At 34.2% G+C, this 57,671-nt stretch carries 52 protein-coding genes and 1 other RNA gene (2 of these 53 cut by a window edge); 43 read left to right on the forward strand and 10 right to left on the reverse strand.

All coding sequences use genetic code 11. The features are described 5' to 3' along the window. The 4 genes in view from FYJ80_RS04190 to FYJ80_RS04205 are tightly spaced (at most 27 nt apart) and all read left to right on the forward strand, a layout consistent with a single transcriptional unit that may run on beyond the window. Positions 1–661: the 3' portion of a V-type ATP synthase subunit B gene (locus FYJ80_RS04190; RefSeq protein WP_154424927.1), read on the forward strand. It extends 632 nt beyond the left edge of the window; 661 of the gene's 1,293 nt are visible here — the last part of the coding sequence; its start codon lies beyond the left edge, outside the window; it ends in the stop codon at positions 659–661. A gap of 12 nt (positions 662–673) precedes the next feature. Next, a complete protein-coding gene (locus tag FYJ80_RS04195; protein ID WP_154424928.1) occupies positions 674–1,291 on the forward strand; it encodes a V-type ATP synthase subunit D in 618 nt (205 codons plus the stop codon). Beyond that, positions 1,288–3,132 (forward strand): V-type ATP synthase subunit I, encoded by a 1,845-nt coding sequence (locus tag FYJ80_RS04200; RefSeq protein ID WP_154424930.1) that lies wholly within the window; start codon positions 1,288–1,290, stop codon positions 3,130–3,132. The genes FYJ80_RS04195 and FYJ80_RS04200 overlap by 4 nt, the downstream gene beginning before the upstream one ends. Before the next feature lie 27 nt (positions 3,133–3,159). Then, positions 3,160–3,600, forward strand: a complete 441-nt coding sequence (locus FYJ80_RS04205) for a V-type ATP synthase subunit K (protein WP_154424932.1) — start codon at positions 3,160–3,162, stop codon at positions 3,598–3,600. 50 nt (positions 3,601–3,650) lie between these two features. Here the strand turns inward: FYJ80_RS04205 and FYJ80_RS04210 are convergent, their stop codons facing one another. The 3 genes from FYJ80_RS04210 to FYJ80_RS04220 are packed head-to-tail and all read right to left on the reverse strand — an operon-like array spanning position 3,651 to position 5,523. Further along, positions 3,651–4,325 (reverse strand): hypothetical protein, encoded by a 675-nt coding sequence (locus tag FYJ80_RS04210; protein WP_154424934.1) that lies wholly within the window; start codon positions 4,323–4,325, stop codon positions 3,651–3,653. A gap of 11 nt (positions 4,326–4,336) precedes the next feature. Next, positions 4,337–5,161, reverse strand: coding sequence for an ATP-binding cassette domain-containing protein (locus FYJ80_RS04215; RefSeq protein ID WP_154424936.1), 825 nt, complete (start codon positions 5,159–5,161; stop codon positions 4,337–4,339). After that, positions 5,161–5,523 (reverse strand): GntR family transcriptional regulator, encoded by a 363-nt coding sequence (locus FYJ80_RS04220; RefSeq protein ID WP_154424938.1) that lies wholly within the window; start codon positions 5,521–5,523, stop codon positions 5,161–5,163. Before FYJ80_RS04220 ends, FYJ80_RS04215 begins: the two co-directional genes overlap by 1 nt. A gap of 133 nt (positions 5,524–5,656) precedes the next feature. Between FYJ80_RS04220 and FYJ80_RS04225 the strand changes: the two genes are divergently transcribed. The 16 genes from FYJ80_RS04225 (at position 5,657) to FYJ80_RS04300 (ending at position 23,285) form a co-directional block, all read left to right on the forward strand. After that, complete coding sequence (locus FYJ80_RS04225; RefSeq protein WP_154424939.1) at positions 5,657–5,965, forward strand: hypothetical protein; 309 nt, start codon at positions 5,657–5,659, stop codon at positions 5,963–5,965. A 2-nt stretch (positions 5,966–5,967) separates the two neighbouring features. Then, positions 5,968–7,008 carry a flavodoxin-dependent (E)-4-hydroxy-3-methylbut-2-enyl-diphosphate synthase gene (gene ispG / locus FYJ80_RS04230; protein ID WP_154424941.1) on the forward strand — a complete coding sequence of 347 codons (1,041 nt, stop codon included), beginning with the start codon at positions 5,968–5,970 and terminating at the stop codon, positions 7,006–7,008. Then, positions 7,005–9,830 carry an excinuclease ABC subunit UvrA gene (uvrA, locus tag FYJ80_RS04235; RefSeq protein WP_154424943.1) on the forward strand — a complete coding sequence of 942 codons (2,826 nt, stop codon included), beginning with the start codon at positions 7,005–7,007 and terminating at the stop codon, positions 9,828–9,830. The genes ispG and uvrA overlap by 4 nt, the downstream gene beginning before the upstream one ends. Then, positions 9,820–12,885, forward strand: a complete 3,066-nt coding sequence (locus FYJ80_RS04240) for an LPS-assembly protein LptD (protein ID WP_154424945.1) — start codon at positions 9,820–9,822, stop codon at positions 12,883–12,885. Before uvrA ends, FYJ80_RS04240 begins: the two co-directional genes overlap by 11 nt. Then, positions 12,885–13,811: a PhoH family protein gene (locus FYJ80_RS04245; RefSeq protein ID WP_154424946.1), complete on the forward strand. Its 927-nt coding sequence runs from the start codon at positions 12,885–12,887 to the stop codon at positions 13,809–13,811. Before FYJ80_RS04240 ends, FYJ80_RS04245 begins: the two co-directional genes overlap by 1 nt. Positions 13,812–13,825: 14 nt before the next feature. Beyond that, positions 13,826–16,024, forward strand: coding sequence for an HDIG domain-containing metalloprotein (locus FYJ80_RS04250; RefSeq protein WP_154424948.1), 2,199 nt, complete (start codon positions 13,826–13,828; stop codon positions 16,022–16,024). After that, positions 16,024–16,470, forward strand: a complete 447-nt coding sequence (ybeY, locus tag FYJ80_RS04255) for an rRNA maturation RNase YbeY (protein WP_154424950.1) — start codon at positions 16,024–16,026, stop codon at positions 16,468–16,470. The genes FYJ80_RS04250 and ybeY overlap by 1 nt, the downstream gene beginning before the upstream one ends. A 98-nt stretch (positions 16,471–16,568) precedes the next feature. Then, a complete protein-coding gene (gene gap, locus FYJ80_RS04260) occupies positions 16,569–17,576 on the forward strand; it encodes a type I glyceraldehyde-3-phosphate dehydrogenase (protein WP_154424952.1) in 1,008 nt (335 codons plus the stop codon). 85 nt (positions 17,577–17,661) lie between these two features. Then, positions 17,662–18,840: a phosphoglycerate kinase gene (locus FYJ80_RS04265; protein WP_154424954.1), complete on the forward strand. Its 1,179-nt coding sequence runs from the start codon at positions 17,662–17,664 to the stop codon at positions 18,838–18,840. 1 nt (position 18,841) lies between these two features. Further along, positions 18,842–19,600 (forward strand): triose-phosphate isomerase, encoded by a 759-nt coding sequence (tpiA, locus tag FYJ80_RS04270; RefSeq protein ID WP_154424956.1) that lies wholly within the window; start codon positions 18,842–18,844, stop codon positions 19,598–19,600. Positions 19,601–19,646: 46 nt separating this feature from the next. Continuing rightward, positions 19,647–19,925 (forward strand): preprotein translocase subunit SecG, encoded by a 279-nt coding sequence (secG, locus tag FYJ80_RS04275; RefSeq protein WP_235899583.1) that lies wholly within the window; start codon positions 19,647–19,649, stop codon positions 19,923–19,925. 87 nt (positions 19,926–20,012) lie between these two features. After that, positions 20,013–20,438, forward strand: coding sequence for a flavodoxin family protein (locus FYJ80_RS04280; protein WP_206360961.1), 426 nt, complete (start codon positions 20,013–20,015; stop codon positions 20,436–20,438). Further along, positions 20,438–21,457 carry a peptidylprolyl isomerase gene (locus tag FYJ80_RS04285; RefSeq protein WP_154424958.1) on the forward strand — a complete coding sequence of 340 codons (1,020 nt, stop codon included), beginning with the start codon at positions 20,438–20,440 and terminating at the stop codon, positions 21,455–21,457. Before FYJ80_RS04280 ends, FYJ80_RS04285 begins: the two co-directional genes overlap by 1 nt. 23 nt (positions 21,458–21,480) lie before the next feature. After that, the gene (gene nusB / locus FYJ80_RS04290; RefSeq protein ID WP_235899584.1) at positions 21,481–21,906 is read left to right on the forward strand and encodes a transcription antitermination factor NusB; all 426 of its coding nucleotides are present in this window, start codon (positions 21,481–21,483) and stop codon (positions 21,904–21,906) included. Continuing rightward, complete coding sequence (gene map / locus FYJ80_RS04295) at positions 21,903–22,661, forward strand: type I methionyl aminopeptidase (RefSeq protein WP_154424961.1); 759 nt, start codon at positions 21,903–21,905, stop codon at positions 22,659–22,661. The genes nusB and map overlap by 4 nt, the downstream gene beginning before the upstream one ends. Before the next feature lie 9 nt (positions 22,662–22,670). Next, complete coding sequence (locus FYJ80_RS04300) at positions 22,671–23,285, forward strand: phosphoribosyltransferase (RefSeq protein ID WP_154424963.1); 615 nt, start codon at positions 22,671–22,673, stop codon at positions 23,283–23,285. A 227-nt stretch (positions 23,286–23,512) separates the two neighbouring features. Here FYJ80_RS04300 and FYJ80_RS04305 read toward each other — a convergent pair whose 3' ends face one another. Both FYJ80_RS04305 and FYJ80_RS04310 read right to left on the reverse strand, forming a co-directional pair. Beyond that, positions 23,513–24,541, reverse strand: coding sequence for a hypothetical protein (locus FYJ80_RS04305; RefSeq protein ID WP_154424964.1), 1,029 nt, complete (start codon positions 24,539–24,541; stop codon positions 23,513–23,515). Positions 24,542–24,550: 9 nt separating this feature from the next. Beyond that, complete coding sequence (locus FYJ80_RS04310; protein WP_154424966.1) at positions 24,551–25,138, reverse strand: TP0733 family outer membrane beta-barrel protein; 588 nt, start codon at positions 25,136–25,138, stop codon at positions 24,551–24,553. Between the two features lie 81 nt (positions 25,139–25,219). On the opposite strand from FYJ80_RS04310, the gene FYJ80_RS04315 reads away from it, so the two are divergent. From FYJ80_RS04315 to FYJ80_RS04325, 3 genes are read left to right on the forward strand one after another with little or no spacing between them, the layout of a single operon-like run. Continuing rightward, complete coding sequence (locus FYJ80_RS04315; protein ID WP_154424968.1) at positions 25,220–26,101, forward strand: bifunctional 5,10-methylenetetrahydrofolate dehydrogenase/5,10-methenyltetrahydrofolate cyclohydrolase; 882 nt, start codon at positions 25,220–25,222, stop codon at positions 26,099–26,101. Continuing rightward, positions 26,098–27,375 (forward strand): tRNA (N6-isopentenyl adenosine(37)-C2)-methylthiotransferase MiaB, encoded by a 1,278-nt coding sequence (miaB, locus tag FYJ80_RS04320; RefSeq protein ID WP_154424969.1) that lies wholly within the window; start codon positions 26,098–26,100, stop codon positions 27,373–27,375. The genes FYJ80_RS04315 and miaB overlap by 4 nt, the downstream gene beginning before the upstream one ends. 2 nt (positions 27,376–27,377) lie before the next feature. Next, positions 27,378–28,169, forward strand: coding sequence for an NAD-dependent protein deacylase (locus FYJ80_RS04325; RefSeq protein ID WP_154424971.1), 792 nt, complete (start codon positions 27,378–27,380; stop codon positions 28,167–28,169). Between the two features lie 32 nt (positions 28,170–28,201). Here the strand turns inward: FYJ80_RS04325 and FYJ80_RS04330 are convergent, their stop codons facing one another. The 4 genes from FYJ80_RS04330 to FYJ80_RS04345 form a co-directional block, all read right to left on the reverse strand. Then, positions 28,202–28,378 (reverse strand): hypothetical protein, encoded by a 177-nt coding sequence (locus FYJ80_RS04330; RefSeq protein ID WP_154424973.1) that lies wholly within the window; start codon positions 28,376–28,378, stop codon positions 28,202–28,204. 43 nt (positions 28,379–28,421) lie between these two features. Further along, positions 28,422–28,792, reverse strand: a transfer-messenger RNA (tmRNA) gene (ssrA, locus tag FYJ80_RS04335). 46 nt (positions 28,793–28,838) lie between these two features. Then, positions 28,839–29,303: an SsrA-binding protein SmpB gene (smpB, locus tag FYJ80_RS04340; RefSeq protein WP_154424975.1), complete on the reverse strand. Its 465-nt coding sequence runs from the start codon at positions 29,301–29,303 to the stop codon at positions 28,839–28,841. Beyond that, complete coding sequence (locus FYJ80_RS04345; protein WP_154424977.1) at positions 29,303–30,721, reverse strand: formylglycine-generating enzyme family protein; 1,419 nt, start codon at positions 30,719–30,721, stop codon at positions 29,303–29,305. Before FYJ80_RS04345 ends, smpB begins: the two co-directional genes overlap by 1 nt. A gap of 32 nt (positions 30,722–30,753) precedes the next feature. On the opposite strand from FYJ80_RS04345, the gene lepB reads away from it, so the two are divergent. The 7 genes from lepB to queA all read left to right on the forward strand — a co-directional run bounded on the left by lepB (position 30,754) and on the right by queA (position 36,914). Continuing rightward, positions 30,754–31,776, forward strand: a complete 1,023-nt coding sequence (lepB, locus tag FYJ80_RS04350; RefSeq protein WP_235899585.1) for a signal peptidase I — start codon at positions 30,754–30,756, stop codon at positions 31,774–31,776. Next, entirely contained in the window at positions 31,773–32,897 is a 1,125-nt protein-coding gene (hemW, locus tag FYJ80_RS04355) for a radical SAM family heme chaperone HemW (RefSeq protein WP_154424978.1), read from the forward strand. The genes lepB and hemW overlap by 4 nt, the downstream gene beginning before the upstream one ends. An 85-nt stretch (positions 32,898–32,982) precedes the next feature. Next, positions 32,983–33,726, forward strand: coding sequence for a YebC/PmpR family DNA-binding transcriptional regulator (locus FYJ80_RS04360; protein ID WP_154424980.1), 744 nt, complete (start codon positions 32,983–32,985; stop codon positions 33,724–33,726). A 6-nt stretch (positions 33,727–33,732) separates the two neighbouring features. Then, positions 33,733–34,230, forward strand: coding sequence for a crossover junction endodeoxyribonuclease RuvC (ruvC, locus tag FYJ80_RS04365; RefSeq protein ID WP_154424982.1), 498 nt, complete (start codon positions 33,733–33,735; stop codon positions 34,228–34,230). Further along, positions 34,227–34,850 carry a Holliday junction branch migration protein RuvA gene (gene ruvA, locus FYJ80_RS04370; RefSeq protein WP_154424983.1) on the forward strand — a complete coding sequence of 208 codons (624 nt, stop codon included), beginning with the start codon at positions 34,227–34,229 and terminating at the stop codon, positions 34,848–34,850. Before ruvC ends, ruvA begins: the two co-directional genes overlap by 4 nt. Beyond that, positions 34,847–35,902: a Holliday junction branch migration DNA helicase RuvB gene (gene ruvB, locus FYJ80_RS04375; protein ID WP_154424984.1), complete on the forward strand. Its 1,056-nt coding sequence runs from the start codon at positions 34,847–34,849 to the stop codon at positions 35,900–35,902. The genes ruvA and ruvB overlap by 4 nt, the downstream gene beginning before the upstream one ends. Then, entirely contained in the window at positions 35,877–36,914 is a 1,038-nt protein-coding gene (gene queA, locus FYJ80_RS04380; protein WP_154424985.1) for a tRNA preQ1(34) S-adenosylmethionine ribosyltransferase-isomerase QueA, read from the forward strand. The genes ruvB and queA overlap by 26 nt, the downstream gene beginning before the upstream one ends. Here queA and tmk read toward each other — a convergent pair. Beyond that, complete coding sequence (gene tmk / locus FYJ80_RS04385; protein WP_154424986.1) at positions 36,907–37,533, reverse strand: dTMP kinase; 627 nt, start codon at positions 37,531–37,533, stop codon at positions 36,907–36,909. The two genes, queA and tmk, sit on opposite strands and share 8 nt — an antisense overlap. Before the next feature lie 62 nt (positions 37,534–37,595). On the opposite strand from tmk, the gene FYJ80_RS04390 reads away from it, so the two are divergent. The 13 genes from FYJ80_RS04390 to FYJ80_RS04450 all read left to right on the forward strand — a co-directional run. Next, a complete protein-coding gene (locus tag FYJ80_RS04390) occupies positions 37,596–42,191 on the forward strand; it encodes a translocation/assembly module TamB domain-containing protein (RefSeq protein ID WP_154424987.1) in 4,596 nt (1,531 codons plus the stop codon). A gap of 79 nt (positions 42,192–42,270) precedes the next feature. Continuing rightward, entirely contained in the window at positions 42,271–44,790 is a 2,520-nt protein-coding gene (bamA, locus tag FYJ80_RS04395) for an outer membrane protein assembly factor BamA (protein ID WP_154424988.1), read from the forward strand. 4 nt (positions 44,791–44,794) lie between these two features. Continuing rightward, on the forward strand, positions 44,795–47,383 hold the full coding sequence (gene mutS / locus FYJ80_RS04400; protein WP_154424989.1) for a DNA mismatch repair protein MutS: 2,589 nt from the start codon (positions 44,795–44,797) through the stop codon (positions 47,381–47,383). A gap of 110 nt (positions 47,384–47,493) precedes the next feature. Next, a complete protein-coding gene (locus FYJ80_RS04405; RefSeq protein ID WP_154424990.1) occupies positions 47,494–47,985 on the forward strand; it encodes an LSm family protein in 492 nt (163 codons plus the stop codon). Next, positions 47,982–49,460, forward strand: coding sequence for a transcription termination factor NusA (gene nusA / locus FYJ80_RS04410; RefSeq protein ID WP_154424991.1), 1,479 nt, complete (start codon positions 47,982–47,984; stop codon positions 49,458–49,460). Before FYJ80_RS04405 ends, nusA begins: the two co-directional genes overlap by 4 nt. Positions 49,461–49,480: 20 nt before the next feature. After that, entirely contained in the window at positions 49,481–52,081 is a 2,601-nt protein-coding gene (infB, locus tag FYJ80_RS04415) for a translation initiation factor IF-2 (protein WP_154424992.1), read from the forward strand. Continuing rightward, positions 52,078–52,428 (forward strand): 30S ribosome-binding factor RbfA, encoded by a 351-nt coding sequence (gene rbfA / locus FYJ80_RS04420; protein ID WP_154424993.1) that lies wholly within the window; start codon positions 52,078–52,080, stop codon positions 52,426–52,428. Before infB ends, rbfA begins: the two co-directional genes overlap by 4 nt. Next, entirely contained in the window at positions 52,425–53,288 is an 864-nt protein-coding gene (truB, locus tag FYJ80_RS04425) for a tRNA pseudouridine(55) synthase TruB (RefSeq protein WP_154424994.1), read from the forward strand. The genes rbfA and truB overlap by 4 nt, the downstream gene beginning before the upstream one ends. Positions 53,289–53,331: 43 nt before the next feature. Further along, positions 53,332–54,066 (forward strand): nucleotidyl transferase family protein, encoded by a 735-nt coding sequence (locus FYJ80_RS04430; protein ID WP_154424995.1) that lies wholly within the window; start codon positions 53,332–53,334, stop codon positions 54,064–54,066. A 2-nt stretch (positions 54,067–54,068) separates the two neighbouring features. Further along, positions 54,069–54,335 (forward strand): 30S ribosomal protein S15, encoded by a 267-nt coding sequence (rpsO, locus tag FYJ80_RS04435; RefSeq protein ID WP_154424996.1) that lies wholly within the window; start codon positions 54,069–54,071, stop codon positions 54,333–54,335. An 85-nt stretch (positions 54,336–54,420) separates the two neighbouring features. Next, positions 54,421–56,547 (forward strand): polyribonucleotide nucleotidyltransferase, encoded by a 2,127-nt coding sequence (pnp, locus tag FYJ80_RS04440; RefSeq protein ID WP_154424997.1) that lies wholly within the window; start codon positions 54,421–54,423, stop codon positions 56,545–56,547. After that, a complete protein-coding gene (gene dut / locus FYJ80_RS04445) occupies positions 56,535–56,972 on the forward strand; it encodes a dUTP diphosphatase (protein ID WP_154424998.1) in 438 nt (145 codons plus the stop codon). The genes pnp and dut overlap by 13 nt, the downstream gene beginning before the upstream one ends. Further along, a protein-coding gene (locus FYJ80_RS04450; RefSeq protein WP_154424999.1) for an LptF/LptG family permease crosses the window boundary here: on the forward strand, positions 56,973–57,671 show its 5' portion. The gene runs 570 nt beyond the window's last position; the window shows 699 of its 1,269 coding nt (coding positions 1–699); its start codon is at positions 56,973–56,975; its stop codon lies off the right edge, out of view. It abuts the gene before it with no gap.

A 57,671-nucleotide genomic window follows, 5' to 3' on the forward strand; every position in this document is an offset into this window, starting at 1 on the left:
TACTCTTGTTCCTGATATGGCTTTAGCAGTTGCAGAGCAATTCGCACTTAAGGGTAAGAAGGTATTAGTCCTCTTAACAGATATGACTAACTACTGTGACTCACTTAAGGAAATGGCTATTACTATGGATCAGGTACCTTCTAACAGAGGTTATCCTGGTGATCTTTATTCAAACCTCGCAGCACGCTATGAGAAGGCTGTAGACTTTGATGGAGCTGGTTCTGTAACTATTCTTGGTGTAACAACTATGCCAGGTGATGATGTTACCCACCCAGTACCTGATAACACTGGATATATTACAGAGGGACAGTACTACCTAAGAGGTGGTCACATCGAGCCATTTGGTTCCTTAAGTCGTCTTAAGCAGCAGGTTAATAAGGATACAAGAGATGATCATAGAGCATTGATGGATGCTATGATTAAGCTCTATGCAGCCTATAAGGAATCTGTTGAAAAGAAGGCAATGGGATTCTTAATGAGTGAATGGGATGAAAAGCTTTTGAAGTATGGTTCATTATTTGAATCAAAGCTCATGGACCTTTCTGTAAATATTCCACTTGAAGAAGCATTAGACCTTGGTTGGGAAATCCTAGCTGAATGCTTCGAGAAGAATGAGACCGGACTTAAGTCTGACTTAATCAGTAAATATTGGCCTAAATAAGGAGTTATATTAATGGCTGTAAAACTGACAAAGAATGAACAGAAGAAGCAGAAAGATGCGCTTAAGCAATTTAATCGTTATCTTCCTACTCTGCAATTAAAAAAGCAGCAGCTTCAAACTGTCATTAGACAAATTGAAGGTGAAATTGAAGAGTATAGATTAGCTCAGCAAAAGCTAATTTCATCTCTCCAAAACTGGATTGCTGTCTTCGGTGAAAACAGTTCTTTTGATTCTCTCCATACTTTAGATAACCTAGTAAAGATTGATACTATAAAAAAGGGTAAGGGAAACATCGCAGGTGTTGAAATTCCTGTATTTGAGGATTTGACCTTCAAGGATATTTCTTATTCTCTTTTTGAGTATCCACTTTGGGTCGATAGTGGTATTGAGGCTCTTAAAAAGGCAAGTGTTTATGATGCAAGAGTTAAAACTCTTCAAGAACAAATTGATTTGCTTAATAAAGAGCTAAGAACTACAAGTCAGCGTGTTAATCTCTTTGAAAAGGTTAAAATACCTGAAGCAAAAGAGAATATCAGAAGAATTGGTATTTATCTCGGTGATCAGCAGACCTCTGCTGTCGTTAGAGGAAAGATCGCTAAAAAGAAGCTTACGAAGGAGGATATTGCATGATAGAGGGTATGCTAAGTGTAACTCTTGCAGCACCTGTTTCTGAAAAGAAAGAGATGCTAAAGAGCTTAAGAAAACTCGGGTTAATGCATGTTTCTTCCCTTAAAAAGAGCTGTGAGGCTTCAGATGTCATCGACCGTGATATCACACAAATGATGAACATCCTATCGGCGATTAAGGAAATTGGATCAAAGCAAAAGAACCTTGAGCAAAAGTCCTTAAGTGATAAAGAGTTTAAAGAGCTAAATAATAACTTAAAGGAGCTTTTAGTTGAAAAGGGACAGGATGTAGAGGAGCTTAGAAGACTCTCAATGCTTCGCTCTGAGCTTGAGCCATGGGGTGATATTGATTTAAGTGATTTAAATTATCTCACATCAAATGGTGTTAAGCTATATTTCTACACCTTAGGAAAAAAGGAAAAGGAAAGCTTAAAGGCAGATGAAAATGTAAGCTTTATCTCATTAAAAGAGGTTAATTCAATGAATGCTATAGCAGTTATTGGAAAGCCTTTAGATAAAGCATTTCCTGCTAATGAATTTATTCCAGGTGAGGTTTCTCTAAATCAATTAATTAATAGAGAAAAGGAGCTTAATAATAGACTTTCCTTTATAAATGAAACATTTAGTAATTCGGCTTGCTATGTTGATGCTTACAAAAAGCAAATTAAGCTTTCAAGCCAAGACTCAATGTTTGAGAAGGTTGATGCAACATGTGAGGATGTTGAAGTAATTACTCTTTTGCATGGATATATTCCACAGGATGATATTTCTTCATTTAAGGATTTTGCATCTAAAAATGGTTATGCATACTTAATAGATGAAATTAAGGATGATGAGAACCCTCCAACTAAGATTAAGTACAAGGGCTTAATAAGAATTATTAAACCATTATACGATATTCTTGGTACTGTACCTGGCTACAGAGAATATGATATTTCTTTGTACTTCCTTCTTTATTTTTCTGTATTCTTTGCCATGATTATTGGTGATGCAGGATATGGATTAATATTCCTGCTTATTGCAGCTTTAATTCATATTAAAAGTAAGAAGGCTAGTGATGTAGTCATTCTAGTCTACGTTCTAGGGGCCACGACGGTAATATGGGGAGCTTTGACTGGTACATGGTTTGGTAGTGTTAATGTAATAAATGCACTTCCATTCTTAAAGGTATTTATAATTCCATCGATTTGTAACTTCTCAGAGGAGTTATATGGAATTCCATCTGTATTTGCACAAAACACAGTAATGAAGTTCTGCTTTATCTTAGGTGCAAGCCAAATTGGATTAGCTTGTGTAATAAATGTAGTAAGTAAGATAAGAGCAAAGAACCTTTCATTTATTGCAGATATTGGTTGGCTTATCGATGTATTAGTAATATACATGCTAGTTCTATTCCTAGTACTTAATGAGAAGGTTAACTTCCCTTTAATTATTGGTGGAGTAGCATGTGGCTTTGTACTAGTATGTCTCTTTGGAAAACAGGAGCCTGGGCTAAAGTTCTCTAAGGGATTAGTAAAGAGCTTATCTGATGCCTTTACAGTATTCTTAAACACAATTAGCTGTTTTGGTAATGTAATGAGCTACATAAGACTCTTTGCAGTTGGTATGGCTTCTCTTGCTATCGCTGATTCTTTCAACGAGATGGCAGGTGGTATGTTATCTGGTTTTGCACTTCCTGCAGGTATTTTAGTACTTGTAATTGGACATGCATTAAACCTAGTAATGGGATTGCTCAGCGTCGTAGTACATGGCGTAAGACTCAATCTTCTCGAATTCTCCAATCAGCTCGGTATGGAGTGGACTGGATACAACTATGATCCGTTTAAGGAAACGGCTATTAAATAATTAAAAGTATTTAAAGGAGATATTTATATGTCTAATTTAGCTTATGTAGGTATGGTTTGTGCTCTTTGTTTTTCAGCTATTGGTTCAGGTCTTGGAGCTGGTCTTGCAGCTCAGTCAGCAGTAGGTGGATGGAAGAAATGTTATTCAGAAGGTAAGCCAGCTCCATTTATTATGGTTGCATTCGCTGGTGCTCCTCTTACACAGACAATCTATGGCTTCTTGTTAATGAACTTCATCAATTCAGCTTTCCAGGCTACAGGTAACATGCTTATGTGTCTTGGTGTTGGTGTATTTGGTGGTCTCGCTATTGGCTTATCTGCATTCTTACAGGGTAAGGTTGCGGCTTGCTCAGCAGATGCATTAGCTGAAACAGGTAAGGGTACTGCTAACTACTTTATCGTAGTAGGTATTGTTGAAACAGTAGCTCTCTTTACTCTCGTATTCAGCATGCTCCTTCTTAATAGCTAATAATAAATTAAGCGTTAAAAAGCTACCAGAAAAACTGGTAGCTTTTATTTTTAGCTTATAGAAGTTGTCTTCATATCACTTCTTTTTAATCGAAGTATTATAGTTGAAGCAAAATAAAAAATCACAGAAGAAACAACTGCAAATAGCGGCTCAGCAAAGTTTATAATTCCCTTATTGACAGTTGTTGAAATAATACTATCTAGGTTAGCAACAAAGATAAAGTAGCATATACATATTAAGCTAATTACGATAAATGAGATAAAAGGCTTAAATAGGGTAGTAATAGATGAGAAGAAACAGCCTACTGCAAAGCAAAATAGTGAGCTTGATAAGCTTATTATTAATAAATCAGAGCTTGTAATAGTAGCTGGGTAAAATAAGCTATAAATAAAATTTGTCAACAATATAATTAGCATCGAAATTATTATTGAGCAAATAACTCTTAATGCATATCTCATTGATGCTTTTATTCTACACCCTCCAAAGCTCATGAATAATCTTATATATTGCAAGCTAAGACAACCACAAACAAGATAATAAATTGCAATTACACCTACACAAACAGATGGAATCATTGTTAATACAATTAATAAATCGTTTATGCTTTGCTTTGCTAAAAAGTTTATCCCGGATGTACATAATATCATTGCACAATTTGCACAAAGAATTGCTATTAATGCACCAAATGTAAGATCCTTAAAAATTAAATCTATCTTTTTACTCATCACTTTACTCCTTATTTACAAACAGCGATAAAATACTCTTGAAGATCGACATTATTTATTCTGTCCTCTTCAATATTTAGCTCTCCCTTATATATTATGCTTCTTCCAAGTGGTGTGGTTTTATCCTCTAAAACTACAATATTTTGTAAGTCTATACTCTCATTAGAATTGAGGCTTACTCTATGTAAATTAGCTAAAAGAGCTTCCTTTTCTTCATCAACGATAAGCTTTCCATGGTGAATAAGCTTAACACTATCAATTAGCTTAGATACCTCTTCAATTAAGTGTGTTGAGATAACAAAGCATTTATCTAAATTAAATTTTTCAAGCATTAGCTGGTAGAATAGGTCTCTGTGAGTTGCATCAAGTCCTAAAATAGGCTCATCAAAGAATATGAAGCTTTCACTAGCTGTCAAAGCTAAGATATCCTTAAAAATAGTTCTATATCCAGTTGACTGCTTTTCCCAGCTTTTATTTATATTTAACTCAAATTTATCTGCAAGCATGCACATTTCATCAAAGCTGCGATTTGTGTAATAAGCATATTCCTTAAATATTTTCTTAATCTTTTCACCTGAGACAAAGTAGTTTTCTTCACCAACAGAGTAGATATTTCTTTTTGCACCTTCATCGGTGATTGGATCTTTACCATCTAAAGCTATAGTACCTTCATCAGCAAATATCTTTCCTGTAAGTGTTTTTATCATTGTGCTTTTTCCAGCACCATTTCTTCCTAGTAAGCCATATATATGACCTGTTTCAAACTTAGTTGAAACACTATCTAAAGCTTTAATATTAGAGTAGCTTTTTGTTATATTATCTAAAGTTAATATCATTAATAATTCTCCTTAATACTTAATATTAGTTCATCACATTCAATCTTTAGGCTTTTTGCTTCCTTAACTAAGGGCTTGATATATTCATCAATAAAGCCTTGGCGCTTTTTTTGAAGTATTTTTTCAACCGCACCTGGTACCACAAACATTCCGATACCTCTTTTCTTCTCAACTAGACCTTGCTCAACTAATAGATTAACACCCTTAAGGGTAGTTGCAGGGTTTAGCTTGAGGACAACAGATAATTCAGTTGTAGATGGAATTGGCTTTTCCTCTTGGAAAATTCCATTAAGGATGTCATTTTCTAAAAACTCAGCAAGCTGAATAAATATTGGTCTATCACTTGAAAACTTATAGTTCATAATCCTCCTTTATTGGTTAGTTACTTAACTAATTAACCATCATAGTAATGTACTATATTTGAGTCAATAGATATTTAAATATTTTTTTAATAGGGTAAGGATATAATTTTTTTATTATGCTATTATTTTGATCATGGTTGTTGATGAATTAAAAAACATTCAAAAATATGAAGCTATACTTCCTGCTTTGAAGGATTATAAATCATATCTATATTCAGAGTGTGAAGATATGAATGCCTTTCATAGTGATAGTAAGAAATCTACCTTAATCATTTCAAAGGAGGGTAGCTGTAAGCTTGCTACTACCTGGAGAGAGGTTAAAAATTCAAGAGATACAACTGCAGTTATTATATTAAAGGAAGGTGAATTTGCTCTATTTCTTCCTGGTGAAAAGTATTTAACAAAAAACTGTGGTAAAACTATTAAGTTTGTTTTGGAGTAGGTATGTTTAGTAAAAGGGTTGCAATGATAAAGGACTTATCTATTGGTGGTAATAATCCAATAAGAGTTCAAACCATGTATGATAGCCAAATTTGTGATACAGATGTTGATGAGGTTATAAGAAGAATAAAGCTTCTAGCTGCAATGGGATGTGATATTATTCGATTTAGCTATGTATCATCAAAGGATAAAGATAACTTTACTAAAATATGTCAGCTTTCACCAATCCCTATTGTTGCAGATATTCATTTTGACTATAAGCTTGCTATAGAGGCTTTAAAATGTGGAGCTCCTAAAATTAGAATTAATCCAGGTAATATTGGCCCTAAATGGAAAAGTGAAGAGGTAATAAAGGCTGCTAAGGATTATAATGCGGCAGTAAGAATTGGATTAAATAGTGGATCCTTACCTCATAATGATAAGAATCTTGATACTCCAACATTAATGGTTGATACAGCTCTTGAGTATTTATCCTGGTTTGAAGCTTGGGGCTTTGATAATAGTGTAATATCTCTTAAGGCATCAGATCCTGAAATAACACTTGAAGCAAATAGAAAGCTTTCTAAAATGTGTGATTACCCAATACATATAGGGGTTACAGAGGCTGGTGGTATTGTAACCTCCTGTATAAGATCAACTTGGGCATTAGGTAATCTTTTAAAGGAAGGAATTGGAGACACTATTAGAGTTTCGATTACTGGTAGTATAGAAGCAGAGGTTCAAGCAGCAGTTGAAATATTAAGGACGCTAGGCTTAAGAAAGGGTGGAGTAAGAATTGTTTCCTGTCCTCGCTGTGGTCGTCATTCCTTTGACTCACAAGGGTTCTTAAATAAAATAGAAAATAGATTACTATCTTTAAACAAGGATATAACTGTTGCAATTATGGGTTGCCAGGTTAATGGACCTGGAGAAGCAAAAAATGCAGATGTTGCAATAACTGGAATTGGTAACAGTACATTTATATATAGAAATGGTGAACTATTTAAGAAAGTAACTTTTGATGATGCAGAAAAGGTGTTATTTGATTTAATTGAAGAATTATGAATGATGAAATAATAATTAGGGGTGCTAAGCAGCACAATTTAAAAAATATAGATATAAATTTGCCTAAAAATAAATTGATAGTTATGAGTGGTTTATCAGGATCGGGTAAATCCTCTCTTGCGTTTGATACTATATTTGCTGAAGGTCAAAGAAGATATGTAGAGTCTTTATCTGCATATGCAAGACAGTTCTTAGGTCGTCTAGATAAGCCAAATGTTGATACAATAGAGGGCTTAAGTCCTGCTATAGCAATTGAGCAGAAATCTACTCATAAAAACCCTAGATCAATAGTTGGTACTATTACAGAAATATATGATTACTATAGACTCCTATGGGCACGCTGTGGACATGTTCACTGTCCAATTTGTGGAAAAGAAATATCTGAAATGTCTGTTGACCAAATTATTGATATTATTTTTTCACACCAAGAGGGTGGGCGTTTGATAATATCATCTCCTGTTGCAAGAGGAAAAAAAGGAGAGTTTAAGAAGGTATTTGATGATGCACTTCAGGCTGGATATACAAGGTGTATAGTTGATGGGAAGATGTTTATGCTTGAGGATGAAATTCCATCTCTTGATAAACAATTTAAGCATTCAATTTCTGTTGTGATTGATAGATTACTAAATAGAAAGGAAGATCGAGCAAGACTTGCAGATGCAATTGAAAGTGCAACAGATATGTCTGATGGACTTGTAGAGGTTGAGTATGTAACTGAGGGTAAGAAGGAGTTATATAGTGAGAAAAACTCCTGTCCTGATTGTGGTATTACTATTCCAGAAGTTGAACCAAGATTTTTCTCCTTTAATAATCCCTATGGAGCTTGCCCTAGCTGTAATGGTCTTGGCTTTAAAAGTGAATTTGATATAAAGAAAATTATTCCTGACCCTACAAAAAGCTACAATGAGGGTGGTATAGTTACACATAGTCCAACTCAAAATTTTAGTGGCTCATATATCAAAGCCTTAGCGAAGGCATATAACTTTTCATTAGATCTTCCTCTCCAGGATTGGCCTAAGGAGGCAAAAAAGGTTCTGCTATATGGTGGTGGAAAGGTTCTAGATGTTGAGTACGAAAATGGTAAGAAGACAACTAAGTACCATATGAATGAGCAATATCCGGGAATTATTAAAGAGCTTGATAGAAGATATTATGAGACTCAATCAATATATATTCGTTCATGGCTTGATACACTAAAAGAAACTCGTTTATGCCCTGATTGTAATGGTCAGCGCTTAAGAAAGGAAGCTCTTAATATTTTAATTGGTGGTAAAAATATTTGGGAGGTTACCTCTTTAAGTGTTAAGGAATCATTAGAGTTTTTTAATAATTTAAATTTAACTGAAACAGAAATTAAGATTTCAAAGGAAATACTTAAAGAGATAAAAGCAAGATTAAACTTCTTAAAGAATGTAGGACTAAATTATCTTACATTATCAAGAGCTAGTGCAACACTATCTGGTGGAGAAGCTCAGAGAATTAGACTTGCGACACAAATTGGATCTGCGCTCACTGGTGTTATGTATGTACTTGATGAACCATCAATTGGGTTACACCAAAGAGATAATGAAAAGCTTATAAATACTCTTAAGGAGCTTAAGGAATTAGGTAACACAGTTATAGTTGTAGAGCATGATGAGGATACAATTAGAGCTGCAGATTACGTTGTTGATTTAGGACCAGGTGCAGGTGAGCATGGAGGAGAGGTAATAGCTAAGGGAACACCTGAGGAAATTGAAAAAAATGAAAAGAGTATTACAGGTGCTTTTCTATCTAAAAGATTAACAATACCAGTTCCTGCTGTACGTAGAGAAGGTAATGGAAAAGAATTAGTACTACACGATTGTACTATGAATAATCTTAAAAATATTACAGCTCACATTCCACTTGGAAAGCTTGTTATTTTAACTGGTGTTTCTGGAAGTGGTAAATCTACACTCTTAAATGAATTATTAATTCCTTCTATTAAGGCTCATCTTGATAAAAAGAAGGATAAAAACATTGATGGCTGTGGACCATTAGAGGGCTTTTCTAATATTGATAAGGTAATTAATATCGACCAAAGTCCAATAGGGCGAACCCCTAGAAGTAACCCTGCTACCTATGTCGGGCTTTATACTTCAATTAGAGATTTATTTGCATCTCTACCTGAATCAAAGGCAAGAGGCTTTAAGAGTGGAAGATTTAGCTTTAATGTGCCTGGTGGTAGATGTGAAAATTGTCAGGGTGATGGAACTATAAAGATCGAGATGCACTTTTTACCAGATGTATATGTGCCTTGTGATGTATGTCATGGAAAGAGATACAATAAGGAAACTCTTCAGGTTCAATATAAAGGTAAGAATATTTCAGATGTCCTTGATATGACAGTAAGTGAAGCCTATGAGTTTTTTAATGCAATTCCAGCTATAAAAAATAAATTAGAGACACTTATGTCTGTTGGTCTTGATTACATCCATCTTGGTCAAAGCGCATTAACACTCTCTGGAGGTGAGGCTCAAAGAGTAAAGCTTTCACTTGAATTAAGTAAAAGAAGTACAGGTAAAACACTCTATGTACTTGATGAACCAACTACAGGCTTACACTTTGCCGATGTTAAGAAATTAATGGAGGTAATTAATTCTCTAGTTGATCAAGGAAATAGTGTAATTTTAATTGAGCATAATCTTGATGTAATTAAGTGTGCTGACTATATAATAGATTTAGGACCTGAGGGTGGTGATGAGGGTGGTAGGATTATCGCAGAAGGCACCCCTGAAGAGGTTGCAAAGGTAGAAGAAAGCTATACAGGACAATTCTTAAGGAGATATCTTGCGAACTAATAGAAAAAGATTTCTAGCTGTGATTATTCTCACAGCCTTTATATTAATTAATCTTTTTTCAGCTTCAATTAATGTTGAAGCTATTATTAGTGCATCTCACCAAGAATTATTAATGATGGCTGAGTTAAGAAAGCTTGATGTTCAAGATAAAAGTGATGATGAGATAAAGCAGCTATTATTAAATTATGAAGGCTTAGAATTAAAAGAAGAAGAAAAGCAGGAAGAAAAAGCTAATGAATACAATATGGAAATTCTTTCTGCTAATTCTATGTCTATTCTTTCAAATAATAATATATTACTTGAAGGTGATGTTAAGGTTTCATTTTCTTTCTCAGAGCAGGATTCACCTAAGATACTATCAGCAAATAAAATGATAGTAGACCCAAATGTAAAGAGTGTAACTGCATACTCAAATGTAAAATTTGAGGATAAGGACAGTAAGAGTGGGTTATCTGAAATAACTGCTGATGTAGTAACATATTCATACTCAGCTGGTGACTTAATAGTAACTGGTGGTTCTACAGAAAGTGAAAGAAAAAATAATGAGGATGAAAAAATTGTCTTTAGTACATCTGCTGATATTTTAAATTATAGAAATAAGGACTCTGGACTTTTTTTTACAGATGGCTCTATTACAACAGATAAAGAAAAATCATTATCAACAATTAGTGCAAAGGAAATAGCTATTTTAGATGGTGGTGATATGTTCTTATCAAATGCTTATCTTAAAATAGGAAGAGTTCCAATAATATATTTACCATTCTTTTTCTATCCAGGCTCTAGATTAGCTCTAAATCCTGCATTTGGCTTTAATTCAGCAAGAGGCTTATTTGCATCAGCTACAATTGAGCTTTTTGGTACTTATCCAAGCTTTACAGAGGATAGTGAGGAATCATCATTTGCATCATTACTAAAAAGTGAGGATAGCAAGAACCTAGTATCTAATGGGCTTTATTATGATAAAAGTGATAAAGAGGAAAGTAGCTTTGATAAATGGGTAAAGAAGAATGGAAATTATTTTACTCTTTTGTTTGATGCATATGAAAAATATGGGTTGCATCTAGGGTATGATCTTCTTATTAAAAGTGATAAATTTAAAATACTATCAAAGAGTGGTTTAGCTTACTCTAATCCTAATAATAACATATATAATAAAGAATTAAGATATTACTCTAATAGCGAAATTTCACTTAATTTTACAGATTTAAAGCTAAATGCTAAAATTCCTTTTTATAGTGATCCTGAGGTTAATAAAAAATATAGTAGCCGTTTAACTAGCTTCTCAATTGATAGCTTTTTAGGTGCAGCTCAAAAGTTCCCAGAAGAAAGCTCAACAATTACTTCTTATGAAATGGTTTTAAACTCATCTCTTTCTCTTCCAAGAAAGCTAAAGCCTTCATTTATTGATAGTGCAAGCATTTCTAAGCTAGAGCTGAAGGGTAAATATAATTATTCAATAAGTGAGCAAAAATATTTAATTGAAGATATTTATTTACCAAACATCACCGCAAATATTTCAGGAACAATCTTTTCATTTTCAGAGAGTGTAAAAGAAAATAAGGAGGAAAAGGATAAGGAAATAGCCTTTTCTGATTATTTTATTTTATCAGATCCTTTGCTTTCAAATATGTATGAAAGTAAAAGTAGTTCGAAAACAAATAGTAAGCAAAGCTCATTATCATTAAAATATTCTATAAATGAGGAATTAAATAATAGCTTTGATAGAGATGAAAAACAAAAAAAGCTAATCAATGAAATTTTAAAAAATAATATTTCTGGAAAGATTACACTACAGGGAAATATAAAAAATACCTTTAGCTTTACACAAATTATTACACCTGAATATATTCATACCTTTGATGAAGTTAAAAAAGAGACAAAGGATAATTTAACCTTTAGAAGTGATACAACACTATCTCTTCCATTTATAGGAATAACTTATAATTTAAATAGCTATTTATATAAGCAGGAAGCTATTAAGCTGGATGAAAAATATAGTGAGAAGCAAACCTATTGGGCCTTTGATAAAGATAATATTAAAGCACACTCTATTTCTTTTTCTAAGTCCTATGATTTAAGCATCGGTATAATTAATCCATCATTAAAATATACCTTAAAACCATTAACACAAGCTATTACTGCTGGATTATCATATAAGCTTTATGACTTTACTCTTTCATTTTCTTGGTATTTTAAGCAGCAGGATGAAATAATAAAGAGTGATGATATTAAGCTTTCTATTGGGTATTTATCAAAGTACTTTACATATTCGTTAAGCTTAACATATAAAAGCAGTATTTATGATAAAGCAGATTTCTTTAAGCCATTAAGCTTTAATTCATCGATTTCGTTAAGAACTGAGGATAAAAAATATTCTTTAACTGAATACATAAAATATGTTTATGAAAATAATGGTATATATAATTCAATTGATGAGCTTACAACTACTCTTGTATCTCCATATTTAACCTTATCTTATTCAGGAAGCTATATCGATAAAAAGTATTCTCATACTAGCTTTGATTTATCTTCAAAAATAAAAACAAATACGATGTATTCTTGGCACAATAGAATTCTTACGCAATTTGCTATAGATAGTAAATTCCATTATGCATTTGAAAATCACTATGCAACTAACTTATCTTTAACCTTCTCACTTAATTTTAAGATTCAAGAGTTCTTAGCAATCAATCTCTCTGTTAAGACTACAAATAATTCATTCTATAAGTATTACGATGATAAAGATAATTTGAATTTCTCCTTAATATGGCAGGATTTAAAGAACTCCTTTGATTTCTTATCTAATGGTAGATATAACACAGGCTTTACAATGGATAGCTTAAGTATAGAGCTTGTTCACTATATGACAGATTGGAATCTTTATTGTAAATATTCAGCATCTATTGTATCATCTCAAGCAGGATATGAATGGATTCCAACGGTATCTATCTTTTTGAAATGGAAGACAATACCTGATCTAAAGATTGATGAAAACTATAAGCAATCTTCTTTAGGTGAATGGGAAGCTACATCCACTGTTTATGGTAAAAAATAATGCAAAGTGTATATTTTGATGATAGTCAAACAATGTCATGGGTTTTAGGAATTAATGATAGAAATGTTAGTTATCTTGAAATCCTATTAGGTAGTGAGATATTTGTTAGAGGCAATAGTATTTCTTCAGATAAGCCATCCTTCTTTTCTGATTTTATCGATAGATTAATAAAGGTTGCAAAGCAAAGAGAGTGTGAGCTAAGTGAAAGTGAAATCTTTATGGAATATCAGCTATTGAACTGTGATGATTCCTTAATTAAGCCTTTTTCTAAGAAGGATAACTGTATAAATGTTAGCTCTAAAAGTGTTTATCCAAAGAGTCCTAAGCAAGCTGAATTTATAAATTTACTTAATTTAAATCAAATCTGCTTTGCAGTAGGTCCTGCAGGTACAGGAAAGACCTTTCTTGCAATTGCACATGCTTTATCACAATTACTAACAGGAAAAAAGCAAAAAATAGTTCTTACTCGTCCTGTAGTAGAAGCAGGTGAATCATTGGGCTTTTTACCAGGTGATCTATCTCAAAAGTTAAATCCATATTTAAAGCCCTTATATGATTCTATGGAATATTTATTAACTCCAGCACAAATTAAGAAGCTTGAGGAAAATGGTTCTATTGAAATTTCTCCTCTAGCATATATGAGAGGAAGAAGTATTAATAAGGCTGTAATTATTCTTGATGAAGCTCAAAATACTACTAAAAACCAAATGAAGATGTTTTTAACTAGATTAAGTGAGAGTAGCCAAGCAATAATTACTGGTGACATAACTCAAATTGATTTACCTAAGAAAAGTGAAAGTGGTTTAGTTCATGCACTTTCAATTTTACATGATATTGAATCTTTATCTATTACAGAGTTTTCTAAAAACGATATAATTAGAAGCAGAATTGTTAAAGAGATAATATCCTGTTATGATAATGAGTAATAAGTGAGTAGAAAATGGATTTAAATGGAGATAGAGAGAAATTCGCAAAAATAAATTCTAAAGCCAAAGCATTTCTTTGCTTTCTCTTTTTAGTTTTAATATGCTTAGGAATAAGCCTACCATTTCTTGTCTCAAAGGAATCCTTAAATGAGATAAAAACCATTAGACAATATGTTCCAGGTGAATTATCTGATGAGGATGTAATTGCACCATTTGATTTAACCTTTATCGATGAGGTTGCTACTCAAGAAGCTAAAGCAAATGCAAGTAAGGCTGTCCTTCCAATCTTTACTTATTCACTAAGTAAAACTAGCTTAGTAGAGAGTAGATGTAATAATTTAATAAATTCTCTTAAGGATGGTAGTAATAAGACATATGACTTCTTAATTAAGGAAGGCATTAATGATTTTGCACTTTTTTCTCTTTATGATGCATTATCTCAAAAGGAGCAGAACCAAGCATTATTGCTTTTTAAAGACTGTGTGCAATATATGATGGGTATTGGTATTTATAGCTCCTATGATATCGATAAAATAACTAAGGAAGGCTATACATCAATAAATAGCTACATTCCAACCTCTATTAATTTTGAAGTAAAGGGGGCAGTTCTTAATACAGATAATTTAATAACAGAAGAAACCTTATATGAACAGTTTATTCTTTGGCTTGCAAAATATAATATTGAATTTTCTCCTAGTTTATTAAACTTCGTATATAACGCTTTAAATGATGTTATAGATAATAATATAATCTACGATGAAAGCGAAACTGCCAGAATGAGAGATTTAGCAGCAAGTGAGGTTGATACAATTACTCATCAAATTAAAGAGGGCGATTTCTTAATTAAAAAAGATACTATTGTAACAGAGCAGGCTCTTAGAACAATTGATATAATAAACTCAAGTAATGCTAAGCTCGATTTTGTAAAAATATTTGGCCAGGTTGTTTTCTTTAGTGTAGTAACCTTAGCAGCTATTTATTACTTTTTCTCATCAATTAGTCGTTCCTATCGTATTGCTCAATATACATTTATTTTTATAATTGGAGTTATTTTAAGCATCATAGCTACATACTTTGTATATCGATTTGTTGATTCACAATATATCTCACAGGCAATACCATTCTTATTTATACCTCTACTATTAACTCATATTACAAATAGAAAAAGATATGGCTTTACAGTAGGCATTTTATTTATTTGTTATTTAAGCTTCCTTCCTGATTCAGATTTAGTAAGATTCTTTTACATGGTTTTTGTGCTCGAAGTCTCATTACTATTTGTTCGCTTTGGAGTAACAAGACTCGATGTAATTTATCAAGCCTTTTATAGCTCTATTTCAGCAATGTTTATTACAGTAATTTTCCACTTTATAGGGAAAACCTCTTATGCATATCTGCTTAATGAGATTTTAGTTATTGTAATGAATATCTGTTTTAGCTATATGCTATTAGCAATTACATTACCATTGCTTGAGTATTTCTTAAATATTCCAACTGTATTTAGATTACATGAATTATGCTTAGCAGATACTCCTGTATTATCAAGATTAAGAAGCCAAGCTGTTGGAACCTTTAACCATGTAAATAATGTATCAGATATGGCATACCATGCTGCAAAGGAAATTGGAGTAAATAGTGAGCTTGCAAGAGTAGGGGGCCTTTATCATGATATTGGAAAGGGTGACCACCCTGAGTACTTTATTGAAAACCAAAAGGACAAGAATGTCCATGATGATATGAAGGTAACTCTTTCTGCTGCAGTAATTAAATCGCATGTTAAATCTGGTGTTGAAAAGGGTAAGGAAATGGGACTTCCTCAAGAGGTTATAGATATTATTGATCAGCACCACGGTAATGATTTAATTCAATATTTCTACAACCTAGCTGTTAAGGAGGCTGAAAATTCAGCTGTTCCATATACAGTAAACGAAGAGGACTTTAGATATAACTCAGATATTCCACAAACTCCAGAGGCTGCAATTGTAATGCTTGCAGACTGCTTTGAGGCTGCTAGTAGAACAATTAAAAAGCCAACAACTCAGCGCTATGAAAAGCTTGCAACCTCTATATTTAATAACAAAATTAATGGTGGACAGTTAAATGATTCAAAGCTAACTCTTACAGATCTTGAGAAGATTAAAAAAGTATTTGTTCATGATGCATTTGGTCGTGACCACCAAAGAATTGAATATAATAAGGATGATAATAAATAATGTTTGATATTTACTATGAGTCAGAGGATTTTAAATTAGACGCACCAGAGGATGTTGTTACATCCATTCTTGAATATGGTGAGAAAAAATTAAATATGAATGGTAATTTTTCTCTTTCCTTTGTCGATAGCCAAGAGATTCAAAGTCTAAATCGTGATTACAGAGCAAAGGATGAGGTAACAGATATTTTAACATTTAGCCAAGAGGATGGTGAAGAATTTCCATCCTTTACAGATGAAAAGGAATATGGCGATGTTTTTATCAATCTTGACAGAATGAAGGAGAACGCACATGAGTTTTCATCATCAGAAAGAGAAGAGTTATTACGCTTATGTCTTCATGGGTTGTTACATTTAACAGGTCATGACCACGCAACAAATGACTTTGAAAAAGAAGAGATGCTGATTTTACAAGAACAGCTATTAGCTTCATATTTAAAGTTGTAAAATAAATAGCTATAATAAGGCTAAAGAATTGACGTACTTAACGTAAATCGTTATATTATTATCGATTGAACAAAATAGCTCATAAGGAGAAAATTTTCATGAAAGTAGGTATTAATGGATTTGGTAGAATCGGTCGTTTCGTATTCCGCGCTGCAATGAGCAGACCAGATGTTGAAATTGTAGGTATCAATGACCTTTGTCCAGTTGACTACCTTGCATACATGCTTAAGTATGATACAATGCACGGTAAGTTCGAAGGAACAATTGAAGCTGATGTTGAAAATTCAAAGCTCATCGTAAACGGTAAGTCTATCCGTGTTACAGCATGCAAGGATCCTAACGAACTCGCTTGGGACCAGGTCGGTGCAGAATATGTTGTTGAATCAACAGGTTTATTCCTCACAAAGGAAAAAGCTCAGGCACACATCAATGCTGGTGCAAAGTATGTAGTTATGTCAGCTCCTTCAAAGGATGACACACCAATGTTTGTTTGTGGCGTAAACGAAGACACATATGTTAAGGGCACACAGTTTGTATCTAACGCTTCATGTACAACTAACTGTCTTGCTCCTATCGCAAAAGTTCTCAATGATAAGTTTGGTATCGTAGATGGTCTTATGACAACTGTACACTCAACAACAGCTACTCAGAAGACTGTTGATGGTCCATCAATGAAGGACTGGAGAGGTGGTAGAGCTGCTGCTGGTAACATCATCCCATCTTCAACAGGTGCTGCTAAGGCAGTAGGTAAGGTTATTCCTTCACTCAATGGTAAGCTCACAGGTATGTCAATGAGAGTTCCTACTCTTGATGTTTCTGTTGTAGACCTCACAGTTAACCTTGCTAAGCCAGCTAAGTATTCAGAAATCTGTGCTGCAATGAAGGAAGCAAGTGAAGGCGAACTCAAGGGTATCCTTGGTTACACAGAGGATGCAGTTGTATCTTCAGACTTCCTTGGTGATACAAGAACTTCTATCTTCGATGCTAAAGCAGGTATCGCACTTACTGACACATTTGTTAAGGTTGTTTCTTGGTATGACAACGAGATCGGTTACTCAAATAAGGTTCTCGACCTCATTGCTCACATGAAGAAGGTCAACGGTTAATTTGATCATTGATCCCGGCTACTAGGCCGAGCGTTATCATGGCCTGCATATACTAGCAGGCCAAATTTTTTCTAAAGGATTAATTATGGTACTTAATACAATTAAAGAAGCTGATTTAAAAGGTAAAAGAGTTGTTATCCGTGTTGATTTCAACGTTCCTGTAAAGGAAGGTGTTGTTAAGGATGCAACAAGAATTAAGGCTGCACTTCCTACAATCAAGTATATTCTTGATGAAGGTGCTTCACTCGTAGTTATGTCACACTTTGGTAGACCAAAGGGACAGAAGAACCCTGATTTCTCAATGGCTCCTATCGCTAAAGAATTTGAGAAGCTTCTTGGTCGCCCAGTAAAGCTTGCTAAGGATGTTATCGGTCCAGAAGTTGAAGCTGAAGTTAAGGCTTTAAAGCTAGGTGAGGTTCTCTTACTTGAAAACGTAAGATTCTACAAGGAAGAAGAGGCTAACGATCCTGAATTTGCTAAGACACTTGCTTCATATGGTGATATCTACTGTAACGATGCATTTGGTACAGCTCACAGAGCACATGCTTCTACAGAGGGTGTTGCTCACTACCTCCCAAGCTATGCAGGTTTCTTAATTGAAAAAGAAGTTAAGTTCATGGCTCCACTCCTTGAGAACCCAGAAAAGCCATTTGTTGCAGTAATTGGTGGTTCAAAGGTATCAAGTAAGATCACAGTACTCGAGTCTCTCGTTAAGACATGTGACACTATCGTAATTGGTGGTGGTATGGCATACACATTCTTAAGTGTACTTGGCAAAGAAATTGGTAAGTCACTTTTCGAAGCTGATTACATTGAAACAGCTAAGGCTTTCCTTGCTAAGGCTGCTGAAAAGGGTGTAAAGGTTATTCTTCCAGTTGATCATGTTTGTGCAGCTGAATTTTCTGAAAATGCAGAACCAGTTTTAGTTGACGATGTAAATATCCCAAGCGATTTAATGGGTATGGATATTGGTCCTAAGACAGTTGCTTTAATCGTTGAAGAGATTAAGAAGGCAAAGAGTGTTGTATGGAATGGCCCAATGGGTGTATTTGAATTTGAAGCATTCAGCAAGGGAACTGGTGAGGTTGCTAAGGCACTTGCAGAAAGCAATGCTACTAGCGTAGTTGGTGGTGGTGACTCTGTTGCAGCTATCAACAAGTTCGGTCTTGCAGATAAGATTAGCCACGTTTCAACTGGTGGTGGTGCATCTCTTGAATTCCTCGAGGGTAAGACTCTTCCTGGTATTAAGGCTTTGGAGAAATAAGATGAGAACACCATATATTGCTGGAAACTGGAAAATGAATATGACTCCTTCTGCAGGTAAGGCATTTGCAGAGGAATTAAGAGCAGCTGCTGAAAAGGCTGGTGCAGATGTAAAGATGATGGTTGCTCCACCATTTGTTACAATTCCTGCTGTTGCTGAAGCTCTTAAGGGTTCAAATATTATTGTTGCTGCTCAGAATATGGCAGATCATACATCTGGCGCTTACACTGGTGAAGTTGCTCCTGCAATGCTCAAGGATTTAGGTGTTAATACTGTAATTCTTGGACACAGTGAAAGAAGAAGCTACTACGGTGAAACAGATGCTTACATCAATGGTAAAGTATTACTTGCTATCAAGGAAGGCATGGATGTAGTACTTTGTGTTGGTGAAACACTTGAGGAAAGAGAGGGTGGAAAGCTCGAAGAAGTTCTTTCAACACAGCTCTCTGGTGGTCTTAAGGATGTAAAGCCTGAAGAAATGGCTCACATCACAATTGCTTATGAACCAGTATGGGCAATTGGTACAGGAAAGACTGCTACACCTGAGGATGCTGATGGTGCACACCAGTTTATTAGAAGTTTTGTTGCAAAAATGTATGATTCTACTATTGCAGAAAATCTCATTATACAGTATGGTGGTTCTGTTAATGCTTCAAATGTAAAGGCATTAATGGCTAAGGAAAATATCGATGGAGCTTTAGTTGGTGGTGCATCACTCTCCGTTGAGAAGTTCCTTCCTATCATCACATTCAATAAGTAAGCTTTGGAGTGTAAATATGGGTGTTTTAGGTATTATTTTACTGGTATTGTTCGTACTTGTCGCATTAGCTCTCATCTTCTTGATTGCAATTCAAGATGAATCATCCGGTCTCAGCGGAGTATTTGGTGGTTCTTCTGATTCTACATTCGGAAGTGGTTCATCGAAGTTCATCAACAAAGTAACGACTATTCTTGCAGTAGCCTTCATGGTTTTAGCACTTCTTGTTGCTTTCGTTGCTAAGAGCAATAATAGTAGCTCTTCAATTCTCGATGCAGCAGCAAGTTCTAACAGCACATGGTATCAAGATACTGCAGCCCAAAACTGATTATTTAATAATCGATAAAGCCGACCCAAGGCTATCTTGAGGTCGGTTTTTTGACTTTAAATTATTAGCTGTTAGATGGAGGTATTTATGCAAGCTTGCATAGTCATAGGGGGAAAGAATAAGGATGATCAAGGTATCCTAGCTGTTGCTAAAGCTCTAAGTAAGGGATTAGAGAGCCAAGGACACAGTGTAGATATCATTAATGCGTACATTGATAATGATAAAAAGCTCACTTTTTATGATTATGTAATTGTTGGTTCATCTGCAACTACAGCATTTGGAGGCTCTATTCCTGATGTTATTTCAACGTTCTTAAAAAGGTGTGGTCAGGTATCGGGTAAGAGATGTCTTGCTTTTGTTACTAAGGGTGGATTAAGAAGTCAAAAAACTCTTTCATCATTGATGAAAATTATGGAACAAGAGGGTATGTACTTAAAGTATTCTGAAGTATTTAAGAATGAAGCTAGTGCATTAGCTCTTGGAAAAAGATTAAATATCGAAAGGAATTTCTAATGAAAAAAATTTTAGCATTTGTATTAATTATTACACTTTCAGCAACAACATTATTTGCTGCTGCTATTTCAACCTCTCCAGCTGCTACAGTAAATCTAATCAGAAATACACGTATTACTGTTGATGATTTAAATAAGAAAATTGCAGAGCTTGGTGCAACACAGGATCAAGCACTCGATGTATTAAATATCATGATTAACGATGAGGTTTTCCTCCAAGGTGCCGAAAGAGATGGTATTAAGGTTACTGATAGTCAGAAGAATGCACTCTACTCACAGATGAAAACTCAAATTGAACAGGCTAATGGTGTTACATTAACTCAGGAGGAGTTTGATAACCTCGCAATTGAACAATATGGTTCTGTTGAAGCTTATAAAGAGTATTTAACTCAAAACTACATTGTTCAGGCTTATTTAACACAAGAAAAGGGCGAAGAGCTAAGCCAGAAGAACTATGCTCCTACAGATACAGAAATTAACACATACTATAGAAGAAATAGAACAAGCTTTATCCAGGCTGAAAATGTTTACTTTGCTCATGTTTATATTGCAAAGACAGGTGATACAGCTAAGGATAATTCAAACAAGGCTTTATTACAGGATGTAGCTAATCAGATTAAGAGCGGTAAGATGACATTTGAAGCTGCTGTTTCAAAATATACAGAGGATAAGGAAAGCATCGCAACTGGTGGTGTAATGGGTTATCTTTCAAGTGATAATACGACTGTAAGATCAGGTTGGGGTGATAACTTTGTTGATGAAGCATTATCATTAGAAATTGGTGTTCCTACATTTATGGAAAGCTTAACAGGCTACCATATTGTTAAGGTTATTAGCCACAATGATGCTAAGATGCTTACACTTGATGATAGAATTGATCCAGCACAGAACTATACTGTAAGAGATTATATCACTGAAGGTCTTTCATATCAGAACTATCAGATTGCAATGTCTGAAGCTCTTAACGATATGATTGCACAGCTCAGAAGTGAAGCAAATATTAAGATTCTTTATAAATAATTATGAAAAACGAAAATAGATTTTTGGATAAACATGAAGCTAGAGAGCTCGCTATCGAGACTCTCTATGCTCTTGATTTTAATGATCAGATTCTTAACTCTCCTGATTTAACAAATTTACCAGGAAAGAATGAAGCTGAAATGAAAGAGCTAAGTGAAGAAGTGCTCTTTTATGCTAGATACCTTATTACAGGTGTACTATCTCATATTGAAGAAATTGATAATATGATTAGTAAGTACTCTATCAACAGACCTTTAGATAAAATTAATATTGTTGATAGAAATGTATTAAGAATATCTGTTTTTTCTTTGCTATTTGAAAAGGATTTACATCCATCTATTGTAATTAACGAAGCTGTTAAGCTTTCTCAGGAAATGAGTACAGACGTTACTTACAAGTTTATTAATGGAATTCTTGACGCAATTAGCAAGAAGGAGATTTCTAGATGATTCAGTTAAAACGCCCTCATGAAATTGAAGGGATAAGAACAAGTGGAAAAGTACTTGCTGAATGTCTTTTACGTCTAGATGAGATTATCAAAGAAGGCGTATCAACTTGGGATATAGATAAGTTTTGTTATTCATTTATTAAAGAGCATAGAGGAATTCCATCTTGCTTAGGATATTGTGGATATCCTAATTCTGCATGTGTTTCTGTAAATGAAGTAGTAATTCATGGTATTCCATCTAAAAAGAAAATTTTAAATAATGGTGATATTGTTTCCGTTGACCTTTGTGTAACTCTAGATGGTTATGTAAGTGATTCAACTAGAACATATGAAGTAGGGAATGTTTCACCAGAGGTCCATAAATTAAATGTTGTTACAAAAAAATGTTTAGACCTTGGTATTGAAGCAGCTTCAAAAAAGGGTGCTAGAATACTTGATGTAGGTTCAGCAGTTTTTAAGAAAGCCTTTACTGAAAATGGATATGGCGTTGTAAGAGATTATGCTGGACATGGAGTAGGCTTTGATATTCATGAGGAGCCAGAGGTTCCTAACTATGTTGATAAATTACTCCCTAATCCAAGAATTAAGCCAGGTATGGTCTTTGCAATTGAGCCAATGATTAATATGGGAACTTGGAGAGTAAAGGTTCTAAAGGATGGCTGGACAGTAGTAACACAAGATGAAAAGCCAGCTTGTCACTGGGAGCATACAGTTGCAATGACTGATAACGGACTTGAAGTATTAACACTACTATAGGAGGAATAAATGTCAAAAGAATTCATCACCTGCGATATGATCAGAGATGCTGCTCTTAAGCTTGTATGGAAGATGTATAAGGAAGATGGCTTTGTGCCAGATGTAATATATGACTCTCTAAGAGGTGGAGCATATATGGCTAATGTTATGAGTGAGTTTTATAAGCTTCTAGCATTAAAGAGCAATAAGACACCAGTATTCTATGCTGCAGTAGTAGCAAGAAGCTACTCTGAAGTTAAATGCCATGCAGGCCATGTAGACATCGATGGATGGACATATTCTCCACTAAAGCTTAAAAAGGGTCAAAAGGTATTAATTGTTGATGATATCTTTGATACAGGTATGACTGTTAATGCCCTAGTTAAAACTGTTATGGAATCTGGAATTCCTAGAGAGGATATTAAGGTTGCTGTATATGACTACAAGGTACCTCTCTATAAAAAGGAAGAACCACTTCCTATTCAACCAGATTATTGGTGCAGAAAGCATATATTAAACTCACCTGCAGATGAAAGATGGATACACTACACCTGCCATGAGTTTATTGGTTTAACTCATGATGAGGTTGATGAGGTATATAAGGACCAAGAGGTTAGAGAAATACTTCATACGATTTTAGAGTAAATGATTGATGGCTGTTAATCTTTTTGATTAACAGCCTTATTTTTTGTCCAAGAGTAAATATAATTTCCTTTACCAACAATAGAACAACTTATTCAAATATTAACTACAAAGCTGATAAATCTTATCGCTAAAGACAGTAAAGGTTAATAAAATACTTCAAGCGATAATTCAAAGGGTAAAAAAATACTACCGGCGTAAAACCGGTAGTGTAATTCAATAATTCTTATTTATAAAATTGTAGGTGTTCCACTAACTGATAATGTAAAGAAACCATTATTAGTAGTACAGATCTTATAATTATCACCTACCTTAAAATATCCAATTATAGATACTGTAGATATTTTAGAAATAGTAGTTGATGAAATAGGACCACCATTTAATGATAATTTATAAAAGTTTGAGCTTCCATCATATGCATAATAAAGATTACCATTATCAATAAAGGAAGCAAAATCCTTTTGATATACAGTTGATATACTATATATTTTAGTTAAGGTATTACCCTCTAGTTTATAAAAAGAAGTTCCCTCATTTGTTTTAGAGAATATTAAAACTGTAGTAGAAGCATCTTTAGCAACAGATCTTAAATTACCAAGATCAGATTCTGGTTTGACGATACTTCGTAAAGTTGAAGGAGTTGAAGGATTTGTACTATCATCAAAGTAGTAATAAACAAGTGAGGATGTATCTGGTATTCCTGAAGCTGATGTTGTATAAACTAAGATGTCATCAATATTTTTAACAAATCTTGGATTTTCAAGAACAGAAGCTTTCTTAGTAAAAGTAATTATATTATCATCAATTGATGTTGAAACTACATCACCATTTTTATTTATTAAATATTTATCAAAAGCACCACAGAAGATATCTGTATTTGCGCTTCCATCTAATGATTTCTTTTCCTTTGTATTTATATTAATTGAATAATATTCATCATACTTTGGAGTTATACTATTAGCACTCTCAATAAAGTATATTATTTGGTTGTTATCTATATCCAAAATAAATCTATTACTCTTTTTTGCTTCTGCTGAACCATCAATGGTAGTATATACACCACTAACTAAATTGTATGATTCAATACCATTTACAGAACTAAAATAAACAAAATCACCACTTCTACCAATTAACGAAATTCTTCTGTTATCAGATGGTACTCTATCTAATACCTCTGCAAAGATACCTTGGTTATCAAGGTTACAGGAGGTTAAGAGTGCAACTAATAAAATAAATAATAAAAGCATATATTTTTTCATAATTCACTCCTATTGACGATATGTTACCATTAAGGTAGCTGGAAGGAAGGTTGCAAATGCATTCTTTTCTTTAGCAGCTGAAGAGAAATAAATTTCAGGAATCATCCAAACACCTGTATTAACACCAATTCCCCAATTCTCAGTGAAATAGTACTGTAGGCCAATTTCAGCAGATACATAGAAAGGAAGATATGAACCACCATCAGAGAGTGAAAGATAACAAATACCAGCACCCAATGAAATAGGTATATCGATAGTACCTTGAACAGGTAACCATGTTGCCTTAGCAATGATTGGAACGTTAGTAACTAGCTTTCCATCAATTACAAAGTTAAACATATATCCAATCTCACAACCTAACGCTATTTGAGGACTAACATTTAATTGATAACAAATAGAACCATAACCACCAAGAGAAAGCTTTGTATCAAAAAAGGTCTTAGTAGTATTATCTGCAAATCTAGTAATAGATAAAGGAAAATCTACACCTGCAGAAATTGTAAAACGTTGACTACCATTATCGTAGTACTTATTTGCAGCAAACAAGCTAAATGTCATGCATACAAGTAAACATAAAACAAGGATTTTTTTTCTCATAGAGAAAATATAATCTATTTGCCAGTACTAATCAAAGGGGGATGTTGTCATTCGAGCGAAATTCCATGTAAACTACATCTTATGAGTATATCAATTGATGGAAAATTAGTTTCTCAAACAATAAGAGAAGATATAAAAAAGGAAACAGCAGAGCTAAAAGATATTTATGCAAAGGTTCCAAAGCTTGCTGTAATATTAGTTGGAAATAATCCTGCTAGCCAAACATATGTTGCATCTAAAGGAAAGGCAGCAATTGAATGTGGTTTTGAATATGAAGATTTTATTTTAGATGAAAGTACTAGTGAAGCAGAGCTATTAGCTTTAGTTGAAAAGCTAAATAAAGATAAAACTGTTAATGGAATTTTAGTTCAGCTACCACTTCCAAAGCATCTTAATGAAGAGCTAATTATTAATACTATTGATCCTAAAAAGGATGTTGATGGCTTTTCACCCTTTAATACTGGCTTATTAGCTATAGGTGAAGATTGCTTAAAGCCTTGTACACCTGCTGGAATTATTGAACTACTAAGCTTTTATAATATTCAAACCTCAGGAAAGAAAGTTTGTGTATTAGGAAGAAGTAATATTGTAGGTAAGCCAATTGCTTTAATGCTAATGCAAAAGGACTATGATGCAACAGTAACAGTATGTAACTCAAAAACTCCAAATCTATCAGATGAAACACTGAGATCTGATATTATAATTGCAGCTATTGGTAAAAGTGAATTCCTTACTGCTGATATGGTTAAAGAGGGTAGTGTTGTTATTGATGTAGGTATTAATAGAATTAAGGATGAAACAAAGAAGAAGGGCTATAGAATAGTTGGTGATTGTGATTTTTTATCACTTAAAGATAAGTGCTCATACATTACACCTGTTCCTGGTGGTGTAGGGCCTATGACAATCACAATGTTGATGAAAAACACACTTAAAGCCTTTAAATCACAATGGGGTATTAAATGAAATATTTTATTGAATCATATGGGTGTCAGCTAAATATGGCTGAATCAAATGCATTAGAGCTTTTATTAAAGGGAGCTGGAATTGATAAAAGTGAAGTTGCAGAGGATTCAGATTGTGTAATTATAAATACATGCTCTGTAAGAAAAACTGCAGAAAATAGAATATGGGGACGCCTATCTTTTTTCGGAAAGCTAAAAAAGCAAAAGAAGAACTATAAAATAATAGTAACAGGATGTATGGCTGAACGCTTAAAGGATGAGCTAAAGAAGGATTGTCCTTTTGTCGATGCAGTTATTGGTACTAATGAGAAGATGGAAATCGTTGACTTCCTCTTAGGCGAAAATATTCTAAATAAAGAAAAATACAACTTTACTGCCTCATACTATAAGGAAGGTGAATTCTCATCATATGTACCAATAATGAATGGATGTAATAATTTCTGTTCATATTGTATTGTTCCTTACGTTAGAGGAAGAGAGATCTCTAGAAGTGTTGATGATATTATTAAGGAAGTAAAAGCTCTTGATGAAAAGGGTGTAAAGGAAATTACCTTACTTGGTCAAAATGTTAACTCCTACAACTATGAGGGCCTAACCTTCCCAGAGCTCTTAAAGCTAATTTGTAAGGAGCTTAATAATATTGAATTTGTTAGATTTGAATCTCCTCATCCAAAGGATTTTTCAGATGAATTAATTAGTGTAATTAAAAATGAAAAGCGAGTATGCTCTCATATTCATCTACCAATGCAAAGTGGTAATAGCAGAATATTAAAGCTTATGAATAGAAAGAATACTCGTGAAAGCTTTATTGCACTAATTGATAAAATGCGTAAAGAAATTCCTGACTTAACCTTTGCTACAGATGTAATGGTAGGCTTCCCAACTGAAACAGAAGAGGAATATCTTGATACTCTATCATTAATGGAATATATGCATCCAATTGAAGCCTTTATGTATTACTATAACTTAAGAGAGGGTACAGTAGCTGCAAAGATGGAAGGGCAGCTTGAGGATGATGTAAAGATAGCTCGTCTAGAAAGATTAATTGATGAGCAGCTAAAGAGATGTCAAAAAGAGAAGCTTACTCGTAAGGATATGATTACAAGAGGTGTAGTAACAGGTGTTACTCGTGATGATAAGGATAAGTATCTTGCTAGAAATGATCATAATGAAATGATTAGCTTCATGCCAAAAAATAAAGTAGAAATTGGTTCCATGGTTAATTTAAAGTGTTATGATTTAAAGGGAAATACCTATTTAGCAGATGAGATTTAATTATGAGTGAATATAGTGAAGAAAAAAGTGTTTTTGATAAAAAGTTTGAAGAGCTTTGGTCTTTATTAATGAGATCAAGGAAAATAGCTGTTTTTACAGGTGCTGGAGTATCAACACTATCTGGAATACCAGATTTCAGAGGAAAGCATGGAGTTTATAACTCTCCATGGCAAGGCTTACCTGTAGAAACTATATTATCCTACGACTACTTTTTTTCACATCCAGATATTTTCTATAAGTGGACGGAGGAGGTTTGGTACCATCTAGAAGATTATAAACCAAATATCGTTCACTATACTCTTGCTAAAATGGAAGAGAAGGGAATATTAAAGGATGGAGTCTTTACTCAAAATATTGATTTTCTTCATCAAAGAGCAGGGAGTAAAAAGGTATGGGAGCTTCATGGCTCTGCTAGACACTCATATTGCACTAATTGTAATGGATTTTATAAATATGAGGAAATAGCTCCTATCGTTCAAAGAGGGGAAATACCTAAATGTACTCGCTGTGGAAGCTTAATTAAGCCTGATATTGTATTATATGGTGAGAATTTACCAATGAGTGTGCTTAGACAGGCAGAAACTGTCTTCTCTCAAGCTGATTTAACCTTAATACTAGGATCTTCTTTAACTGTATATCCAGCAGCCTCCTTACCTAAGCTTACATCATACTATGGTGGTAAGGTTGTAATTGTTAATGCAGATCCAACAGATCAGGATAAAGATGCAACTCTAATTTTTAGAGATCTTGAACAAACCTTTAATGCATTAGATGAAGCATTAAGAAGTATCTAAATTATAGGTCCAAAGCTTTTATAGCTTTGGACTTAGCTAAGAACCTTTAGCATTATCTCTAGGTGAACTAATTCAATATCATTAACTATAAAATTAGGGTCTAACAATTCAATAGAATTATCTTTAACAAGATAAAGACCCTTTTTATCATTTCCTACAGCATAGGTTTTATTTTCAATAATAGTATGTCCTATTAACTCTTTATCCATAAGCTCTCTTTAAAAAAATGAGCCAAGCTACTAACTTGGCCCTTAATGGAGATGGGGAGATTCGAACTCCCGTCCTGATGTGCCATCCTAAAACGTCTACGGCCGTAGTCACATTTTTGGATCTTGAGATAAAAACGGTAATGTATCCAACCTTTTTATCTCCAGCTGACTAATAGTCTCCGTTTTATGTCAGCCTAAAACGAACAAGTCCCTATTGGCAACCACAATCTCGAGTTAGGAACAGCACCCTCAAAAGTGGGTCTTACAACTCACGCTGCAAGTAATTCTGCTTCGTCAGAAACGAATACTTCGTCTTCTTTCTTTGCATTTATTTTTTGTGCCAGTTTAACAAGTTAGCGCTTGGACCGCAGTCTTAGAAGTGGTCCGCCACCAGTCGAAACCAGAGACATCCCCTTATTTCAAAACTAATATACACAAAGATTAAATAATCGGCAAGAGATTAGTAATTTAACATCTTGAGCTCACGGCGAGCATCTTTATTTAAATCACGCTCCTTAATAGCATTCTTTTTATCATAAACTGCTTTACCACGTGCTAAAGCAATTTTCATCTTAATTAAGTTACCCTTTAGATATATTTCTAGAGGTACAATAGTCATACCTTTAGATTCTACCTTTCTTTTAAACTTCTTAACCTCTTGCTTATGAGCTAATAATCTTCTCTTTCTGTCCCCTTGATGGTTGAAAACAGAACCATGAGAGTAGGGTTGAATAGTAAAAGCAATTAGCTCTAAGGTATTATCTTTAATTGTAATATATGAGTCCCCAAAGGAAACACGTCCCATACGAACGCTTTTAACCTCTGTGCCAACTAGCTCTATACCACATTCAAGTTCTTCTATTATCTCATAGTTAAAAAATGCTTTTTTATTCTTTAAGATGAGCTTAAACTTGTCTTTTTCCATCAAATATCCTTTGCAACTCTAAAGCCAGTATACTCACTTGTAGTTTTTTTCTCAATCACACCAACATCTGAAGGCTTTATTGTAGTTGAATTATTAATAAAGGAGCCTCCCTTAATAACAACATCTGTTGTAGGGTAGGAAATATCACTATTATATAATCCAGATATTCGTGAAAGAGGAATATAGCTAGTTGAGGTTAGCTCCCAAAGACATCCCTTAACTCCCTTTGGAAGAGTCTCATCATTATCAATAACAATTAAAGAATTACTATAATTTTTATTCTCACAAGAAGCTGCAACGACCTCCCACTCAGCTTCGCTAAGTAGACGGTAGCTTTCATTATTCTTTTTACTTAACCATTCACAATAAGCATTAGCAGCATACCAACTTACATTTCTTATAGGAAGTAAGCTCTTATTATCTACGCTTGGAAATATTCCAGCTAAATAATATTCATCTACCATACCATCTTGAATTAATGTATCGATATTAGATTTAGCCCAATATGGATTTTCACTGATAAATAATGCGTAATCATATTCAGAAACATATGAAGTGCTAACAGCAAAAGGCTTAACAAGCTGCTTTACTGGATATGTATTAATGCCAAAGATATTTACAAGGCTATCAGAGCCAATAGTAAACTCTGTTTCATCGTAGACAAACATATTATTCTCTTTCTTTGGCAGATTAACACTATTAATTGTATTTAAATAAACCATATCTGAATTAGAATCTAATATATCATCTAATTTACTATATAAATTGTTAAAGCTATCTGATTTATAATTAATATTATTATCCTCAAAAAGCTTTATAGCATTATCTAAATCTAATTTCATTTCATTAGATGTAATAAAATTAGAAATAAAGAATAATTCTTCAGCTACATCATTAATACCACAGGAAGCTGCATCCCTAGCTAAATTCTCAATTAGTGGAGGGTAGTTGTAGAACTCTGAATAATCAGTAATAGCTGAGTAGGCTTCTATTTGCTCAATAGTACTAATTAATGCTCTTTGATAAATTTCTTTATTATTAGCTACAGGAACATTAACATCCAATGTTCTTTTAAAAATTAAGGTCAAAACAATAGGATGATCAATTTTTAATGTTTCGCTATAAATTACTTCACTATCCTTAATAAACTCAACCTTATGCTCACCAGATGGAACAAAGATTCTACTTCCTTCCGTTGAGCCAATATATTTTTCATCTAAGATAATTCCGACATTTGATAGCTCACTGTTAAAGCTAACATAACGACCACCATTCAAAATGCCAGGTAATATTCCTATTAAAAAGAATAGGATTAATATAACAATAACTAAAGCAATAAGAATATATTTTCCAGGCCTCATGCCTAAGAACTTCGGAAGTACTACTTTTTCAACCTCCGGGAGTTTATCTTTTTTCATATAAAATTAAAATTAATCCTAAAATACTCCTATTGTCAACAAATCAAGGCTCTGTTATGTTTATGAATATGGATAAGCTATATTCATTTCTTGAAAATAAGACAGTTAATTATCTTACACATAAAAAAGCCTTAAAGGCCTATGAAAAAAGTAAAAAGAAAACAATATTAACAGAGATTTGGTCTTGGCTCGATGCGCTAATATTTGCTGTTGTTGTAGTTATTATTTTAAATCAGTTTTTATTCCAGCTATTTTTAATTCCATCTCCATCGATGGTTTCAACATTAAATATCGGTGATAGAGTAATAGTCAGTAAGGTATCATATGGTATAGAGGCATATCCTACTGGACCAAAGCTCTTTTCTGATTCAAGACGTGTTCAACGTGATGATATCATTACCTTTTATAATCCTGAATATGATTCTAAAGGTCCGTTCTTTGATATTCTTTCTCAAATTATTTATTACTCAACTCTTTCATTAGTAAATATTGATAGAAATGAGGATGGCTCAATCGCTGAAAGATTATATGTAAAGCGTGCTGTTGGCTTTGGTGGTGATAACGTTAAATTTAAAGATGGTAATGTATTAATAAAACCTGCAGGGTACAATAATTACATTACAGAAGAGAGCTATAGAGAGGCTAATGAGCTATCAAATGGACCTCATAGAAGTGTAGATTCAACACTTTATGATGGTATGCATGCTTGGGGTAGACTATATGCACTTCAAGAAAACTCAATAAATGTAGTTCCTCAGCACTTAAAAAATTCATATGAAAGTGTAAAGGATCAATATATGTTTGATCGTTATGAGTTTGAAAATAACCGTACACTTATGAATACATTAATAAATCCAACAGATATGAATGCTCGCTCTGAACATGGCCACTATAGAGCTGGTATTTATGTTCCGGAAAACTATGTATTACCACTAGGTGATAATCGTGATAACTCCTCAGATGGTAGATATTTTGGACCAGTTAAGGAATCAACTATAAATGGTAAGGTTGTAGGTAGATTCTGGCCACTTGGTAGTGTAGGGATAGTTAAGTGATTGAAGCTTTAGATTTATCGAGACCTGTATCTCTCTATATTCACATACCTTTTTGCCAAACTAAATGTGGTTACTGTGCCTTTTACTCTACAGTTGACCACAGTGCTAAGGAGCAATTTCTAGCTACACTAAATAAGCACATAAGCGTATTAAATGAAGAGATTAAAAAGCCTTATAAGAGTATTTTTATTGGTGGTGGAAACCCTGGAATAATTGGTTTTGATGAATTATTAAAAATTGCTGAAAATGCATGTAAATATGGAAAACCTGAAGAATTTTCAATAGAGATAAATCCTGAGCATGTAAGTAATGAGATTGAAAAGCTAATTCCCTATGTAAATAGAATAAGTGTTGGCATTCAATCCTTTGATGATAATGCTCTTAAAACTATTGGTAGAAATGCTAGAAGACGAGATAATATTAATGCTTTAAATATTCTTTCTAGCCTAAAGGATAAATATAAATTACAAATTAATGGTGATTTAATTTGCTGTATTCCTGGTCACAGTAAGGAAAAAACTCTTGAGGATATAGAAACACTTTCATCCTTCAATGTTGATCATATCTCTCTTTATTCCTTAACCTTTGAGGAGGGAACAAAGCTTACTCAAAGTGTAAAGCCTTTAGATGAAGGTGAGGAAAGAGAAATATTAATTGCTGCTTGGGATAAATTAGATGAGCTTGGATATGAGCAATATGAAATAAGTAATTTTGCTCAAAAAGGGTGTAGATGTATCCATAACCAAGTATATTGGAATTTAGGTCAATATATTGGATTAGGTCCTAGTGCAGAAAGTAGTGTTGGCTATAAAAAGGTCATTTCCTTAAGAGAAAAGGATAGTGTAGAGGAATATATTAAAACACCATCCTTTGATGCATATAAGCTTTCAAAAGAGGAATTGGAAGAGGAGTATCTTTTAACTCATTTAAGACTAAAGGATGGGATTAATAAAGAAGATTATTTTGATAGATTCTCTCAAAGCTTTGATGATGTTTATAATTCTTTTATAGAAAACTTAGAAGAAGGACTTTACACCAATGATGAAAAGTGTTTTAAACTTACTAGAGAGGGTTTTCTAGTAGAAAATCAAGTAATTTTAACGCTAGCAATGGCTATTTAAAAAAAAATAAATCATCTTGTTGACGATATATTTTTATTTGTGATAGTTTAATGTAGTTGTAAATTTTAATTATAAGGGGTTTTATATGTCTGGCCACAGTAAATGGGCAACTATCAAACATGCAAAAGGTATCGCGGACGCAAAACGTGGACAAAAGTTCACTAAGCTCATCAAGGAAATCACAGTAGCTGCAAAGCAAGGCGGACCTGATCCTAACTCCAATGCTACACTCAGAACAGCCATCTTAAAGGCAAAAGCTGAGAACATGCCAAAAGATAACATTGAAAGGGCAATCAAGAAAGCAACAGGTGAAGGTGGAGCAGCAAACTACTTTGAGCTTACTTATGAAGGATATGCTCCAGGTGGAGTTGCTATCATCATCGATACTCTAACAGATAATAAGAACAGAACTGCAGCAGATGTACGTTCTACACTTACAAAGCTTGGCGGAACTCTCGGTTCTACAGGTTGTGTATCATACATGTTCCAAACTAAGGGTATTATTACTTACAGCGAAGAGAAGTATACAGAGGATCAGATTCTTGAAGCTGCACTCGATAATGGAGCAGAGGATGTTAGTACATCAGATGGTGTAATTGAAGTAACTACTGCACCAGCAGATTTCGCTACAGTACTTGAAGCTATGCAGGCTGCAGGCTTTGAGCAGGAAAGTGCTGATATTCAGAAGATTGCTGATCAAACTGTTACACTTGATAATGAAAAGGCTAACAAGGTTCTTAAGATTGTTGAACGCCTTGAAGATCTTGAGGATGTTCAGCTCGTATCTACAAACCTTGAGCTTCCAGATGATTTCGAAGCAGAGGCTTAATAATCTATGATAATCCTAGGTGTTGACCCAGGATTGGCAAATACAGGCTGGGGTGTTGTTGAGGTAATCAATCAGCGCTACCGGCCTGTTTCTTTTGGAGTTATTACAACTAAGCCTGAAGCTGCCCTTCCTGATAGAATATTCTCTATCACAGATGAAATTTCAAAAATAGCTGACAAATACAATGTTGAGGTTGTATCGATGGAAGAAATATTTTTTACTAAAAATATATCTTCTGCAATTAGTGTTGCCAAAGTAATTGGTGCAATTAGCTTTGAGATGAGAAGAAAGAAAATTAAAGTTGAATACTTTTCTCCTCCTCAAATTAAAACCGCTGTAACAGGAATAGGAAGTGCAGATAAAAACCAGGTTCAGCAGATGGTTAAAATACTATTAGGCCTTGATTCAATTCCACGACCTGACCATGCTGCTGATGCTCTTGCCGATTGCATTACTTATGCTGTATTCTCTTCTACAGGAGCAAAGCTTAGAGGTAATAAATGATTAATGCTTTAAATGGTTTTCTTGTTAGTATTGACCAAAATAGTTTAGTAATTAATGTAAGTGGTGTTGAGTTTTATGTAGAGATATCTACTCAGGCTGCATCATATTTTTCTTCCTTAAATAGAGATAAAGAGGTAAGAGTTCTAACAAAATATGTTGTAAGAGAGGATGCTGCATTACTATTTGGCTTTAAGGATTCCTTTGAGCGTGATTGCTTTAATCAGCTACAGACTGTACCAGGTATTGGTGCTAAGCAAGCATTAAAAATACTTTCTGCTATTAGTGTTAATGATTTTATTAAGGCTTTAGACCAAAGAGATGTATCTACTCTTTCAAGAATCCCAGGTATTGGAGCTAAATCTGCACAAAAATTAATATTAATGCTACGTGATACATTAGTTATTACAGACGATAGTCCTAGCGGCGTTGATAATGTTGAAAAGGATAATAAGCTTTGGGCAGATGTTGTTGATTCACTTGTTGGAATGGGCTTTGATAAAAAGAATGTTTACAAAACATTAGATAAGATATTGAAGGAAGAAAATGAGAAGATAAAGAAGCTGAGTCATACTCAAGCTGAAAGCTATATCTTCCCAATTTTACTTAGGAGGCTTTCATGATAGATGATGATGAAAAATATACACAGGATGACAGTCCTGTAAGTGTAACCTTTCAAGCCTCTGATGAAAAAAATGAAAATATTTTAAGACCTCAATATCTAGAGGATTTCCAGGGTCAAAAGCAGCTAAAAGAAAATCTATCGATCTTTATAAAGGCTGCAAGAGATCGCTCTGAAGCATTAGATCATACATTCCTTGTTGGGCCTCCAGGATTAGGTAAAACTACATTAGCTGCAATTATTGCTAATGAAATGCACTCTGAAATTAGGATGACTAGTGCTCCAGCTCTCGATAAGCCAAAGGATTTAGCAGGTATTTTAACTAATGTTACAGAAAACTCTATTTTCTTTATCGATGAGATACATAGATTAAAGCCTGCACTTGAGGAAATGCTATACATTGCTATGGAGGACTTTGAAATTGACTGGGTAATAGGGCAGGGTCCTAGTGCTCGCACAATGAGAATTCCTCTACCTAAGTTTACTTTAGTTGGAGCAACAACTAAGGCTGGTGCAGTATCAACACCATTATCAGAGCGTTTTGGTATTAATTGTCATCTAGAGTACTATGATGATGAGGAGCTAAAAAATATTATTTTGCGTTCTGCAGCTATTTTAAAGTGTAAGATTGAAGACGATGCAGCATCTCTTTTAGCTCATTGCTCAAGAGGTACTCCTCGTATTGCGAATAGATTATTAAAGCGCTTGAGGGACTTTGCTGACATTCTAAGCGACGGAGTAATTAATACCAATATTGTAAAGCATGGTCTTACAAAGCTTGGAATAGATAGTAATGGCTTAGAGAGACAGGATAGAAATATCTTAAAAACTATTATTGACTTCTATGATGGCGGTCCTGTTGGAGCCGATACACTATCAATTAGTGTAGGTGAAGCTGTAGAGACGCTAGAAGATTTCTATGAACCATATTTAATCCAGCAGGGATATCTAAAGAGAACACCTAGAGGTAGGTGTGTAACAGCAAAAGCATATGAGCTGCTTGGAATAAATATTGAAGGAAGGAAAAATGCAGACCAAGGAATTCTTTTTTGATTTACCACAAGAATTAATTGCGCAAAACCCAAGTGAAAAGCGTGGTGAAGATAGATTATTATTAATGGATCGTAAAAGTGGAGAATATAAGGATTTAACAATAAATGATTTTCCATCTCTCTTAGATGAGAATTGTGTATTAGTAGTAAATAACTCTAAGGTCAGAAAGGCTAGAACCTTTGCCACAACAGAAAATGGTGGCCAAGTTGAATTTCTTTTCTTAGAAGAGAATGAAGACCACAGCTGGAATTGTATTTGTAATAAAAATAAAAAGCAAAAAGAGGGTAGAGCTTATTGCTTTAATGATAAGAATGGAAACCTTGTGAAGAAAGGTGTCTTAACTAAGAAAAATGAGGATGGTAGTGTGCAGCTATCATTTGATGAGCCCTTAGAGGAAGAATTCTTTACCTTAGTTGGACATGTTCCTCTCCCTCCTTATATAAAAAGGGAAGATACCTTTAGTGATGAGAACAGATACCAAACTGTTTATTCAAAGAATATTGGTTCTGTAGCAAGTCCTACAGCTGGCTTACATTTTACAAAGGAAATTCTAGATAAAATTAAAAGTAAGGGAATAAAAATTGCTGAAGTAACATTGCATGTTGGTCCTGGTACCTTCCTTCCAGTAAGAAGTGAGAATATTGAAGACCATCATATGCACTATGAAAGATATACAGTTACAGAGGAAACTGCTGAGCTTTTAAATAAAGCAAAGAGTGAGAATAAAAAAATAATAGCTGTTGGAACAACTAGTATGAGAACTCTTGAAAGTGCAGCTGATAGAGTAGGGCATATTCAAGCGGGAAGCAGAAGAACCAATATTTTTATTAAGCCTGGATATGAGTTTAAGTTTGTTGACTCACTATTTACAAACTTCCATACTCCAGAGTCAACGCTATTAATGCTGGTTTCTGCTTTTTCAACTAAGGAAAATATCTTTGCAGCATATGAGCATGCAATTAAGGAGAAATATCATTTCTTTAGCTATGGCGATGCTATGTTCATTAAATAAAGCCATAGTGTTCATCAATGAAATGCTCTATCTCCTTTGCAATTTCAGCTATTGTTTTTGTACCATCAACAACTAACACCTTTGTAGCTGGATTACAATTCTGAATTGCAAATTTAAAGTTTTTTTCAACCTTTACAAGGAACTCTTTCTTTTCAAAGAGTTCTTTTTCTTCTCCTCTCTTATCTATTCTTTTTAGACAAATATCTACAGGAACATCGATATAGATAAGTATTTCAGGAGAAGGAAAGCTGTTTATCTCTTTTACATAGTCGTAATCAACATTTACACTTTGGTAAGCAAGAGAGGAGTAAAAATATCTATCAGAAATTTCAAATCTTCCCTCCTGAGTTGAATAGAAAATCCCATGGTGTGCATTAAACAGATGATCCTCTCTATCTGCTGAATATAAAAGTGCTAAAGCCTTAGGAGTAGTTTTAATTCTATGCTGAAGAACATCTCTAACCATTCTTCCTATAGGGCCATCTGTTGGCTCACAGGAGAAAGCTACCTTCTTATTTAAATTTTCAAGGTGATTAGCAAGGATTTTCACTTGAGATGATTTTCCACAACCATCGAGACCCTCAAAAACGATAAAATTTTTAAGTATAGAAGAATTCATACTGTCTATAGGCTCCAATTTTTGTTATTATTTAAGATACAATAACATTATTTGGAGCAAAAATGAAATATCATACTACAGTTTCAACCGTGATAACTACACTTTTGATTCTGTGTGTTTTTGTCGCTGTTTCATTTTTTGTTGTTTTCGAGCTTAATATTGGATCTCCTGGATATCTTTTACTTTCAACACTAGAAGAAAAGCTTGAAAAGAGTGAAAACTACTCAATTACCTTTAGTAATATAGATAGAATTCTTAAGGATAGAATCCAAATAAATGATGTAAAGCTTAAATATAATAATTTAATTGATTTAGAAATTGATAATGTAATTTTGTATAATAATCCTTTGCAGCTAACAAAGGCTCTTTTCACAAAGACTGGTGTGCTTAAGGGTGATATAAATAATATTAAGGTAACAATAAATAGCAGTGGTAAAAATAGTAATAGCAATATTAATTTACAAGCTGTCTTTGAACAAATCAAAAATCTAGAGGGCTATGAGGATATATTTAGTAAGAACTTCTTATATAACTATGGATATTCGATAAACGTTAGTAACTTAGATTTAAAATTTAATGAAATAGCTATTTCTGGCTTAAGAGCAAATATCCAGCTTGATGAGCATTTAATATTCAAGTCCTTAGTAGCTGAGGTTCCTACATATCTAGATGATAAATTTAATTTTGAGAAAATAGCTTTTAGAAGTAGCAATGATGGAAATATATACTCATTTGCTATTTCAGGTGATAAGCTTTCTTTTATTGATGAAAACACAAACATCATTTTAGACCAAGCAAGAGCTTCACTAGAATTTAATAAATTTGCAGATTTGGAATTAACTGCTTTACCTCTAAATCTATCAATCGATAACACTATTTTAAATAGTGACTCTGTTAATTTAAATATAGGACCAATAAGTGTTCAAAATACGTTTGATGGAGCAACCTATAATATTTCTAAAATTAAAGCTAAGTACAATAATTATGATTTAGCTTCTTCTCAAATTAGTGGATCTATTAATGTCTCTGAGGAATATGAAGCAAATGCTACTATACAAATACCTGAAGAATTAACTATTTCTAATTTAGATAGTGAAGTCAAAATTAATGGTATAAATATTAATGCTTCATATCTTTCTTCTGTTTCTCTAGATGCAAGAGTAAATGAAATATTACTTTCAAATATAAATAATTATTCAAAGAATTTTATAAAGGATTCTAAATTAAATAATTTAAATATTGCACTTCAGTACAATAACTCTGAAGCCTTTATTGATGCCTCAACTCTTCTTTTAGTAGGAAGTGATATAGCATTTCTTGATAATACAAAGGCTACGGCCTCTATTAATGCATATATTACAGATAAAAGCCTACAGGAGCTCACTGTTAACTTAAATGAGATAAAATTCCCAATGATTCCATATTCTGCAAAAATGAATTTTACTCATGATGATAAGAATGAATTAGATATTTATTATCAAGATAAATTAAGTATATTGTTCAATGATGAGCAAGATATATTATCAGGAAAGATAAATCTCTCAGGCTTTAGAGGCTCAGACATAAAGAATGCAATTAATACATATTCACCATTCTTTAATAAGTATATCTTAGATGATACTTTAATTAACGGTAATATTTCCTTTACTACTAATAAGGATAAGAAGGGTGATATTTACTCAACTCTTGCTTTAGATAATATACATTTTAACGATATTACTTTTGGTATTGCATCTGGTTTAAATGCTAGGATAGATGAAAAGGGTATTGAAGATATTAAGTTTAATATTACAAGTGAATTATTAAGATTTGCATATTTAGGCTCTATTAGCTTTGATACATTCTTACCGGAAGGTAGTATTACTGTTGATTACACTAAGAGTGGTAAATCTCTATTAGACTTAAATATATCCTTGGGATCAAATAAGCAATATGACTTCTTTGCTAAAATATTAAATAGTGACAATGGTTATATCCAAGGTTCAATTAACTGGGCTAAGGAGGGTCTTGTACAGGCTCTAGGTGATGTAAAGAGTAGTGCAAGTATATATCCTTTTGACCTTTCCTTAGATATTAATAGTAAAAAAATAGATTTAATTAGTGATAATCTTTTATTATCGGCAGATTACTCTGAGCAAATCTCTGTTGCATTATCCTTAGATGATTTTCAATTACCTGTAAGTGATTTATCAATTACTCCAATTACAATTAATGGCTACGCAGACTATAACTTTGACTTTGCAGAGCAGAGAAGCTTACTAACTATTAATGATATAAATATTAAGGATATTAGATATATTAAATCTAACCCTGAAATAACTATAGCAGGCTCCTACAGTAATAATCTCTTTACGCTTGATAAAATTATTTATCAGGATAATATTTCTACTCTTACAGGTACATTAGTTATTCCTATTCGAGAAAAGCGAATGGCCTTTACCTTAGGAGATGAAATAGAGAGATTAAATATTTCCTTTAAAGTAATAAATGACAATTTATACACAGGAATTGTTAATCTTAATGATATTAATATTGAACGCTTTGGTTTCCCAAAAGCATATTTAAATGCTTCCCTTATTGGTAAGGGTGAAAGTATTAATGCTTTTGAATTTAATGGTGAATTAAATGTTCAATCACTAAGTAATGATAAGCTTCCATTTACATTAAGTAGCCAAATATCAATTAATGATAAAAGTGTTGAGCTTTTAGATTTGAAATTTACTTTATCTGATTTAATGGTTTCATCTCCATTAATTGGGTATGACACAAATGTTGGTAATTTACTTGGTAATTTTGATATTAATTATACTCGAAGAAATTTTGATAGAGATTATTTAGTAACCTCATCTCTAGACTTTGATTTAAATATTGGAAAATATGATTCATTGTCAATCGCAGTACTCGAAACCTTTGATAAATTCCAAAAGGAATTTGATTTTAAGGTTAATATAGATAAGATTAACATCGATAATTTTTTATCAATTGATAGAAGAAATATTGATGTTTCATTTAATAGAGATAACGGCTTTAAGATTGAAGGTAATATGATTAATGGTACCTTTAATCAAAAGACCTTTGACATAGATTTAAATATTGATTTACTACCAGTAGCTGCTCTAAGCATTACAGGAATAGCAAACCCTAAGGATTTAGATTTAAATCTTAATGATGTTATTTTTAATATTGGCTCAATTAATTTTGTTTTCCCATTTCCTATTATTTGGTTTAGCGATAAAGCCTTTGTAAATGGAGATTTAAAGATATTTGGACCACTTTACGATACACACATGTATGGAAATCTATACACTAAGGGCTTTGACATGGAGGTATGGTGGCTACAAAAGAGTATTTTAAGACTTTCTGATATACATTTCTCAATGATTGATAACTACCTATCTTCACCTAGAACACCTATACTTGTAATAGATAAATTTGGTGGTCCTGTAAAGACAGTCGATGTAGATCTTGAAGCACAGCTAAGTCCTTCAAATATTCTTGATTTCTTTGGCTTAAATGTTTGGATTCAAAAGGGACAGGATGTATTTGTTCGCATTCCAATAGAAAGCCAAAATATGCAAATTGATGCAGATGTTTATGGTCATTTCTCATATTATACTGACCTAGTTAAAAACTATCTTGGTGGAGAGATTTATTCAGATAGTGGTGTATTTAGCTATGGTATGGATCCTCTTCCTTCCTGGTGGAAGAGTCATATGCTTGTACATAATGAGTTTGATGTTACACTTGGAGAAAACATGAAATTCTTACTGCCACTATCAGCAGATCCAATCCTAGTTGCTTACATGAAGGATAAAACTCACTTTACATTTAAATACGATAACCAGGTAGGAAGTATCAGCTTTGATGGAAGCTTAGACTTTAGATCTGGTGAGATTTATTACTTTGAAAAGAACTTCTACATCACAGAAGGAAGCTTAAGCTTTAATAATGTTAATAGTAGAAGAATTGCACCTGTAATTGATCTGACAGCAAGATTAAGAGAATTTGATTCCTCTGGAAATAAGGTAGATATTTACTTAATTTTAAAGAACTCTACCTTAACAGACCTTAATCCATACTTTGAATCATCTCCACATAAGGATTTAAATGAGATTATGACAATCCTTGGAGATGCTATCCTACCTACAAATACCTATGGAGAATTTAATCTATCCTCAGTAGCTTCTCTTGTTACTAGTGGTGTTGATGTTATGAGTAGAATAGGTCTTATTAATTCTACATCTAGCTCTACAGATTTAATTTCAACAATTAGAAATAGCTTAAATCTTGATATGTTTAGCTTAAGAACTAACTTATTTGAGAATCTTGTACTAGATACAATATTTACTACAACAGGACAAACAATATCACCTGTTGCAAGATATTTAGATAATACAAGTATTTACTTAGGAAAATATATTAATGAGGATTTATTCCTGCAGGGAATGGTTCATCTTTCTGCATTTAAGCAAAATAGCGATAAAAAGAGATATACAACAATTTTGGCAGATGATTTACAGCTTGATATTGAGGTTTCACTTGAATGGAGTAATCCATTAGGAACATTTACATTCTTTACTAAGCCATCTAATTTATCTCTATTTAATATTTTTGATTCCTTTGGATTTAGCTATTCAAAGCGAATACTCTTTCAATAGTGTAATTTAAATGAAGTTGGTATTTCTCTGTTTTGTTTTTTTCAATTTTAGTATATTTTGTTATTAGGAGAATTTTTGCATGAAAAGAAAGGTACTACTAATATTTGTAGTTTTGATACTACTATCTCTGCCTATTTTTGCAGATGATTGGTACTATGGAAAAAATATAAATGGCTTTACATATACAGGCTTAAAGAATGTAACAGAGCATACTGTTAATTCATTATTAAAGCCATTTGTAGGAAAAGAATTTACAGATGATTTAGTAATGGAAATAGACAATTTACTTTATCAGCAGGATTGGATGGATTACTATTTGATGAATGCTGAGGAAGATGAAGATGGAGAACTAATTCTCAACATAGAAATTGAAGAGCTACCTGCAATTGGTTCAATTATATTCAATGGAAATGAAGCAGTTAAGGATAGAGCCTTATTACCAGAACAAAATATTCAAGTTGGTTCATTTTATTCTCCTGGTGTTTTAAGAGCTAATAAGCTTTTACTTGAGGAATACTATAAGAGTAAGGGATATAAGGATGCTACTGTTGAGGTTAGTAGCGAAACCGATGAGGAAACAAAAAAAGTAAATATTACATATAATATTACTGAAGGATATCAATATAAGGTTTCATCAATCTCCTTTAGCGGCGTAAATAACTTTAGTGCTAAAGAGCTTACAAAGCAGATGGATAGTAAAGAAAGATCCTTCTTTAGAAGCGGTAATTATATTGAAAAGCAATTAACAAGTGATCTTGATAAAATTATCTCCTTCTATAGAACTAATGGTTATATAGATGCGGCTATTACAGATGTTGATATTCAAGATGCAGGTATTGCAGATGAGAAATATAAGCTTGTTTCTATCGTTATTTCAATTGAAGAGGGTGAGCTTTGGAAGCTAGGTACAATTACATTTAGTGGTAATAAGGTATTTAGTGATGAAGAGATTAACAGCCACATCTATTTAAAGAGTGGTATTGTAAATAACTCTCAGCAAATTACAACTCAGCTTCAAGAAATTGCATCTCTTTACTATAACAATGGTTATATTAAAACAGATATTGTACCTACTGAATCACGTGATGAAGAAACACATACAGTAAACTATCATCTTTCAATTACAGAAAGTAAGCAATCTATTGTTGAAGAAATTGTTATTACTGGCTTAACAAAGACTAAGCCTTATGTATTTGAAAGAGAGATGGAATTAAAGGTTGGAGATGTATTCTCACAGGCAAAGCTCCAGAAATCAGGACAAAATATCTTAAATACATCTATTGTAACTGATATTCAAACTGGTCTTTATCAGGGTAAGGATGAGGATGGTGTTATTCTTGAATTAGCTATTGAAGAAGGAAACCAGATGGAATTAAGCTTCGGTGCAACCTTTGGTGGTACAGTTGATGGATTCCCTGTTTCAGGCTTCCTACAGTGGAGTGATAAAAACCTAATGGGAACTGGTAGAGACTTTACTGTTTCTACAAACCTTTCTCCTGATACACAATCTGTATATTTAGCACTATCTGATGACTGGGTAGGTGATAAGAGATGGTCCAATGGTATTTCTCTTAGCCTTGAGAGATCAAGCAAGAAAAATACTCTACAAAGAGGTAGCGGAAGTGCATATTTCGATGGTAGAGATAAGGATAATATAACTTATCCAAAGGGATATAACTCTGCATTAGATTGGTATATGAGTAAACAAACAACTCCACAAAGTACTAATTTAATGTCATATGATTTCTACAGTATCACAGGTGCATATAGTACTGGCTATAAGTTCATGTTTGATGCTGGCTCATTAACAGTATCTGGTGGTTTATCTATTGGATTGTCTCATGCACTTTATGATTCAAGCTATGACCCATATGAATACATTATTAAGAAGTACAATGAGAAATGGCAATTCTCTAATAAGCTAAGTGGAACAGTTACTTGGGATGGTAGAGATTTAGTAAACAATACAACTAAGGGCTATATGCTATCTATGTCATATACATATGCAGGTGGTATTTTAGGAGGCTTATCTAACTACAATAAGCTTTCTCTCAATGCTGCTGGTTATATGTCTCTATTTAAGTTTACTAATGAGGAAGGAAAGGAAAAGCATTTAGTACTCTCATTAACTAGCCAAGTATCCTTTATGCTTCCACAGTATTGGAATAATAGTGATATGCATGGTTGGGACTTCTATGATGCTAATAATGGTGCAACAAAGTATGAAATGCTCTACATCGATGGTATGAACATCGGCCGTGGCCATAGTCTAAAGCTTTGGAATTCCTTCCTATGGCATAACCAGTTAGAGATAAATTACCCATTAGTTGAAAATGTATTGTCCGCTGAAATTTATGCAAGTGGAACTGCAGTTATTGAGGACTTAAATAGGCTTTCTTGGAATAATCTAAACTGGTATTTCTCTGCAGGTGCTGGTATTAAGCTTAAGATTCCAGGATTCCCTCTTGGCTTATATCTCTGTAAAACTTCAAAGATTGAAAATGGAGCATTTAGCTGGGATGGTGGTCCTATCTTTGGAACAAGTAAATCAGGTTCAGGACTTAAGCTTGTTCTAGCCATTACAACATCAATTTATTGATAATATGGCAAAGGAAAAGGATAATGAATTGACGCCAATGATGCGTCAATATTTAGAGATTAAGGAACAACACAAGGACGAAGTATTATTCTTCCGCTTGGGTGATTTCTATGAGATGTTTTTTGAAGATGCGATAGAAGTATCGCATCTTCTAAGTCTTACTTTAACACATAGGGCAGGAAATCCTATGTGTGGCATTCCATATCATGCCGCAAAATCATATTTAAAGAGATTATTAGATATGGGTAAAAAGGTTGCTATCTGTGAGCAGCTTTCATTACCAGAGAACTCTAAGGAATTAGCAAAAAGAGAAGTAATACAAATATACTCTCCGGGCACAGTAATAGAGGATGAGTATTTAGATAGTGAATCTGATTCCTTTATTGTTTCAGTTTGGTTTACAAAAAAAGAATTTGCTATTGCTTATGCAGATATTACTACAGGAGAATTCTTTGTCCGCCATGTATCTGCTGACCAGCTATTTTCTGTCCTACTCTCACTTTCTATTAAAGAAATTATAGTTGAAGAGGACTATTATTTTACTAATCGTGATTTCAGAAGCAATATAGATGATTTAGGTATCATTGTAAATAAATACCCTGCTAGATATTTTTCAACAAGAGATGGCGAGAATAAGGTTAAAGCCTTTTTCGATGTAAATAGTACCGCTGTTTTTATGATAGATGAAAAGGACTCTGTTTTAGGCTCAGCAGGTGCATTAATTACATATTTAGAGCAAATGTGTAAAACTAGCTTAAAGCAATTTACTACAATTAAGGTAGTAAATGAGTTTGGCTATTTACAGCTAGATAGATCTAGTGAAAAGAATTTGGAGCTTATAACAAATTTACAGGATCATAGCTCATCAAATACTCTTTTTTCTGCAATAAATAGAACTATTACCTCATCTGGCGCAAGACTTCTTAAGGAAAGATTACTTCATCCAGTAACAGATATAGCTGAGATAAATAGTAGACTTAGTTGGGTAAAGTTTTTCTTTGATGATTTAGATGAAAGAAAGAGAGTCAGAGAGCTATTAAGAGAATCCTCTGATTTAATTAGAATCTCAAGTAAGCTAGATATGAAGAAAAGTGTTCCAAGGAACCTTATTGCTATTGCTCAAACTCTAACTTGCTTTTTCTCACTTGTTAGTGAAAAGGAGAGCTACTTAAATTTAGTTAATGAGGAATTGAGTAATCCTAATTTGCTTATTGATTTAGCAAATGAAATAATTAACTCAATAAATCCTGATTGCACTAACCTCTATAAAGAGGGTGAGATTATTCTAAGTGGCTATGATAGTCAATTAGATGAATTAAGAAATATTGAAGCAAGCTCCTCTCAGCTACTTTCCTCATACCTTGAAAAGGTAAAGCAGGAGAGTGGGCTAACTATTATTAAGCTTGGTGATAATAAAATTATTGGATATTTCTTAGAGATTCCAAAGGGACAGCTAGATAAGGTTCCTCCATATTTTATTAGACGTCAAACCTTAGTTGGTGGAGAACGCTTCACAACCCCTGAGCTATCTGAGCTTGAAGAGAAGATTAAATCTGCAGCCTTTGAAAGTGCTAAAAAAGAAAAGGAAATTTATACAGAAATTACAAGAAAAGCAGCTGAGCTTTCTAAGGAGCTAAGATTAGTTGGTTCTATTTTAGCAAAGCTAGATTTATATCAATCTTGTGCTGAAATAGCTCAAAGTAATAACTATACTATGCCTGAGTTAATTAAAGAGGGTGAGTTAAATATAATTGAAGGTAGACATCCTGTTGTTGAGGATAAATTAATTCAATCACAATTTGTTGCTAACTCATTTAATTCTATTCGCTCTCATTTTGCTTTAATTACTGGACCAAATATGGCTGGTAAGTCAACATTCTTAAGACAGACAGCCTTAATTGTACTCCTAGCTCATGCTGGTATGTTTGTACCAGCTACAAAAGCGGTAATTCCATTAACCGATAGAATCTTTACTCGTGTTGGTGCTTCAGATAATTTAGCAAAGGGAGAATCAACATTTTTAGTTGAGATGAGAGAAAGTGCATACATTGTTAGAAATGCTACAAGCAAAAGCCTTGTAATAATGGATGAAATTGGAAGAGGAACAAGTACTCAGGATGGTATGTCAATTGCTTATGCTATAATGCAATATCTATTTAATTTAGGTTGTATTACCTTATTTGCAACTCATTACCATGAATTAACAATGCTAGACACTTCCTTAATGCAGCTATTAACACTTGAGGTTGTACAGGATAAAAATGATATTCACTTTGTTAGAAAAGTTATAGATGGAGTTGCCGAGTCTAGCTATGGCTTACATGTTGCAAAGCTTGCAGGTATTCCACAATCTTTAATTAGAGCTGCTTCAAATTTCCAAAAGCAGCACTTTGCATCATATAATGCCTTTAATGCATCTCAGCAGCTTGATCTTTTTACAGACACATCTGAGATTGAAAACAGGGAAATTGATAAGCTTATCGATAAGATAATGGACTTTGATGTCTCTTCGTCAACACCAATAGATGCGTTATTACTTGTTTCAAAGCTGCAAAGCGAGATACAAAATAACTCAAAAAAGGGTGATAAGTAAGTTAAAGATATATTGACACAGAAAGAAATAATAAATATTCTTTAGCTAGTTCAATTAATTAAGTGATTGAAGGAACCAAAGTTGGTTCCTTTTTTTGTGGAAAGAGGACAATGCTAAGTAATAACATTAGATCATCAGCTCTATTTAATGAGCTATCAGAGTTACTCTCTGGTATGGATTTAAAGGTTGTTGACTGTGTCAAGAATGAAACTGCACAGGGTATTCAGCTTATTGTTACTATTTTTTCACCTAATAGAGAGGTGAACACAGACGATTTAGCTGAAGTATACAACATCCTTTACCCACGTTATAGCGTGATTTTCCAGGACAGAGATTTGTCTCTTGAGGTTTCTAGTCCAGGACTAACAAGAAATCTTAAGGATTTTTATGAGTTTAGCTTATTTATTGGTAAACTTGTAAGAGTTTATTCAACAACATACTCATGTTGGGTTGAAGGATATATTTCATCAAATAGTGATGAGAGTGTTACTCTCACCTCTGCTTTGATAATTGATACAAATGAGACCAAAGAGGAATTAGTACTCTCTTATGGTGAGATTCAAAAGGCAAAACTTGCCTATCGTTGGGAGGATTCAAAATGAGTGATATGAGAGATGCCATCCTACAGATGAGCGAAGAGAAGCACATTTCACAAGACATGGTTCTTGAGACAATAAAGGAATTTGTTAAAGCAGCATATAAGAGAAAGTTTGGAACCGATGAAAATGTTGAGATAAGCTTTTCTGAGGATTTAAGCAAAATGACAGTATGTGCTAGAAAAATAGTTGTTGCTGAAGAGAACTACTACAATGAAGTAACTGAAATTCCTATTGATGAAGCACATGAACTTGCAGATAATGTTGAAATAGGGGACTCTCTCATGATTCCACTTGATCCTCAGACCTTTGATCGTGGTGCAGTACAATCTGCAAAGCAAAGAGCTCAGCAGTCCTTCAAGGATATGCAGAATAATTACACCTATTCTGAGTTTAAGAATAAGGAAGGTGAGGTTATTCAGTGCTATGTAAATAGCGTTAACCAGTCTGGTGATTACCACCTTAACGTAGGTGGCGGAGTTGAAGGTATTCTTCCTGTAAGAAACCAATCTCCACGTGAAAGCTTTACTACAGGTGAAAGCGTTAAATGCTATCTTGAGAAGGTAGAAAATCCATCACAGGGTAGAGGTGGCTTTAGAGGTAGAAATAAAAATGATGTTAGAATTATACTTTCTAGAACCTCACCTGAGCTAGTAAGAAAGTTCCTTGAGCTTCAGGTTCCTGAAATTTATGACCATCAAATTGATATTGTAAAAATTGTACGTCAGCCAGGTATTAGAACTAAGATTGCTGTAAAATCTAATGTACATGATTTAGACCCAGTTGGAGCTACAGTAGGCTTAAAGGGTAATAGAATCCAAACTATCATGACTGAGCTTGATGGTGAAAAAATTGATGTTATTCAATATGATGAGAACCCACTCGTATTTATCTCTAATGCATTAACACCAGCAACTGTATCAAAGGTTCTTCCAATTGACCTTGCAACAAAGCATGCTATTGCAATTGTTGAAGATAACCAGGTTGGTATTGCTATTGGTCTTTCAGGTGTAAATGTTAAGCTTGCTAACCAGCTTTGTGACTGGATGATTGAAGTTAAGACTCAAGCTCAATTTGAGGAAATGGAGATCTCTCAGGAAGCAAGAGATAAAGCTGAAGCAATATTTGCTCAGGGCGATGAAGCCTTCATGCAGGAAGATAAGAATGAAGAAACTCACCTTACAGCTCAAGAGCTTGGAATTAGTGAGGATGAAACTCTATTCTCAGATCTTTCAATCTCAAGAGAGCTTGTTAAGAAGCTTGAATATCATGATGTATATACAGCTGAAGAGTTCTTTGATCTTACTCCTGAAGAGGTTAATGCTATTGGTCTTACTGATGAGGAGAAAGCAGAAATCGCATCAGTTATCGATGTAGAGGAAGAACAGGAAGAGCAATTTGAATGTCCTAACTGTGGAACAGTACTTCCTGCTGGTACAACGCACTGTCCAAATTGCGGTGTAGAGTTTGAATTTGAATAATAAACGATTTAAGGATAAAAATGAGCGAAGATAAACCGAAAGTAATTGTAATCAAAAAGCCTCAAGCACCTGTTAAGGAAACCCCTCAAGTAAAGGAAGCTCCTAACAAAGAGGAAAAGAAAGTCGTTGTTGTCAAAAAGAAGATTGTGACTGTAAAGGCAAAGATTAAGGAGGAAAAGAAGGAAGAAGTTCCTGAAACTCCAGCTGTTGCTGCTGTTGCACCACAAGCTCCTATTAAACAGCAGGTTAAGAAGGATAATTTCTCTAACCAGAATAAGAGCGCTGTTAAGCCTACCGCTAAGGTAAGCCAGGCTCCTGCTGCAAACAGAAATATTATTAAGGGTGAGCGTCTTAGTTCTCCTCTTCACTTTGGACCTGTTGTTATTAAGCCAAACAATCTTCCACCAGTTCCTGGTCAGAAGGTTGTTGAGCAGCAGCCTAAGGAACAGGCAAAGCCTCGTGTTGCAGGTGTTGTTGGAGGTCGTCCAGTTAGAACTCCTGGTCAGAGATTTTCAAATAACAATAGATTCCAGGGCCAAAATAACAGATCATTTAATCGTGATCAAAAGGATGGCCAGAACCAGGGCTTTAACAATAAAAACTCCTTTAATAATAGAAATAATGATCAAAAGGGTGGTTTCAATAACCGTTCTAACTTCTCTAATCGCTCTAATATGAGACCACAGGTTGGAGGTCCAACTGAGGCTCTCGATCTTAACCAGAAATCTGGTGCTAGAAAGACTGGTACTAAGAAGAAGGAAAGTATCGATTATAAGTCAAGAAGAGATCAAGAGATTGACTTCCAGTATCTACAGAAGAAAAAGGAAGAGAGTAAGCTTTCTGCTGTTCCTAAGTCAATTGATATCATGGAGAATATTACAGTCAGTGAGCTCGCTAAGAAGATGAATATCAAGGCTAGTGATATCATCTCTAAGCTCTTCAAGATGGGTATGATGGTTACAATTAACCAACAGATCGATCATGAAACAGCTGAGATTATCTGTGAGGAGTATGGATGCTCTGTTCACCTAGTATCTCTTTATGATGAAACAATTATTGAAAATGAAGCTGAGAGTGAAGAGGACTTAGTACCTAGAGCTCCTATTGTTACAATCATGGGTCACGTAGACCATGGTAAGACAAAGCTTCTTGATGCTATTAGAAGTGCAAATGTTGCAGGTAGTGAATTTGGTGGTATTACTCAGCACATTGGTGCATACAAGGTAAATGTTCCTGGTAGAGGCGATGTAGTATTCTTAGATACTCCGGGTCACGCAGCATTCTCAATGATGAGAGCACGTGGTGCACAGGTAACAGATATCGTAGTACTAGTTGTAGCAGCAAATGATGGTGTAATGCCTCAAACAAGAGAAGCTATAGACCATGCGCTAGCTGCAAAGGTACCAATAATTGTTGCAATCAATAAATGTGATCTTCCTGAAGCTAATCCAGATAGAGTAATGCAGCAGCTCTCTGATATCGGCTTAATGCCTGAGGAGTGGGGCGGTCAGACTCTCTACTGTAAGATAAGTGCATTAAAGAAGGAAGGTATCGATGATTTATTAGACACTATTCTTCTCCAGGCAGAAATGCTAGAGCTTAAGGCTAACCCTAAGTGTAGAGCAGAGGGTAAGGTTCTTGAATCTAGAATTGACCAGGGTAGAGGTACTGTTGCAACTGTTATCGTACAAAAAGGTACACTACATCAGGGTGACTACTACGTTGCTGGTATTTATCCAGGTAGAGTAAGAGCAATGTTTGATGACAAGGGTAAGAAGATTAAGGAAGCAGGTCCATCAACTCCTGTAGAAATTATCGGTCTATCAAATATTCCTTCTGCAGGTGATCCATTCCAAGTTACTGAAGATGAAAAGCAAGCTAGAATGGTTGGTGCTAAACGTCAGGAGCTTGAAAAGCTTGGTGCATCTAGTAACGCTAATAAGGTTACTCTTGAGAACCTCTATGACAAGATTAAGGAAGGTGAGGTACAAGACTTTAATGTTATCATTAAGGGTGATGTACAGGGCTCTGTTGAAGCATTACAGGGAACTCTTACTAAGCTTAGTACTCCTGAAATCAGACTTAACGTTATTAGAGCCTCTGCTGGTGCTATCATCGAAAGTGATATCACACTTGCTGCTGCATCTAATGCACTTGTTATCGGCTTCAATGTTAGACCAACACCAAGAGCACAGGCACTTGCTGAGCAGGAGAAGGTTGAGATTAAGAAATACAATATCATCTATGATGTTGTTGACGATATCAAGGCAGCTATGGAAGGTCTCCTCTCACCTGAAATCAAGGAAATTGATATTGGTAAGGCAGAGGTTAGAGATACATTCCGTGTTCCTAAGGTCGGCATAATTGCTGGTTGTTACATCACAGAGGGTAAGGTCACAAGAAATGCATTCGTACGTGTTATTCGTGACTCTATCCAGATTAACAAGGAAAACATCCACATCTCATCTCTCAAGAGATTTAAGGATGATGCTAAGGAAGTTACTGCCGGATATGAATGTGGTATTGGTCTTGAGAATTTCCAGGATATCCAGATTGGAGATACACTTGAATTCGTTCAGAAGCAGGAGATCGCAAGGAAACTTGAAGATACAATGGTATGAGTGAATATTCAGGAAAAAGACTAGAAAATAGAATTCTTGAAACTATTTCAACTATGATAGTTAATGGAATGATTAAAAATCCTAACCTTTCAAGGTTCACTTCAATTACTGAAGTGGACCTATCAAGTGATAATGCAAATGCAACAGTATATGTTTCATGTGCAGATGAAAGAGGCTTAGATAAAACTGTCAGAGCACTTAATAGTGCTTCAGGCTTTATTCAGACTCACATTGCTAAGGTCTTAAAGACTAGAAATACACCTAAGCTTCTATTTAAAGCAGATAATAGCTTTATTGAAGGTGAAAGGTTAAATAATATCATCGATGAAGCGATGGGGCGTAAATGAGTGACTTTAGCGTACTCATCCTTGATAAGAAGCCAGGTGAGACCAGCTTTAGATCTCTAAACGAAGTTAAAAGATTACATAGAGGTAGTAAGGTTGGTCACACTGGTACCTTAGATAAATTTGCTACAGGAATAATGGTTGTCTTAACAGGAGAGGCTACAAAGCTTAATCCCTTATTTTCAGGGATGGATAAAAAATATAAAGCAACCATTAAGCTTGGAGAGCAAACAGATACATTAGATCCAGAGGGTGAAATAATCAGTAGCTCATCTCTTCCTTCAGCTTCAGCTTTCAAAGAGGCTTTAAGTAGCTTTACTGGTCCAATAAAGCAAAGACCACCAGAGTATTCAGCAATACATATCGATGGAAAAAGAGCTTATGAAAGAATAAGAAAGGGTGAAGAGGTAGTTATCCCTGAAAGAGATGTGACTATCTATAGCTTGGAGCTACTTAGCTTTACTTCAGATGAAGCAGTTATTGATACACATGTAAGTAAGGGAACCTACATTAGATCCTTAGCAAGAGATATATGCCATAGTGCAGCATCCTGTGGATATCTAAAAAGCCTCGATAGATATCAGGTTGGTCCCTTTACTAGAGCTGATATTACAGGCTTAGATAATTCTCTTGAGAATACTCATGAATTAATTAAGAGAGTATGTCCAGAAGAATTAATTCTTGATCCTGAATATAAAAAGAAGGCAATTAACGGTTTTCTTGATAAGAAGGGTATAATTAGTAAATCATCAAATAATAATACCTATTATCGCATAATTTTAGATGATAAGCTCTTTGGTATAGCATTAAAGGAGGATGGGCGATATTCGATAATCGCACTTTGCAATCGTGATAACGCATGATTTCTTTTCTTTAATAAAATCAAAAGAATTACAGAATGTTCCTATGGCTATTACCATTGGTGTTTTTGATGGTGTACATAAAGGTCATGAGGATATTCTTAGTTTTCTTAATTCCTATAAAGTGGAACATAAAGATGTGAAGACAATGGTAATCACATTTAATTTAAATCCTAAGATAAAGGGTCAAAAATTTATAGACACATTAAGATTAAGAAAAAAATATATATCATCTTTTAATACAGATTTCTTTACAGTTATTGACTTTTGTGAAGAAATAAGTAAGATAAGTGGTAATGAGTTCATTCGCTTACTATGCACTATGTGCCGTGTAAAAGCAGTCATAGTCGGTGAGGACTTCAAATGCGGTACTCCAACATCCCAAGTAACGGCTAAAGAATTGGATAAGGAGTTTGCATCCATAGGGCATACTGTGGATGTCTTCATTCGTGCAAATGTCATGAATGACCAAGTTCGAATTTCCTCAACATTGATAAGAGAATTAATTCAGAAGGGAGATTTTGATTTAATCAAAAAGCTTTCTGGTAGGTTTTACACTATTGATTTAGATAATATTCTAGAGAAGGGTGAAAAAGCTATTGCAGCTAGTAAGATTACTCAGCTACTTCCTCCAATTGGAGTATACAAGGCGATACTAACTACAAAGAGTGGTAATAATATCGATTGTAAAATTCAAATTAAGGAGGATAGCTTATTAATCGAACCTCCATTAATTGATGGTGAAGCTGATTATTTAAGTATAATAACTAAGGAGTTATAAAAATGGTATCAAAAGAACAGAAATCAGAAATCGTTTCTAAGTTTGGCGGTAACACAGCCAACACTGGTGATTCAGCAGTACAGGTTGCTCTTCTCACAGCAAGAATCAATGACTTACAGAACCACTTCAAGGCTAATCCAAAAGATTATGCTGGTAAGCGCGGTCTTTTAAAGCTCGTTGGTCAGAGAAGAAGACTTCTCAAGTACATCAAAAATAGAAACATCAACGAGTACAGAGATCTTATTGCTCAGCTCGGTCTCAGAAAGTAAGACATATATAGTAAAGCTTAGCCTAATAGGCTAGGCTTTATCTGTAATATAAAGAACAAAAAAAGAACAGAATAAGGGAATTTTTATGAGTAATGTAACTTCTGTTTCCGTTAAAATCGGAGACGGTGAACTTGTCTTTGAGACAGGTAAAATCGCTAAACAAGCGAACGGTGCAGTATATGCATATTATAAAGGTAGCGCAGTAATTGCTACAGTATGTTGTGGCGAACAGCCATCAGAACCAATCGACTATGTACCTGTTAGTGTCGAGTACAATGAAAAGTATTATGCAGCAGGTAAAATTCCAGGCGGCTTCTTAAAGAGAGAAGGAAAACCAAAGGATAAGGAAATTTTAGTATCACGCCTTATCGACCGCCCTATGAGACCACTTTTTGATAAAGCCTTTGGTCGTGAAATTCAAATTGTTCCAACAGTCGTATCATGCGACATGATTAACACACCTGATATTGTTGCTATTAATGCAGCATCATGTGCAGTAACAATTTCAGATATCCCATTCTATGGTCCAATTGCAGCTGTAAGAGTTGCTTTAATTGGTGATGAATATGTAATTAATCCTACCTTCCAGCAGCTCCCTCAGGCTAAGCTTGACATCGTAGTAGCTGGTACACACGATGGTATTACCATGGTTGAAGGTGGTGCAAAAGAAGTTAGTGAGCAGAATATGCTCGATGCTATTGCTGCTGCTCAGCCTGTTATCACAGAAATCTGTGAAGCACAGATGAAGATGAGAGAGCTCTGTGGAAAGGAAAAGCTTCCATTAATGGATGTTACACAGGATCTTTCATGGCTTGAGAGTGTTAAGGAATTTGCTTATCCACTTGAAAAGGAAGCATCCTTTGTTAAGGGTAAGATGAATCGTTATGCAGCTCTTGAGGAAGCTCACAACAAGGTTAGAGCTCAATTTGCTGATTTAATTGCTGAGGATGAAAAGAGAGAAGGTCAGCTTGCAGCAATGTTTGATGAGCTTGAGTATAACATTTTAAGAGCATCTATCTTAAACGATGGTGTTAGAACAGATGGAAGAAAGGTAACTGAAATCAGACCAATTACATGTGAGGTTGGTGTTCTTCCTTGCACACATGGTAGTGCACTTTTCACACGTGGTGAAACTCAGTCTTTAGCTGTTACAACTCTTGGTACAGCACAGGATGAGCAGATGTTTGATACTATCGATGGTGATAAGAGCTTCTCTAACTTCATGCTACACTATAACTTCCCTCCATACTCTGTAGGTGAATGTGGTAGATTAACAACAGGAAGAAGAGAAATTGGACATGGTCACCTTGCTCAAAGAGCTTTAGAGGCTGTAGTACCAAAGAAGGATTCATTCCCATATACAATTAGAGTTGTATCTGAGATCATGGAATCTAATGGTTCTTCATCAATGGCTTCTGTATGTGGTGGTTGTCTCTCATTAATGGATGCAGGTGTTCCTATCTCATCTCCAGTTGCTGGTATTGCAATGGGTCTTATTACAGAGGGTGCTGATTACTCAAGATATGTAATCCTCTCCGATATTCTCGGTGAAGAGGACCACCTCGGTGATATGGACTTTAAGGTAGCTGGTACAAGTAAGGGTATCACAGCATTCCAGATGGATATTAAGATTGCAGGTGTAACACCTGAAATCATGAGCAAGGCTCTTAACCAGGCTAAAGAGGGTAGAATGCACATCCTCGGTATTATGACAAATACTCTTTCAGGCCCTAGAGAAGAAATCAGTGAGTACGCTCCAAAGATTCTCTCAATTAAAGTTCCAGAGGAAATGATCGGTGCTGTTATCGGAACTGGTGGTAAGACAATTAAGTCTATTGCTCAGAAGGCTGGTGCAGAGATCAACATTGAGGATGATGGAACTGTAATGATTTATGGAAAGAACAATGCTTCTGCTCAGGAAGCAAAGCGCTTAATCCTTTCAATCATTGAAAAGCCAGAGGTTGGTAAGATCTATCATGGAACTGTAAAGAGAATTGTTGACTTTGGTGCATTCATTGAAATTCTTCCTGGTAAAGAGGGTCTTTGCCACATTTCAAAGCTTGCTAAGACAAGAGTTAAGCAGGTTTCTGATGTACTCCAGGTTGGTCAAGAGGTCGATGTAAAGCTCATTGAAATCGATAGAATGGACCGTTTAAATCTTTCTTATGTTGATGCACTTCCTAAAGAGGAAACTGAGGAATGCAAGAAATAAGCATTGTTCTTAAGGAGGGAGCTAAGGCTCCCTCTTATCAAAGTAAGGGTAGTGCAGGTGCTGATTGCTATGCATATCTTCCTGAGAAAGAAATAATAATTGAGCCTCATAAAAGTGCATTAATACCAACAGGTATTATGATGGCAATTCCTGAGGGCTATGAAGTACAGGTAAGACCTCGATCTGGACTTGCTCTAAAAAGCTGTGTAACAGTCTTAAATACACCAGGTACTATCGACTCTGATTACAGAGGAGAGGTTGGAGTTATTTTAATTAATCATTCAGATAAGCCATTTGTTGTAAAACATCATGATAGGATAGCTCAGTTCGTCTTTTCAAAAACCTATACAGCAGACTATAATATAGTTTCAAGCTTAGATGAAACAGAACGTGGAGCTAATGGTTTTGGCTCTACTGGGGTATAGATGTTATTAAGAAGAGAAAGATATTCAATTTTAAACTATCATATATTTAGAGAATTTCTCTTAAGCTTTATAGTTTCATTCATCTTTTTCTTCTTTATTTTTTTTGTAAACCAAATATTACTATTAGTTAAAAAGGTAATGCTGAAGAACGTAGATATTTTCACTATGCTTCAGCTTGTAATGTGTGCAATCCCTCAATTTCTACAATATGTAATTCCATTTGCAACACTATCCTCTTCCAGCATGGTATTAGGAGATTTAGGAGCTAATAATGAATTACTAGCTCTAAGAAGCCTAGGTATTCCAATGAAAAAGGTTTATAAGGTTTTAGTTGTCTTATCACTAATACTCACAGTTATTACCTTCTTTATTTCTGATTACCTTATGCCACAAAGCCAAAAGGTTTATAAGAGTCTTTTAAATGAAATCATGCAGGAGCTACCTACCTTTGAATTAAACTCTAATTCTACAAATACTGTAGGAGATATTGTCTTAGTTAATAAGGATGTAGATGGTAATATAATAGAGGATATTTTATTATTTAATAATAAAGCTAACCCAGAGCAAACAATAAGTGCTGCCTCAGGTAAGCTAGAGTTAATTGATTTAGATAGATATATTTATCGCTTAGATCTAGAGGATACAAGCTTAATATTAAGTGAGGATGATATAGCCTCATGGTCCTTAGCAGATAGTAAA

The sequence above is a fragment of the Bullifex porci genome (genome assembly GCF_009695635.1).
GTDB classification, from domain to species: Bacteria; Spirochaetota; Spirochaetia; order Sphaerochaetales; family Sphaerochaetaceae; genus Bullifex; species Bullifex porci.

Bases quoted from the DNA above. Each gene is read 5' to 3' on its own strand.
- FYJ80_RS04195 (WP_154424928.1), top strand. From the start codon at position 674: ATGGCTGTAAAACTGACAAAGAATGAACAGAAGAAGCAGAAAGATGCG.
- FYJ80_RS04200 (WP_154424930.1), top strand. From the start codon at position 1,288: ATGATAGAGGGTATGCTAAGTGTAACTCTTGCAGCACCTGTTTCTGAA.
- FYJ80_RS04205 (WP_154424932.1), top strand. From the start codon at position 3,160: ATGTCTAATTTAGCTTATGTAGGTATGGTTTGTGCTCTTTGTTTTTCA.
- FYJ80_RS04210 (WP_154424934.1), bottom strand. From the start codon at position 4,325: ATGAGTAAAAAGATAGATTTAATTTTTAAGGATCTTACATTTGGTGCA.
- FYJ80_RS04215 (WP_154424936.1), bottom strand. From the start codon at position 5,161: ATGATATTAACTTTAGATAATATAACAAAAAGCTACTCTAATATTAAA.
- FYJ80_RS04220 (WP_154424938.1), bottom strand. From the start codon at position 5,523: ATGAACTATAAGTTTTCAAGTGATAGACCAATATTTATTCAGCTTGCT.
- FYJ80_RS04225 (WP_154424939.1), top strand. From the start codon at position 5,657: ATGGTTGTTGATGAATTAAAAAACATTCAAAAATATGAAGCTATACTT.
- ispG (WP_154424941.1), top strand. From the start codon at position 5,968: ATGTTTAGTAAAAGGGTTGCAATGATAAAGGACTTATCTATTGGTGGT.
- uvrA (WP_154424943.1), top strand. From the start codon at position 7,005: ATGAATGATGAAATAATAATTAGGGGTGCTAAGCAGCACAATTTAAAA.
- FYJ80_RS04245 (WP_154424946.1), top strand. From the start codon at position 12,885: ATGCAAAGTGTATATTTTGATGATAGTCAAACAATGTCATGGGTTTTA.
- FYJ80_RS04250 (WP_154424948.1), top strand. From the start codon at position 13,826: ATGGATTTAAATGGAGATAGAGAGAAATTCGCAAAAATAAATTCTAAA.
- ybeY (WP_154424950.1), top strand. From the start codon at position 16,024: ATGTTTGATATTTACTATGAGTCAGAGGATTTTAAATTAGACGCACCA.
- gap (WP_154424952.1), top strand. From the start codon at position 16,569: ATGAAAGTAGGTATTAATGGATTTGGTAGAATCGGTCGTTTCGTATTC.
- FYJ80_RS04265 (WP_154424954.1), top strand. From the start codon at position 17,662: ATGGTACTTAATACAATTAAAGAAGCTGATTTAAAAGGTAAAAGAGTT.
- tpiA (WP_154424956.1), top strand. From the start codon at position 18,842: ATGAGAACACCATATATTGCTGGAAACTGGAAAATGAATATGACTCCT.
- FYJ80_RS04280 (WP_206360961.1), top strand. From the start codon at position 20,013: ATGCAAGCTTGCATAGTCATAGGGGGAAAGAATAAGGATGATCAAGGT.
- FYJ80_RS04285 (WP_154424958.1), top strand. From the start codon at position 20,438: ATGAAAAAAATTTTAGCATTTGTATTAATTATTACACTTTCAGCAACA.
- map (WP_154424961.1), top strand. From the start codon at position 21,903: ATGATTCAGTTAAAACGCCCTCATGAAATTGAAGGGATAAGAACAAGT.
- FYJ80_RS04300 (WP_154424963.1), top strand. From the start codon at position 22,671: ATGTCAAAAGAATTCATCACCTGCGATATGATCAGAGATGCTGCTCTT.
- FYJ80_RS04305 (WP_154424964.1), bottom strand. From the start codon at position 24,541: ATGAAAAAATATATGCTTTTATTATTTATTTTATTAGTTGCACTCTTA.
- FYJ80_RS04310 (WP_154424966.1), bottom strand. From the start codon at position 25,138: ATGAGAAAAAAAATCCTTGTTTTATGTTTACTTGTATGCATGACATTT.
- FYJ80_RS04315 (WP_154424968.1), top strand. From the start codon at position 25,220: ATGAGTATATCAATTGATGGAAAATTAGTTTCTCAAACAATAAGAGAA.
- miaB (WP_154424969.1), top strand. From the start codon at position 26,098: ATGAAATATTTTATTGAATCATATGGGTGTCAGCTAAATATGGCTGAA.
- FYJ80_RS04325 (WP_154424971.1), top strand. From the start codon at position 27,378: ATGAGTGAATATAGTGAAGAAAAAAGTGTTTTTGATAAAAAGTTTGAA.
- FYJ80_RS04330 (WP_154424973.1), bottom strand. From the start codon at position 28,378: ATGGATAAAGAGTTAATAGGACATACTATTATTGAAAATAAAACCTAT.
- smpB (WP_154424975.1), bottom strand. From the start codon at position 29,303: ATGGAAAAAGACAAGTTTAAGCTCATCTTAAAGAATAAAAAAGCATTT.
- FYJ80_RS04345 (WP_154424977.1), bottom strand. From the start codon at position 30,721: ATGAAAAAAGATAAACTCCCGGAGGTTGAAAAAGTAGTACTTCCGAAG.
- FYJ80_RS04360 (WP_154424980.1), top strand. From the start codon at position 32,983: ATGTCTGGCCACAGTAAATGGGCAACTATCAAACATGCAAAAGGTATC.
- ruvC (WP_154424982.1), top strand. From the start codon at position 33,733: ATGATAATCCTAGGTGTTGACCCAGGATTGGCAAATACAGGCTGGGGT.
- ruvA (WP_154424983.1), top strand. From the start codon at position 34,227: ATGATTAATGCTTTAAATGGTTTTCTTGTTAGTATTGACCAAAATAGT.
- ruvB (WP_154424984.1), top strand. From the start codon at position 34,847: ATGATAGATGATGATGAAAAATATACACAGGATGACAGTCCTGTAAGT.
- queA (WP_154424985.1), top strand. From the start codon at position 35,877: ATGCAGACCAAGGAATTCTTTTTTGATTTACCACAAGAATTAATTGCG.
- tmk (WP_154424986.1), bottom strand. From the start codon at position 37,533: ATGAATTCTTCTATACTTAAAAATTTTATCGTTTTTGAGGGTCTCGAT.
- FYJ80_RS04390 (WP_154424987.1), top strand. From the start codon at position 37,596: ATGAAATATCATACTACAGTTTCAACCGTGATAACTACACTTTTGATT.
- bamA (WP_154424988.1), top strand. From the start codon at position 42,271: ATGAAAAGAAAGGTACTACTAATATTTGTAGTTTTGATACTACTATCT.
- mutS (WP_154424989.1), top strand. From the start codon at position 44,795: ATGGCAAAGGAAAAGGATAATGAATTGACGCCAATGATGCGTCAATAT.
- FYJ80_RS04405 (WP_154424990.1), top strand. From the start codon at position 47,494: ATGCTAAGTAATAACATTAGATCATCAGCTCTATTTAATGAGCTATCA.
- nusA (WP_154424991.1), top strand. From the start codon at position 47,982: ATGAGTGATATGAGAGATGCCATCCTACAGATGAGCGAAGAGAAGCAC.
- infB (WP_154424992.1), top strand. From the start codon at position 49,481: ATGAGCGAAGATAAACCGAAAGTAATTGTAATCAAAAAGCCTCAAGCA.
- rbfA (WP_154424993.1), top strand. From the start codon at position 52,078: ATGAGTGAATATTCAGGAAAAAGACTAGAAAATAGAATTCTTGAAACT.
- truB (WP_154424994.1), top strand. From the start codon at position 52,425: ATGAGTGACTTTAGCGTACTCATCCTTGATAAGAAGCCAGGTGAGACC.
- FYJ80_RS04430 (WP_154424995.1), top strand. From the start codon at position 53,332: ATGGCTATTACCATTGGTGTTTTTGATGGTGTACATAAAGGTCATGAG.
- rpsO (WP_154424996.1), top strand. From the start codon at position 54,069: ATGGTATCAAAAGAACAGAAATCAGAAATCGTTTCTAAGTTTGGCGGT.
- pnp (WP_154424997.1), top strand. From the start codon at position 54,421: ATGAGTAATGTAACTTCTGTTTCCGTTAAAATCGGAGACGGTGAACTT.
- dut (WP_154424998.1), top strand. From the start codon at position 56,535: ATGCAAGAAATAAGCATTGTTCTTAAGGAGGGAGCTAAGGCTCCCTCT.